General features: G+C 70.7%; 52 protein-coding genes and 3 tRNA genes (2 of these 55 cut by a window edge). 19 read left to right on the top strand and 36 right to left on the bottom strand.

Going from position 1 to position 57,054, the window contains the following annotated elements:
• The 6 genes from G555_RS0112665 to G555_RS0112640 form a co-directional block, all read right to left on the bottom strand.
• On the bottom strand, positions 1-401 hold the beginning of the coding sequence (locus G555_RS0112665) for a UDP-N-acetylmuramate dehydrogenase (RefSeq protein WP_028709142.1). It extends 625 nt beyond the left edge of the window; the window shows 401 of its 1,026 coding nt (coding positions 1-401); the start codon lies at positions 399-401; its stop codon lies off the left edge, out of view.
• On the bottom strand, positions 394-810 hold the full coding sequence (locus tag G555_RS0112660; protein WP_028709141.1) for a MaoC/PaaZ C-terminal domain-containing protein: 417 nt from the start codon (positions 808-810) through the stop codon (positions 394-396). The genes G555_RS0112665 and G555_RS0112660 overlap by 8 nt, the downstream gene beginning before the upstream one ends.
• Entirely contained in the window at positions 810-1,235 is a 426-nt protein-coding gene (locus G555_RS0112655) for an FAS1-like dehydratase domain-containing protein (RefSeq protein WP_028709140.1), read from the bottom strand. The genes G555_RS0112660 and G555_RS0112655 overlap by 1 nt, the downstream gene beginning before the upstream one ends.
• 88 nt (positions 1,236-1,323) lie before the next feature.
• Positions 1,324-1,494, bottom strand: coding sequence for a 50S ribosomal protein L33 (gene rpmG / locus G555_RS0112650; protein ID WP_028709139.1), 171 nt, complete (start codon positions 1,492-1,494; stop codon positions 1,324-1,326).
• Positions 1,495-1,524: 30 nt separating this feature from the next.
• Positions 1,525-1,597 (bottom strand) — tRNA-Met (locus tag G555_RS0112645).
• A 56-nt stretch (positions 1,598-1,653) separates the two neighbouring features.
• Positions 1,654-1,726: transfer RNA gene (locus G555_RS0112640), tRNA-Thr, on the bottom strand.
• 146 nt (positions 1,727-1,872) lie between these two features.
• Here G555_RS0112640 and deoD point away from each other — a divergent pair.
• Positions 1,873-2,583, top strand: a complete 711-nt coding sequence (gene deoD, locus G555_RS0112635; RefSeq protein ID WP_028709138.1) for a purine-nucleoside phosphorylase — start codon at positions 1,873-1,875, stop codon at positions 2,581-2,583.
• Between the two features lie 23 nt (positions 2,584-2,606).
• Here the strand turns inward: deoD and G555_RS19885 are convergent, their stop codons facing one another.
• The 5 genes from G555_RS19885 to G555_RS0112610 all read right to left on the bottom strand — a co-directional run bounded on the left by G555_RS19885 (position 2,607) and on the right by G555_RS0112610 (position 6,772).
• Entirely contained in the window at positions 2,607-3,272 is a 666-nt protein-coding gene (locus G555_RS19885; protein ID WP_036922558.1) for a DUF6891 domain-containing protein, read from the bottom strand.
• Positions 3,273-3,478: 206 nt separating this feature from the next.
• Positions 3,479-4,279: an ABC transporter permease gene (locus G555_RS0112625; protein WP_051209025.1), complete on the bottom strand. Its 801-nt coding sequence runs from the start codon at positions 4,277-4,279 to the stop codon at positions 3,479-3,481.
• Complete coding sequence (locus G555_RS0112620; RefSeq protein ID WP_084635234.1) at positions 4,276-5,535, bottom strand: ATP-binding cassette domain-containing protein; 1,260 nt, start codon at positions 5,533-5,535, stop codon at positions 4,276-4,278. Before G555_RS0112620 ends, G555_RS0112625 begins: the two co-directional genes overlap by 4 nt.
• Positions 5,525-6,412, bottom strand: coding sequence for a serine/threonine-protein kinase (locus tag G555_RS21350; protein WP_051209023.1), 888 nt, complete (start codon positions 6,410-6,412; stop codon positions 5,525-5,527). Before G555_RS21350 ends, G555_RS0112620 begins: the two co-directional genes overlap by 11 nt.
• Positions 6,413-6,421: 9 nt before the next feature.
• Positions 6,422-6,772 (bottom strand): PadR family transcriptional regulator, encoded by a 351-nt coding sequence (locus G555_RS0112610; protein ID WP_036922555.1) that lies wholly within the window; start codon positions 6,770-6,772, stop codon positions 6,422-6,424.
• 140 nt (positions 6,773-6,912) lie between these two features.
• On the opposite strand from G555_RS0112610, the gene mmuM reads away from it, so the two are divergent.
• Positions 6,913-7,872, top strand: coding sequence for a homocysteine S-methyltransferase (gene mmuM, locus G555_RS19875; RefSeq protein WP_051209021.1), 960 nt, complete (start codon positions 6,913-6,915; stop codon positions 7,870-7,872).
• On the opposite strand, the gene G555_RS19870 is transcribed toward mmuM, so the two are convergent.
• Positions 7,851-8,489, bottom strand: a complete 639-nt coding sequence (locus G555_RS19870; RefSeq protein WP_051209018.1) for a DUF4386 domain-containing protein — start codon at positions 8,487-8,489, stop codon at positions 7,851-7,853. The genes mmuM and G555_RS19870 overlap by 22 nt on opposite strands.
• Positions 8,490-8,558: 69 nt before the next feature.
• On the opposite strand from G555_RS19870, the gene G555_RS0112595 reads away from it, so the two are divergent.
• Positions 8,559-9,233: a TetR/AcrR family transcriptional regulator C-terminal domain-containing protein gene (locus G555_RS0112595; RefSeq protein ID WP_028709134.1), complete on the top strand. Its 675-nt coding sequence runs from the start codon at positions 8,559-8,561 to the stop codon at positions 9,231-9,233.
• 90 nt (positions 9,234-9,323) lie between these two features.
• Entirely contained in the window at positions 9,324-9,749 is a 426-nt protein-coding gene (gene arr / locus G555_RS0112590; protein WP_028709133.1) for an NAD(+)--rifampin ADP-ribosyltransferase, read from the top strand.
• Positions 9,750-10,531: 782 nt separating this feature from the next.
• Here arr and G555_RS0112575 read toward each other — a convergent pair.
• Positions 10,532-10,613: transfer RNA gene (locus G555_RS0112575), tRNA-Tyr, on the bottom strand.
• Between the two features lie 84 nt (positions 10,614-10,697).
• Positions 10,698-11,726 carry a 3-hydroxyisobutyryl-CoA hydrolase gene (locus G555_RS0112570; RefSeq protein ID WP_211223248.1) on the bottom strand — a complete coding sequence of 343 codons (1,029 nt, stop codon included), beginning with the start codon at positions 11,724-11,726 and terminating at the stop codon, positions 10,698-10,700.
• A gap of 75 nt (positions 11,727-11,801) precedes the next feature.
• Here G555_RS0112570 and G555_RS19865 point away from each other — a divergent pair, with 75 nt between their 5' ends.
• From G555_RS19865 to G555_RS0112545, 5 genes are all read left to right on the top strand, one after another.
• Positions 11,802-14,165, top strand: coding sequence for an alpha-amylase family glycosyl hydrolase (locus tag G555_RS19865; RefSeq protein ID WP_156887550.1), 2,364 nt, complete (start codon positions 11,802-11,804; stop codon positions 14,163-14,165).
• Positions 14,165-14,956 (top strand): peroxide stress protein YaaA, encoded by a 792-nt coding sequence (yaaA, locus tag G555_RS0112560; RefSeq protein ID WP_028709130.1) that lies wholly within the window; start codon positions 14,165-14,167, stop codon positions 14,954-14,956. The genes G555_RS19865 and yaaA overlap by 1 nt, the downstream gene beginning before the upstream one ends.
• A 143-nt stretch (positions 14,957-15,099) precedes the next feature.
• Positions 15,100-16,314: an MFS transporter gene (locus G555_RS19860; protein ID WP_051209011.1), complete on the top strand. Its 1,215-nt coding sequence runs from the start codon at positions 15,100-15,102 to the stop codon at positions 16,312-16,314.
• Between the two features lie 80 nt (positions 16,315-16,394).
• Complete coding sequence (locus tag G555_RS0112550; protein ID WP_028709129.1) at positions 16,395-17,384, top strand: threo-3-hydroxy-L-aspartate ammonia-lyase; 990 nt, start codon at positions 16,395-16,397, stop codon at positions 17,382-17,384.
• Positions 17,385-17,483: 99 nt separating this feature from the next.
• Complete coding sequence (locus G555_RS0112545; RefSeq protein ID WP_028709128.1) at positions 17,484-18,290, top strand: exodeoxyribonuclease III; 807 nt, start codon at positions 17,484-17,486, stop codon at positions 18,288-18,290.
• On the opposite strand, the gene mptB (G555_RS19855) is transcribed toward G555_RS0112545, so the two are convergent.
• On the bottom strand, positions 18,278-19,813 hold the full coding sequence (mptB, locus tag G555_RS19855; protein ID WP_051209009.1) for a polyprenol phosphomannose-dependent alpha 1,6 mannosyltransferase MptB: 1,536 nt from the start codon (positions 19,811-19,813) through the stop codon (positions 18,278-18,280). The genes G555_RS0112545 and mptB (G555_RS19855) overlap by 13 nt on opposite strands.
• The gene (gene mptB, locus G555_RS0112535) at positions 19,810-21,144 is read right to left on the bottom strand and encodes a polyprenol phosphomannose-dependent alpha 1,6 mannosyltransferase MptB (protein ID WP_028709127.1); all 1,335 of its coding nucleotides are present in this window, start codon (positions 21,142-21,144) and stop codon (positions 19,810-19,812) included. Before mptB (G555_RS0112535) ends, mptB (G555_RS19855) begins: the two co-directional genes overlap by 4 nt.
• Positions 21,145-21,354: 210 nt before the next feature.
• On the opposite strand from mptB (G555_RS0112535), the gene G555_RS0112530 reads away from it, so the two are divergent.
• The 6 genes from G555_RS0112530 to G555_RS19845 all read left to right on the top strand — a co-directional run bounded on the left by G555_RS0112530 (position 21,355) and on the right by G555_RS19845 (position 30,070).
• On the top strand, positions 21,355-23,235 hold the full coding sequence (locus G555_RS0112530) for a 2-oxoacid:acceptor oxidoreductase subunit alpha (protein WP_028709126.1): 1,881 nt from the start codon (positions 21,355-21,357) through the stop codon (positions 23,233-23,235).
• Positions 23,232-24,260, top strand: coding sequence for a 2-oxoacid:ferredoxin oxidoreductase subunit beta (locus G555_RS0112525; protein ID WP_028709125.1), 1,029 nt, complete (start codon positions 23,232-23,234; stop codon positions 24,258-24,260). The genes G555_RS0112530 and G555_RS0112525 overlap by 4 nt, the downstream gene beginning before the upstream one ends.
• 179 nt (positions 24,261-24,439) lie before the next feature.
• Positions 24,440-25,633, top strand: coding sequence for a hypothetical protein (locus G555_RS0112520; RefSeq protein WP_028709124.1), 1,194 nt, complete (start codon positions 24,440-24,442; stop codon positions 25,631-25,633).
• A 61-nt stretch (positions 25,634-25,694) separates the two neighbouring features.
• A complete protein-coding gene (locus G555_RS0112515; RefSeq protein ID WP_028709123.1) occupies positions 25,695-27,635 on the top strand; it encodes a M13 family metallopeptidase in 1,941 nt (646 codons plus the stop codon).
• Between the two features lie 25 nt (positions 27,636-27,660).
• On the top strand, positions 27,661-28,893 hold the full coding sequence (locus G555_RS19850; RefSeq protein ID WP_051209007.1) for a PQQ-dependent sugar dehydrogenase: 1,233 nt from the start codon (positions 27,661-27,663) through the stop codon (positions 28,891-28,893).
• 223 nt (positions 28,894-29,116) lie between these two features.
• On the top strand, positions 29,117-30,070 hold the full coding sequence (locus G555_RS19845; RefSeq protein ID WP_051209005.1) for a type IV toxin-antitoxin system AbiEi family antitoxin domain-containing protein: 954 nt from the start codon (positions 29,117-29,119) through the stop codon (positions 30,068-30,070).
• An 80-nt stretch (positions 30,071-30,150) separates the two neighbouring features.
• Here G555_RS19845 and G555_RS0112500 read toward each other — a convergent pair whose 3' ends face one another.
• The 17 genes from G555_RS0112500 to G555_RS0112420 all read right to left on the bottom strand — a co-directional run bounded on the left by G555_RS0112500 (position 30,151) and on the right by G555_RS0112420 (position 49,546).
• Positions 30,151-31,581 (bottom strand): amidase, encoded by a 1,431-nt coding sequence (locus tag G555_RS0112500; protein ID WP_028709122.1) that lies wholly within the window; start codon positions 31,579-31,581, stop codon positions 30,151-30,153.
• Between the two features lie 19 nt (positions 31,582-31,600).
• A complete protein-coding gene (locus tag G555_RS0112495; RefSeq protein WP_028709121.1) occupies positions 31,601-32,563 on the bottom strand; it encodes a polyprenyl synthetase family protein in 963 nt (320 codons plus the stop codon).
• A gap of 118 nt (positions 32,564-32,681) precedes the next feature.
• Complete coding sequence (nuoN, locus tag G555_RS0112490) at positions 32,682-34,247, bottom strand: NADH-quinone oxidoreductase subunit NuoN (protein WP_156887546.1); 1,566 nt, start codon at positions 34,245-34,247, stop codon at positions 32,682-32,684.
• Complete coding sequence (locus tag G555_RS0112485) at positions 34,247-35,758, bottom strand: NADH-quinone oxidoreductase subunit M (RefSeq protein WP_028709119.1); 1,512 nt, start codon at positions 35,756-35,758, stop codon at positions 34,247-34,249. The genes nuoN and G555_RS0112485 overlap by 1 nt, the downstream gene beginning before the upstream one ends.
• Positions 35,759-35,771: 13 nt before the next feature.
• The gene (nuoL, locus tag G555_RS0112480) at positions 35,772-37,679 is read right to left on the bottom strand and encodes an NADH-quinone oxidoreductase subunit L (RefSeq protein ID WP_156887545.1); all 1,908 of its coding nucleotides are present in this window, start codon (positions 37,677-37,679) and stop codon (positions 35,772-35,774) included.
• Between the two features lie 10 nt (positions 37,680-37,689).
• A complete protein-coding gene (nuoK, locus tag G555_RS0112475; RefSeq protein WP_028709117.1) occupies positions 37,690-37,989 on the bottom strand; it encodes an NADH-quinone oxidoreductase subunit NuoK in 300 nt (99 codons plus the stop codon).
• A complete protein-coding gene (locus tag G555_RS0112470; RefSeq protein ID WP_036922548.1) occupies positions 37,986-38,792 on the bottom strand; it encodes an NADH-quinone oxidoreductase subunit J in 807 nt (268 codons plus the stop codon). Before G555_RS0112470 ends, nuoK begins: the two co-directional genes overlap by 4 nt.
• Positions 38,789-39,334, bottom strand: a complete 546-nt coding sequence (gene nuoI, locus G555_RS0112465) for an NADH-quinone oxidoreductase subunit NuoI (RefSeq protein ID WP_028709115.1) — start codon at positions 39,332-39,334, stop codon at positions 38,789-38,791. Before nuoI ends, G555_RS0112470 begins: the two co-directional genes overlap by 4 nt.
• Positions 39,334-40,686 (bottom strand): NADH-quinone oxidoreductase subunit NuoH, encoded by a 1,353-nt coding sequence (nuoH, locus tag G555_RS0112460; protein ID WP_028709114.1) that lies wholly within the window; start codon positions 40,684-40,686, stop codon positions 39,334-39,336. Before nuoH ends, nuoI begins: the two co-directional genes overlap by 1 nt.
• Entirely contained in the window at positions 40,683-43,085 is a 2,403-nt protein-coding gene (locus G555_RS0112455) for an NADH-quinone oxidoreductase subunit G (RefSeq protein WP_028709113.1), read from the bottom strand. Before G555_RS0112455 ends, nuoH begins: the two co-directional genes overlap by 4 nt.
• Positions 43,082-44,404 carry an NADH-quinone oxidoreductase subunit NuoF gene (nuoF, locus tag G555_RS0112450; protein ID WP_028709112.1) on the bottom strand — a complete coding sequence of 441 codons (1,323 nt, stop codon included), beginning with the start codon at positions 44,402-44,404 and terminating at the stop codon, positions 43,082-43,084. Before nuoF ends, G555_RS0112455 begins: the two co-directional genes overlap by 4 nt.
• A complete protein-coding gene (gene nuoE, locus G555_RS19840; RefSeq protein WP_245581277.1) occupies positions 44,401-45,075 on the bottom strand; it encodes an NADH-quinone oxidoreductase subunit NuoE in 675 nt (224 codons plus the stop codon). Before nuoE ends, nuoF begins: the two co-directional genes overlap by 4 nt.
• Positions 45,076-45,170: 95 nt before the next feature.
• The gene (locus G555_RS0112440; protein ID WP_036922933.1) at positions 45,171-46,448 is read right to left on the bottom strand and encodes an NADH-quinone oxidoreductase subunit D; all 1,278 of its coding nucleotides are present in this window, start codon (positions 46,446-46,448) and stop codon (positions 45,171-45,173) included.
• 68 nt (positions 46,449-46,516) lie between these two features.
• Positions 46,517-47,278: an NADH-quinone oxidoreductase subunit C gene (locus G555_RS0112435; RefSeq protein WP_036922545.1), complete on the bottom strand. Its 762-nt coding sequence runs from the start codon at positions 47,276-47,278 to the stop codon at positions 46,517-46,519.
• Positions 47,275-47,832 carry a NuoB/complex I 20 kDa subunit family protein gene (locus tag G555_RS0112430; protein WP_028709109.1) on the bottom strand — a complete coding sequence of 186 codons (558 nt, stop codon included), beginning with the start codon at positions 47,830-47,832 and terminating at the stop codon, positions 47,275-47,277. The genes G555_RS0112435 and G555_RS0112430 overlap by 4 nt, the downstream gene beginning before the upstream one ends.
• A gap of 30 nt (positions 47,833-47,862) precedes the next feature.
• Entirely contained in the window at positions 47,863-48,222 is a 360-nt protein-coding gene (locus G555_RS0112425; RefSeq protein ID WP_028709108.1) for an NADH-quinone oxidoreductase subunit A, read from the bottom strand.
• Positions 48,223-48,247: 25 nt separating this feature from the next.
• Entirely contained in the window at positions 48,248-49,546 is a 1,299-nt protein-coding gene (locus tag G555_RS0112420; RefSeq protein WP_051209001.1) for a geranylgeranyl reductase family protein, read from the bottom strand.
• A gap of 306 nt (positions 49,547-49,852) precedes the next feature.
• Here G555_RS0112420 and G555_RS0112415 point away from each other — a divergent pair, with 306 nt between their 5' ends.
• Positions 49,853-51,127: an isochorismate synthase gene (locus G555_RS0112415; RefSeq protein ID WP_028709106.1), complete on the top strand. Its 1,275-nt coding sequence runs from the start codon at positions 49,853-49,855 to the stop codon at positions 51,125-51,127.
• Between the two features lie 82 nt (positions 51,128-51,209).
• Here G555_RS0112415 and G555_RS0112410 read toward each other — a convergent pair whose 3' ends face one another.
• Complete coding sequence (locus G555_RS0112410; RefSeq protein WP_028709105.1) at positions 51,210-51,683, bottom strand: MarR family winged helix-turn-helix transcriptional regulator; 474 nt, start codon at positions 51,681-51,683, stop codon at positions 51,210-51,212.
• 104 nt (positions 51,684-51,787) lie between these two features.
• Here G555_RS0112410 and G555_RS0112405 point away from each other — a divergent pair, with 104 nt between their 5' ends.
• Both G555_RS0112405 and poxB read left to right on the top strand, forming a co-directional pair.
• The gene (locus G555_RS0112405) at positions 51,788-52,366 is read left to right on the top strand and encodes an NADPH-dependent F420 reductase (RefSeq protein WP_028709104.1); all 579 of its coding nucleotides are present in this window, start codon (positions 51,788-51,790) and stop codon (positions 52,364-52,366) included.
• Between the two features lie 106 nt (positions 52,367-52,472).
• Positions 52,473-54,194, top strand: a complete 1,722-nt coding sequence (gene poxB, locus G555_RS0112400; RefSeq protein WP_028709103.1) for a ubiquinone-dependent pyruvate dehydrogenase — start codon at positions 52,473-52,475, stop codon at positions 54,192-54,194.
• A 26-nt stretch (positions 54,195-54,220) separates the two neighbouring features.
• Here the strand turns inward: poxB and G555_RS19835 are convergent, their stop codons facing one another.
• Together G555_RS19835 and ccmA are read right to left on the bottom strand one after the other, a co-directional pair.
• Positions 54,221-55,927 carry a DUF6297 family protein gene (locus G555_RS19835; RefSeq protein WP_156887544.1) on the bottom strand — a complete coding sequence of 569 codons (1,707 nt, stop codon included), beginning with the start codon at positions 55,925-55,927 and terminating at the stop codon, positions 54,221-54,223.
• Complete coding sequence (gene ccmA, locus G555_RS0112390) at positions 55,920-56,567, bottom strand: heme ABC exporter ATP-binding protein CcmA (protein WP_028709102.1); 648 nt, start codon at positions 56,565-56,567, stop codon at positions 55,920-55,922. The genes G555_RS19835 and ccmA overlap by 8 nt, the downstream gene beginning before the upstream one ends.
• Before the next feature lie 85 nt (positions 56,568-56,652).
• On the opposite strand from ccmA, the gene G555_RS0112385 reads away from it, so the two are divergent.
• Positions 56,653-57,054, top strand: partial view of a demethylmenaquinone methyltransferase gene (locus G555_RS0112385; protein ID WP_028709101.1) — the 5' portion only. The gene runs 297 nt beyond the window's last position; the window shows 402 of its 699 coding nt (coding positions 1-402); it begins with the start codon at positions 56,653-56,655; its stop codon lies off the right edge, out of view.

The following is a 57,054-nucleotide window of genomic DNA, read 5'->3' as shown; positions in this document are numbered from 1 at the left end:
GTCTGCGACACATCCGCGCCGTACGCACCGACGTTCTGCACCGGCGTCGCACCGGTGAGCCCCGGAATTCCCGCCAGGCACTCCAGGCCGGCCCACCCGGCGGCGACCGTGCGTGCGACGAACGCGTCCCAGTTCTCCCCCGCCGCGACGGTGACGCCGATGCCGCCACCGGGCAACTCGGCCGCATCGACGCCCCGGGTCGCGATGTGCACGACCGTGCCCGGGAAGCCCTCGTCGGCCACGAGCAGGTTCGACCCGCCACCGAGCAGCAGGACAGGCTCGCCCGCCGCATCGCAGGCGTCCACGGCCGCGATGAGATCCGGGGTGGACGTTGCGGTCACGAACTCCGCGGCCGGTCCACCCACGCCCAGAGTCGTGTGATCGGCCAGCCGCTCAGTCAACGCGGACCTCGGCCACCGCACCGCCGAGGACCTTCTCCCCGCCGCAGCGCGCCTCGATCGACACGGTCGCGACCCCGTCGGCGACGGCCTTCACGACGCCCTCGATGTCGACGGCCGTCCCGTCGGCCGTATCGGGCACCCGCACCGGGCGCGTGAAACGCACCGCATAGCTGAGGACGCGGCCCGGGTCGCCGACCCAGTCCGTGACGACGCGCAGGGCGGTGCCCATGGTGAGCATGCCGTGGGCGATGACGTCGTCGAGGCCGAGCTCGGCCGCGGCGCGATCGGAGTGATGGATGGGGTTGAAGTCGGTGGACGCGCCTGCGTACCGCACCAGGTCGGTGCGGGTGAATCGCACCGTCAGCGAGGGCAGCACGGTTCCGGGCTCGACCGCGTCCAGGGCGCTCATCATGCGGCTACCTCCCGGTTGTGGATGAGGGTCGACGTCGCGGTGCAGATCCGCTCCCCCTCGGTCGTGGCCACCTCGACGGCGATCGTGATCATCTCGGTCGCACCGCGGGCGCGGAACTTCGTGATCGACAGCGTTCCGGTGACGGCGTCCCCGGTGCGCAGGGGGCGGTCCCAGTCGAATCGCTGCTCGCCGTGAACCGTGCGGCGCAGTTCGAGCCCCAACTCGGGATCGGAGAACAGCGCGCCCCAGGCGGCGGCGCCGATGACCATCGCGAACGTGGGCGGGGCGATCGGATCGGAGCCCGTGTAGGCGGGGCTGTCGTCCTGGAGGGCGGCGGCGAACTCGTGCACCTTGGCGGCACTGACGACATATGGCTCGGTTGCGGGATACACCCGTCCGACGTGGGACTCGGAGATCGGCATGACCGACAGGCTAGCGCCTGCCCATGTCTGTGCGGACACACGAAAACAGGCCGTCGCGACGGACGGCCTGTCGACGTGGGTCAGGCGTTCAGCGAGTCTCGCGGTGTGCCGTGTGCGTGCGGCAACGTGCGCAGAACTTCTTCAACTCCAGCCGATCCGGGTCGTTGCGCCGGTTCTTCTTGGTGATGTAGTTGCGTTCCTTGCACACGGTGCAGGCCAAAGTGATCTTCGGCCGGATGTCGCCTGCCTTCTTGGCCATGCTTCCTCCAATGTCCCTGTCCGCGGTCGGTAGCGGGAGCGGGACTCGAACCCGCGACACAGCGATTATGAGCCGCTTGCTCTACCGCCTGAGCTATCCCGCCGCGTTCGGAGCCGCCGGCGTGAGCCGATGACGAGCGGTGATCGTCGCCCGAACGAGAGCCCCCATGCGGAATCGAACCGCAGACCTTCTCCTTACCATGGAGACGCTCTGCCGACTGAGCTATAGGGGCCGACAGCGCGTATAAACATACAGGACGCGCGAGCCCGCACGCCAATCGGACGCCGGGCTCGTGCGGACCGTCCCGGGGCGCCCTCGCACCGTACGCCCCCGGGCGCCGCCAGACTGGTCCCGACCGCCATACGACAAGGAGTCCCGATGGCCACACCGCACATCTCGGCCGCCCCCGGCGAGATCGCCCCGCTCGTCCTCATGCCCGGCGATCCGCGCCGCGCCACACGCATCGCCGAGGCGTTCCTCGACGACGCGCGACTGGTCAGCGACGTCCGCGGGATCGGCGTGTACACCGGGGCCCATCAGGGCGTCCCGGTGAGTGTGATGGCGTCGGGCATGGGGCTGCCGTCGATGTCCATCTATGCCACCGAGCTGTACCGCCACTACGGGGTACGCCGCATCTGCCGCGTCGGCACGTGCGGGGCGATCAGCGAGGCTGTCGCCGTCTCCGACGTCATCATCGCCGCCGCGGCGCACACGAACTCGCGTGTGGCGTCCCTGCTGGTGCCCGATGTGACGGTGTCGCTCACCCCGTCGTTCGACCTCCTCCGGGCTGCGGTGGACGCCGCCCGCGCCGGCACCGCCCCCGTGCACGTCGGCCCGGTGTACAGCTCCGACTACTTCTACCTCGACCGGCCCGACATCATCGCCGGGCTCGACGCCCTCGGCACCCTCGCGGTCGAGATGGAGGCGGCCGGGCTGTACGCCTGCGCGCTGCGCGAGGGCGGCGAGGCGCTCACCGTGCTGACGGTGAGCGATCATCTCCGGCACGGCGCGGCTGATCTGAGCGCCGGGCAGCGGGAGACGATGTTCGCCGCGACGCTCGACATCGCCGCCGCCGCACTGCTGGGCTGAGGCTGCGGCGCCGCGGAGGACCCCTACACCTCGGCGTAGTAGTCGACGTCGCCGAGCAGGATGCGGGTGCCCAGGTCGCGGTTCCAGATCACCTCGACACCGTGCCGCTCCAGCACCGGGAACACCTCGTCCACCATGAGCGCGGTGGTGAGCCGCTCGTACGTCTCACCCTGCTGCGCGTCGGTCAGCGCATTCCACTCGTCCTCGGGCATCCATGCGTCGAGGAACACGCCGTAGTTGACGTACGTCTGGCGATCCTCGATCAGGCGGTCCGCATCCTGCATGTGGTAGAAGACATAGCCCCGCGCAGTCCCGGCTCCATCCCGCTCGCCCCAGATCTCATCCGTGCCGCAGTTGCCGCAGCACGAGAAGTTCTCGCGAGCCACGACCCCGAGGGAGCCGAGTTCGGAGAACGCCGCGGTGAGGGCGCTCCGTACATCCGGCCAGGCGGACTGCTGCTGGCGGCGGGCGTCGAGGACGGCGGCGAACGCCGCCCGACCGCTCTCCTCGGACACGTGCCAGTCGCGGAACTCCTCCTCGTACAACTCCAGGAAGCCGTCGGGGTCGGGGTCACCCCGCAGGATGTGGCGCCAGGCCGCGTCGCGCAGATCCTGCTCGACGTCGGGAGTCAGGCCGAGGGACGCGGGGAGCCGGAGTCCCGCGGGTTGATCGTTCGTAGGCGTCGTCACGGCGAAAGCCTAGAGGACGTGGGGTCCACCCGGCCGGTGCGGGGGTGGGTGCGAGAGCGGCCAGACTCCCGCTACGGTGGAGGTCTTGGCGCGGCCGACCAGTCGGTAAGGCGAAACTCGGGTCGTCCCCGATGGGGTTCGAGAAGGGCTGGAAGTAGACCCCGGTTTCGTGCCGCCCCGAGATCGCGGCCGGACGGTTCCGGTCGCTAGAGCGGCATCCGCCGCACAGCGAGGACGGCGAGCGCCAGGCATGCTGCGACGGCGCAGCCGCCCGTGACGAGGGGCCAGGCCACGTCGGCGGTGGTGGCGCCTGTCGCCAGCGTGCCGACGAGGCCGGGCAACCCGGCGGGGCTGTACCGCGCAGCCGGCCCCCACAGGGACAGCAGCGAGAGCGCCACGAGGACGCCGAGGCCCACCCCGGCCGCGGCCGCCGTCGAGCCCAGCGCGGCCGACAACGCGATCATCACAGCCACGAACAGCATCGCGAGGACCAGCCACACCCCGGTCGCCCGGAGCAGGGGCACGACATCGGCCGAGCCGAACAGCGCCGCCGTCAGGCCCCAGGTGAGGAGCGCCCCCACGACTGTGGCGACGACGACCAGCCCGAACGAGGCGGCACCCTTCGCCAGCACGAACGCCGCCCGCGACACGGGCTTGGTGAGCACGAGCAGCGCCGTTCCCTGCCGCCGTTCGGCCGACACCACGCCGGCCAGCGACACGATGAGCACCATCAGGCCGAGCTGCTGCAGGTTCTTCGCCCACTGCGCCCAACTGTCGAGCGCCGTCGGGTCGGGGACTCCCGCCGCCGATCCGAGGACCGACTCGACGAGTGCCTTCTGGAACCGCGCGGTGACCGGCCCGGACAGGGCGAAGAACACCACTGCTCCCGGCACGACGTACAGCCGCCAGGTGCGGACGATCTCGCGGAGCTCCTTGCCGAGCAGCGGGCCGAAGCCTGCGAGCGGCCGTCTCCCGGCCGGCAGTGCCCGCATCCCCGTCGCGCTCACGAGGCCACCGCCGTGGCCGAGCCGGGTGCGACGAGGCGGACGAAGGCGTCCTCCAGCGTGGCCTCGCTGCCGTCGAAGCGGACCAGCGCCGAACCCGTGGCCGCCAGCAGCCGCGGGACGCCTCGCAGCGCCGCCGGCCGGTCGCTGACGCGGAACTCCATCGTCGCCGGGTCGGCGAACGACTGTTCGACCGCGACCACCCACGGCTCGCGCCGCAGCGCCGCGGCGAACGCGGCCGCGTCCCCGTCGACGACCAGCGACAGGCGGGTCGTGTCGGCGTGCCGCGCGATGAGCTCCGCGACCGTACCGGCGTCGGCGACCCGGCCGTGGTCGAGGACGGCCACCCGGTCGCACACGCGTTCGGCGTCGGTCAGGATGTGCGTCGAGAACAGGACCGTCGTGCGGCCGCGAAGGGATTCGATCATGTCGAGGACGTCCTTCCTCCCGAGCGGGTCCAGCGCCGACGTCGGCTCGTCGAGCAGCAGCAGGGACGGCGCGTTGACGAGAGCTTGGGCGATCCCGAGGCGCTGCCGCATGCCACGCGAGTACCCGCCGATCCGCGTGCGGACACCGCCCAGCCCGGCGAGGTCGAGCAGAGCGGGGACGCGCTGGTCGACCACGTCGGACGGCAGGCCGAACAGCGAGCCGGCGAAGCGCAGGAACTCGGGAGCGGTCATCCACGGGTAGAAGCCCGGGACGTCGGGGAGGAACCCGACCTCCCGGCGCGCCTGCCCCGGTTCGGCGCCGAGGACGCGGACGGTGCCGACGTCCGCGGCCAGCAGGCCCAGCAGGATGCGCAGCGTCGTCGTCTTGCCCGCCCCGTTCGGCCCGAGGAACCCGTACACCGATCCGGCCGGCACCGCGAGGTCGACGCCGTCGAGGGCGCGGACGTCCCCGAACGAGCGCACGAGCCCGCCGATCTCGACCGCCGAAGCGTCGCCGCTCACCGGCGACGGACCATAGAGGAGGCCGACCATGCCAGGATCTGCCGGTTGAGACGGCAGGGCGCGACGAGCCTCGTCCGCGACAGGCACCGGTCGGCGCCCGGCCGCCAGGAACACGATCGCACCGACCACCTGGACGGCGAGGATCACCACCGCCCACGCCCACTTCGGGAGCGACAGCCGCTCGCGCGGCGTCCGCGCCAGCACGACGAGCGCCACGGCGTACAGGACGAGCTCCAGCACCACCCAGACGCCGAGCGCGACCAGCGCCCACGTGGGCAGTGAGGCCGGCGACGACAGATCACCGTCCATCGGACGCCTCCGGGCCGGGTGCCGGAACGACGCGGTCAATCCCGGCGCGAGCGAGGGCTCCACTGAGAACAGCCGCCCGCAGCGTGCCTGCGGCGAGGGCGCCGAGCACCCAGGCTCCCGAGCGGCGCCCGGCCCACCGGGTCATCGCCGTGACTCCGGCGGCCAGATCCACGAGCACGACGCCCGCCGTCAGCGCCCCGAGGCGAGTCGCCAGGGCGGGCCGCGACGCCTGCGAGACCGAGACTGCGACCGCCCCGACCGCGCCGAGTGCCATGGTCCGCCCGAAGGCCGCCCGCGGGGAGCCCCACTCGTCGGCGGGGCCGACCGCGGGCCAGTGCAGGGGCGCGAGCCTCATGCGCGAGATACCCTCGGCGGCCACGACGAGCGTCACCGCGAAGGGCAGCACGCCCGCGACCGCGGCCAGGCGCCAGCGCGACACCGGGATCGCCGCCGCGACATCCTCGTCCAGTTCATCGGCCTGCACGAGGCCGAGTGCGCCCAGCACCCGCCCGACATTGAGGTCCCACCCGGCGCCCACGACACGGGGAACGAACCACGGCCCGGACGGATCCATCACGGCACGCAGCCGTGCCGGCAGCGTCCGCGGATCAAGCCCCAGCGGAACACCGAGGAGGCGTGGCCCGCCCTCGCCGCCGCGCTCGTCCGTCAGCCGTGCCGCGGTCTCGCCGGCGTGCCCGAAGCTCCGGACGGCCTCGTCGGGACCGAGCGCGTCGCTCGCCTCGCGCAGCGCCTCCTCCAGGTCGCGCAGTGCGGCCCGGCGGGCAGTGCCGCGCAGCGGGAGATGGCGCGCCACCTCGGCCATGTAGGCGGCGAGAGGACCGGGCATCGACGGCTCCTCGTCAGACGTGCGGAACATGCGTATCTCCTAGTCGTCCGGTTCTGTCCGGTCGGTCGTGTCGTCCAGCAGCGCGGCCATCGCTCCCGCAAGGTGGCGCCAGGCGCGGGCGAGGTCGATGTAGGCGCGCTCGCCGGCGGCGGTGAGCCGGTAGTACTTGCGCGGCGGACCGTGGGGCGACTCGCGCCACGACGTCTGCACCAGACCGGCGTTCCGCAGCCGCGCGAGCACCGGGTAGACCGTTCCCGCGCCCGCGTCCAGACCGGGACGGCGTGAGAGCAGTTCGACGATCTCGCCGCCGTAACGCTCGGCGCCGCGCACCAGCGCGAGCACGGCGAGGTCCATCGCGCCCTTGCGCAGTTGCGTCGTCCGGTCGTCCATGCGCCACCCCATCCTCGCCCCTACATGGTAATACCGACTAGCTGGCGAAACAAAGTACCGGCGCCGCACCGGCCTCGGCGCGAGGTGCGCAGACCGAGGGGACGAGCGCGGACGCCGCCGGGCGGCTCTACTCTTCACACGTGAGCACCCTGGCCCGGACCATCGCCCGCCGCACCGTCGTCCTCGACGGTGGGCTCGCCACCCTGCTGGAGAGCCACGGCCACGACCTGACCACCGATCTCTGGTCGGCACGCCTCCTGCGCGACGCCCCCGGCGCCATCTGTGACGCGCACAAGGAGTATTACGAGGCGGGGGCCGAGGTCGCGACGACGGCTTCGTACCAGGCGTCGTTCGACGGCTTCGCGGCGGCCGGGATCGACCGCGCCGAGGCGACCCGGCTCCTCACCGACAGCGTCCGACTGGCGGCCGCGGCCCGCGACGAGGTCGCGCCCGACGGCTGGGTGGCGGCCTCGGTCGGGCCGTACGGGGCGGCGCTCGCCGACGGTTCGGAGTACCGCGGCGACGACGGGCTCACGGTGGCGCAACTGCGGGACTGGCACCGGCCGAGACTGGAGATCCTGGCGGACGCCGGCGCCGACGTCCTCGCGCTGGAGACGATCCCTGGCCTGGCCGAGGTCGAGGCCCTGCTCGCCGAGGTCGACGGCACGGGGATGCCGGCCTGGCTCAGCCTGACCGCCGACGGCGACCGGACGCGGACGGGGGAACCGCTGCGCGAGGCGTTCCGGATGGCGGCCGACGTCGCCGAGATCATCGCGGTGGGCGTGAACTGCTGCGACCCGCGGCAGGTGCGCGGGGCGATCGCCGATGCCGTGAGTGTCGCGCTGGTCCCGGGCGTCGCGTACCCGAACTCGGGCGAGGCCTGGGACGCGAGCACCCACGCCTGGTCGGGCGAGGCCGCGTTCGACGCCGAACTGGTCCGCTCGTGGATCACGGCCGGCGCAGGGCTGGTCGGCGGGTGCTGCCGGGTCGGACCGGACCAGATCGCCCGCCTCGCCGCGGTCGTGTCCGCGGCCGCGGACGACGCCGGCACCCAGACACCGACGGCGCCTCCGCCGGCTCAGGCGGGACCGGCAACCTGAGGCCTGGCCGGTCCCGGGACGCCCGGCCGCAGCCCGAATGCGATCAGGTGGATCGCGAACCACAGCTCGAAGGCGAAGACCGGGATCGCCGCCGCCCCCGCCACCGGCCCGTTGACGGCGACGACGGACCAGAGCTGCCCGAGGTTGCTGGACAGCACGATCGCCCCGCCGGCCATGCCCAGCAGGGCGAGCGGCCTCGGCACGGCGCGGGAGTCCCACAGCAGCCAGCCGAGGACGATCGTGTTCACGCTGATCACGAGTCCCTGCCCCACGAGGAACGATGCGGTGTGCAGGAGGGTCGCCAGCTCCGCCACGGATCCGGCCGATCGCCCCATCCACATCGTCGCGATCATCGGCATCGTGCCGACGATGATGACGGACGCCTCGGCGACGCGAAGGAGGGCGAACGTCGTGGCGCGTGCCGCCCCGTGCTCACGCAGCAGGAGCCACAGGAGCACTCCGGTTCCGACGCACCCGATCGCCAGCGCGAACTCGAGCGTCACGCCGCCCGCCGTCGCGCCGGCGCCGTACGCGACCACGGCGAGCACGGATGTGACGTGGGTGACGAGGTAGAGGATGCCGGCGGCGCGCGCATGTTGGCGGGGACTGTGGCTCACAACCTGGTCCTTTCGATCTGGTATACGGTGTATGCCTCTTGTCGTCCATGCTAGGTGTACGATGTATACGTGTCAACCGCAGGCCCTCGTCGCCGTCTTGATCGCGCCCTCGTCGTCGAGGCGGCGATCGGGCTCGCCGACGAGCGCGGGCTGGACGCGACGAGCATGCGCGGGGTCGCGGAGCGCCTCGGGGTGACGCCGATGGCGCTGTACAAGCACGTCGCCAACCGGTCTCAGCTCGTCGACGAGATGCTCGACCGGCTCCTGGCGGAGATCTCTCTGTCAGACACGGCAGGAACCTGGCGCCGAACCGTCCGGGCGCGCGTGCTCTCCTCCCGTGCCGTGCTGGCCGCGCACCCGTGGGCGCGTGACGCGATCGAGTCCCGACCGCTCGCCACCCCGACGGTTCTGGCCTATATGGACTCGCTGATGACGGCCATGTTCGACGGGGGACTCTCCGCCGACCTCGTCCACCACGCGATGCACGCGCTGAGCACCCGGATGTGGGGCTTCACCCGCGACGTGCTGCCGACGCCACAGGCACCCGCCGACCCCGCCGAGAGATCGCGCGCCATGTCCGACTTCGCGGCGTCCTACCCCGCGATCGTCCGTATGGCGACAACCGCGCCCAACGCCGGAGCCGGCTGCGATGAGGATGCCGAGTTCCTGTTCGCGCTCGATCTCATCCTCGATGGAGTCGAGCAGCTCCACGCGGCCGGATGGCGCTCGGCACCGTCATCCTGAGCGTCCGCCGATCCGATCCCGTTCGACCACATTGATGGTCGGCCGCCCTGTCCATCGTGCACGGTGATGCGCAGGCTACTGTTGGGCGCCATGAGCGAACCGGTGCCCTTCGAGGTCTACGAGCCCGGCGTGTTCCTGCACGGCACGAAGGCGGAGTTGGGCGGTGGCGAGTTGCTGGTTCCCGGCCGCGAATCGAACTACGAGCAGGGCCGGCTGATGAACTATGCATACTTCACCGCGACGCTCGACGCAGCGGTCTGGGGAGCCGAGCTGGCGGTCGGTGACGGCCGGGGGCGCATCTACATCGTGGAGCCGACGGGCGCCTACGAGGACGACCCCAACGTGACCGACAAGAGGTTCCCCGGGAATCCGACCCAGTCCTACCGCAGTCGCGAGCCCCTGCGGGTCGTCGAGGAACTGCTGGGCTGGGTCGGCCACTCACCGGAGAAGCTCCGGGCCATGCTCGACGGGCTCGACGCTCTGCGGGAGCGAGGCTCGGCGCAGATCGAGGACTGAGCCGCGCGAACTCGCGCCCGAGAGACGCACGGAGCTGCTGCGATCCTCGGCCGCACCGCGCCGGCCTATTCGTTCGAGAACACGATGACGTGGTGGCCGTCCGCCGACCTCCGGAGGTGCGCCTCGTACGGCAGCGTCCCGGGCGCGCCCGGCGGTGGACGCCATCCCTCGACGTCACAGAAGTCCCGCTCGATGTCCAGCCACAGGCGCCGAGCATCGGCGGCTTGTACCCACTCCGTGATACCCGCACCGCACTCGACGTGAACGGCGTCCAGCTCGCCAAGGGTCAGGAGCCGCTCGACCTCTTCTCGCTCAAGAGGGCCGACTCGGTGATATTCGACCCCGTCCGAGCCGACCAGCCTCGATCCGCCGGCGACCCACATCCAACGTGCCCGCGCAGCACCCCGCCGTGACCTGTTCACACCGCGTGGCCGATCCATTGGGTCAACACCGACACGCTCGCCGGCGCCTTGGCTCTGGGCTTCAGGTCGGCCGGCGTGCGCGGCTGCTCGGGGTGATCGGTCATCGGCGCGCCTCCAGTGCTTCAGTCGAACGTGCAACGTCATCGTGGCGCACCGCCCGGTGCGGGCGCCACGCTCGATGGCCTGTCGCAGCAGGTAGGTGGGGGTGCCGTCCTCGATGCACTGCTCTATCGCGGTGGTCGGGGTGACGATACGCATCAGGTGCCACCATCCGACCTGACGGCGGCCGAGTTGCCCGGACCGGAATCGAAGTGGCCCCTGACTCGCCATTCAGGCTTGTCAGGGGCCACTTTTCGGGCGTGGCAGGTGTAGGGTTCGAACCTACGTAGGCTGTGCCGACGGTTTTACAGACCGCTCCCTTTGGCCACTCGGGCAACCTGCCATGTCAGGAAACCTGACGTCGGCCAACTCTAGCGGACCCCGTTTTGGTCGCCAAACCGATTGCCACGGGGAGGCGGGCAGGCCGTCACCCGACGATGGCCGACACGTGGGCGGGGGTGACCTCGTCCAGCGACGCCAGCGACCACACGGGCGAGCGATCCTTGTCGACCAGTTGCGCCCGCACGCCCTCGATGAAGTCGGGGCCCACGATGAGCGGCGGGCCGATGCGTCCGTCGCGGGCGAGCACCTCCGGAACGTCGCTCATCGTCCGCGCCTGCCGCACCGCGACCAGCGCCACCACCACCGACAGGGGCGACCGCTGCTCCAGCACCGCGGCGGTCTCGCGTGCCGCGTCGCTCGGATGAGCGCGCAGCCGGCGCAGGATCAGCCGCGCCTCGTCCAGGAGGCCTGTCGCGTCCGACGCTCCGGTCGCGGCGTAGCACTCGTCGATCCACCCGCGCTCGGCGACCAGCGGCGCGTCCGGAGCGGTGTCGCCGATCTCCGCCGGGGACGGCACCGCACCTTGTCGCAGCCCCGAGCAGAGGTCATCGAGGACGGCGGGGTCCACCAGTGCATCGGCCAGCCCGAGGTGGACGGCGTCGGCACCGGTCACCGCGAGCCCGGTGAGCGCCAGGTGCGTGCCGAGTTCGCCGGGGGCATGCCCCAACTGGTAGGTGACGCCGACGTCGGGGAAGAACCCGATGATCGTCTCCGGCATCGCCATGGTCGCGCGCGGAGTCGCCAGCCGCAACGAACCGTGGGTGCTGACACCCAGACCGCCGCCCATCACCACGCCGTCCATCCACGCCACATACGGCTTCGGGTACGTCGCGACGCGCGCGTTCAGGGCGAACTCGGTGGGCAGGAACTCGGCTGCCGCCGGGTCGCCCGACAAGAAGCCCTCCCGCAACGCCCGCACATCCGCCCCGGAACACAGCCCCCGCTCCCCCGCCCCGTCGAGAAGCACCGCGACCACCTCGGCATCGGTCTCCCACGCGGTGAGCGTCGCGTCCATCCGATCGATCATCGCTCGGGTCAACGAGTTGATGGCGCGCGGGCGGTTCAGGCGAAGACGTCCGAGACGCCCCTCGGTCCAGGTCAGCAGTTCCTCCACGGGCACCATTCAACCGGCACGAGCGGTCCGTCCCGGAGGTTGCCCACGCCCCGCGACTCGGAAAAGATGTCCGATATGGCTCAAGATCCCGTTCCCTGTGCCACCGCCGAGGCCGACTGGGCGACAGCGACATGGTCGCTGGGCCCGCGGAGTCAGCCCGACGGCATCAGCTTCGCCGTCCATGCTCCGGCGGCCACCCGCGTGATGATCGAGTTCTACGCCGAACCCTGGGGGGCGGACGCCGTCGCCTCGTTCGACCTCGCACACGCGGACGACGGCGTGTGGAGGGGCCTGTTCGCCGGCGTGGAACACGGAACCCTCTACGGGTTCCGCTGCTGGGGTGAGAACTGGCCGGTCGATCCGGCCTGGTCCCGCGGCAACTCGGCCGCCGGCTTCCTGGCCGACCTCGACGCACACGGCAACCGGTTCAACCCCAACAAGGTGCTGTTCGACCCCTATGCCCGCGAGGTCACGCACAACATCTACTCCGACATCCTGACGGTGCACGGGCAGAGCGACGGCATCTTCGGCACGGGTCACGGCGACTACCTCGGCGAGGTGCGCCGCAACGTCGACACCGGGCACTGGGCACCCAAGGGCATCGTGATCCTCGACGACACCGAACTCGGCCCCAAACCCAAGCTGCCACCCGAGCAGTCGATCATCTACGAAGCACACGTCCACAACCTCACCCAGCACCCCGCGGCGTCCCAGCTCACGACGCTTCTCGCCGGGGAGCCCGGGTTCGACGACGTCGTGAACATCCCGCCGCCGCTGCGCGGAACCTACCGGGCGGCCGGCCTGATGGCCCCTTACCTCAAAGGCCTGGGCGTGAACACGATCGAGTTCCTCCCGATCCACCAGACGAACAACTCCGAGAGCGGGCGTCCCGGCAAGTCCAACCACTGGGGCTACCAGACGCTGGGCTTCTTCGCACCGAACCGGCAGTACGCCTCCGACCAGTCCCCCGGCGGGCCGACGCGCGAGTTCAAGGAGATGGTGAACGCCTTCCACGACGCAGGCCTCGAGGTGTACCTCGACGTCGTGTACAACCACACCGCCGAGGGCGGCGTGTGGAACGGGGACGTGTGCACGACGGGATTCGTCTCGCTCGGCGGTTTCGCGACGGCCGAGTACTACTCGATGACCAACGAGTTCTCCCTCATCGACGGCGCGACAGGCACGGCGAATCAGCTCAACCAGTCGTCCCCGGCGACGAGACGCCTCGTGATGGACTCCCTGCGCTACTGGACCGAGGAGATGGGCGTCGACGGCTTCCGCTTCGACCTCGCGACGGTCCTGGGACGACTGCCCGACGCGGCCGACCGCGAGGACTGGGAGGCGCAGAAACGGTTCCACCCCGATCACCCGCTGCTGAAGGAGATCTCCGCCTACGCCCACGCGAAGAACCTGGAGGTCATCGCCGAGGCGTGGGACCTGTGGGGGTACGAGGTCGGCAACTTCCCGTTCGGGTGGGGCGAGTGGAACGGCCGCTTCCGGGACGCGCTCCGCCGGTTCCTCAAGGGGGACGGCAACACCAACGCGTTCATGGCGCAGTTCAACGCCGACTACGAGGCGTTCAACGACCAGGGAGGGCCCCACCGGTCGGTGAACTTCGTCACCGCACACGACGGCTTCACGCTCACCGACCTCGTCAGCTATACGACGAAGCTCAACGACCAGCCCTGGCCGTGGGGCCCGACGGACGGCGGCACCGACGAGAACCTGTCGTGGGACTCCGGCGGTGACCACCGGCTGCGCCGGCAGCGGATCCGCAACTTCCTCACCCTGCTCCTGCTCGCCCGCGGCGTCCCGATGCTCCTGTCGGGTGACGAGTACGGCCGCTCGCAGAACGGCAACAACAACGTCTGGTCCCTCAACACGATCGGCATGTGGAACAACTACCGGCAGGCCGTCAGCAACGCGCCGTCCCGGGAGGTCCTGAGCCCCGACGACCCGGAACTGCGCTACCACAACAACCTCGGCGTCGCCGAGACCGATCCCGACGTGAATCCGAACTTCCGGCTGGCGGTGTTCCTGATGCACCTGCGGACACGGCACCCCGAACTCCAGTCCGTGTCGTGGGGCGACCTGGCCCCGGGCAACCAGGACACGTCCTACCTGTACAGCACCGTGACGCAGGACGGCGCGCCGAGCGAGGGCGACCGCGCGCTCGAGGTCCACATCGACTTCCCGGGGGGCGGATTCCTCGTGCTGGTGAACATGTGGGACCGGCCGCTGGACTTCACCGTCCCCGACGCCTCGGACGGCACGGTGTGGCGCACGCTGGTGGACACCAGTCACGGGCACGAATGGAACTCCAACTTCTGGGACGAGGGCACCGGCGCCGAGGTCGTCGGGACGTACCTCGCCGCGGAGTGGTCCGTCGTCGTCCTCCAGTCGCAGCCGGCCCCCGCCCGGCCCGCCCGGGAGGCCTGATGCGCGTCGTCCTCTCACCTGCCAAGAGCCTCGACCTCACGTCGGCCCTCCCCCCGGTCCCGGTCACGCGGCCACGCCACGCGGCCCGCGCCTGGGAACTGGTGAAGATCCTGCGGACGAGGTCCCCGGCCGACCTGGGCGCGCTCATGCACATCAGCGACGAACTGGCCGCCCTCAACGCCACGCGCTACGCCGCGTTCCGCGCGCGCCCCGGCGCATCCGACGTCCGGCCGGCCGTCGCCACGTTCGCCGGCGACGTCTACCAGGGCCTGGACGCCTGGTCGCTGTCGCCGTCCGACCTCGAGTTCGCCCAGGGCAGCATCCGCATCCTCAGCGGCCTCTACGGCGTCCTGCAACCCCTGGACGGCATCCAGCCGTACCGCCTGGAGATGGGGACGCCCCTGGTCACCTCGCGCGGGTCGAACCTGTACGAGTTCTGGCGCGACACCGTCACCGCCGACCTCCGGCGGGGTCTCGACCGGACCGACGCCGTGGTCGATCTCGCCTCGCAGGAGTACTTCGGGGCGGTCGACCCGCGGACGCTCGGCCGGCGCATCGTGGAATGCGTCTTCACCGACGAGGGCCCGTCGGGCGGGTACAGAATCGTCAGCTTCTTCGCCAAGCGGGCCCGAGGGCTGATGGCTCGCTACATCGTGACGGAGCGTCTCACCGATGTCGCGGGCCTGCCCGGCTTCGACCTGGGCGGGTACGCCTACGCCGAGGACGTCTCCACACCCGACCGGCTCGTGTTCCGGCGCAGCAGATCGGCGAAGGACGCGGCTGCGGGCTGACCCGATGCCGAACGTCCCTCGCGCCGAGCGCTCCGTAACTGCCGGTTTCCGGCGAGTTTCCGGCAGTTGGGGAGCGTTCGACGGGCTGGTCTGGCAGGTCCGAAGCGCTCGCGGCCGCACACGGAAGGTAGGCTCGGTCGGCTATGCCATCGACTGACTCCTCGACGCACGGTCCCCGCTGGTTGCTGTTCCTGGGGCTCGTCCTGCTCGCGCTCAACCTGCGGCCCGCGACCGTCGACGTGACCCCGGTGCTCACCGAGGCGGCCGCCGCCCTCGGCCTGGACGCCGTGGCCACGAGCCTGCTGACGTCCATCCCCGTCCTGTGCTTCGGCGTGTTCGCCGCCGCCGGACCGTCGCTCATCCATCGCTTCGGCGTCCACCGCACGGGGCTGGGCGTCGCCGTGGTCGCCACGGTCGCACTCGCCGGGCGGTTCGCGGCCACGACAGGCTGGGCGTTCCTCACCTGGACCGTCGTCGTGATGGCCGCGCTCGGCGTGGGCAACGTGCTGTTGCCGGCCATCGTCAAACACGACTTCGGGAACCGCATCGGCCTCGCCACCGCGTCCTACACCACCGCCCTCACGCTGGGCATCACCGGCGCATCCCTCGGGAGTGCGCCCATCGCCGGCCTGTACGGGTGGCACGACGCTCTCCTGCCCGCCCTCTTCGCGGCCGTCGCCGCCGTCGTCGTGTGGGCGGCGATCGTGGCCGTCCGGCACGGCAGGGACGCCACCGGCACACCGGTCCCGGAGCGACGCGTCCGGCTGGGCGACATCGCCCGTACACGGATCGGCCGGCTCCTGGTCGGACTGTTCGCCTGCCAGGCGGGGCTGGCGTTCAGCGTGTTCGGCTGGCTGCCGACGCTGTTCCGCGACGCGGGCCTGGACGCCGTCGCCTCCGGAAGCCTGCTGGGCTACGTCAACCTCGTCGGGCTCGCCCTCGCCTTCCCGATCCCCGCGTACCTGGGACGTCATCCGCACGCCTACTGGGTCGTCCTCGTCGTGGGAGCGGCAGGGCTGCTCGCGATCGCGGGCCTTCTGGTCGCACCCGCCGCCGTCCCGCTGGTGTGGGCGACGCTGCTGGCGGTCGGGCTCGCCGGCTTCCCCGTCTTCCTCACACTGCTGTCGCTGCGCGCCCGGACCGCCGGCGGAACCGCCGTCCTGTCGGCGTTCGCCCAGTCGGGCGGGTTCCTCATCGCCGCGCCCATGCCCATGCTCACCGGTCTCCTGCATTCCCTGACAGGATCCTGGACGGCGCCGCTCCTCGTCTGGACGTGCCTCCTCGTCGGAATGACAGCCATGGCCGTCCTCTCCCTGCGGGCGGGTCACGTCGAGGACGAGTGGGGCGAACGCGTCTGAGGCCGGGGAACATGCCGTCAGGCAGGACAAGGCCCGGCGGGCCCGAGGACATCACGGCCGGCATGGCTACAGTGCGGAGCGTGGATGCCCGAACCTCGCCGACCTTCGCCGATGTCGCCGCGGCGGCCGAACGCCTCGCGGGCGTCGCCCACCGCACGCCCGTGCTCACCTCGTCGCGCATCGATGCGGGACTCGGCTGCCGGGTGTTCTTCAAGGCCGAGTCCCTGCAACGCGTGGGCGCGTTCAAGTTCCGCGGTGCGTACAACGCGATCTCGCGTCTCGATCCGGGTCAGCGCGCGCGTGGCGTGGTCGCCTACTCGTCCGGCAACCACGCGCAGGCGATCGCCCTGGCGGCACGGCTGCTGGGCGTTCCGGCGACGATCGTCATGCCGACCGACGCCCCGGGGATCAAGCGCCGCGCGACCGAGGGCTACGGCGCCCGCGTCGTCGGGTACGACCGCTATGCCGAGGATCGCGAGCAGATCGGAGCCGACCTCGCCGCCCGTGACGGACTCGCCCTCATCCCGCCCTACGACCATCCCGACATCATCGCCGGGCAGGGCACCGCGGCGCTCGAGCTGATCACCGAGGTACCCGACCTGGACGCGGTGCTCACGCCGCTCGGCGGCGGAGGCCTCCTGTCCGGCACGCTCTTGGCCCTGGGCGAGCGTCGCCCTCGGGCACGCGTCTACGGCGTCGAGCCCGCCGCGGGCGACGACGGGCTCCGGTCGCTGCGGGCCGGGCGGATCGTCCACATCGACCCACCCCGCACCATCGCCGACGGGGCGCAGACGCAGCATCTCGGGACGCTCACCTTCCCGATCATCTCCGAGCGGGTCACTGACATCCTCACCGCGAGCGACGACGAGCTCGTCTCCGCGATGGCCCTGCTCGCAGCCACGATGAAGATCGTCGTCGAACCCACCGGCGTCCTGGGGTTCGCCGCGCTCGCGCGGGAGGCCGCGTCCTTCCGCGGGCAGCGCGTCGGGATCGTGCTCAGCGGCGGGAACGTCGACATCGCCCGTTTCGCCGGTCTGCTCGGGCGAGCGGCCGGCGACGGAACGGCCTGACCGGGCCCGGCGACAACGCCGAGCGCTCCGAAACCGCCGGATTCCGGCGAGTTTCCGGCAGTTTGGGAGCGCTCGACGGGCAATCGCTACCCTGGGCCGGTGCGGATCGCATCCTTCAACGTCAACGGCATCAGGGCTTCCGTGCGCCGCGGATTCGACACGTGGCTGCGCGACAGAGCGCCCGACATCGTCTTGTTGCAGGAGGTCCGCTGCCCGGCCGGCCTGCTGCCCACCGGGGTGTGGGACGGGTATCACCTCGCCTACGACGAGGGATCGCGCGCGGGCCGCAACGGCGTCGCGATCCTGTCACGGCAGGCCCCGACCGACGTCCGGGCCGGCATGGGAAGCCGCGAGTTCGACGGCGAGGGACGCTATCTGGAAACCGACCTGCCCGGATTGACCGTCGCGTCGCTGTACCTGCCGAAGGGGGACGTCCCGACCGGCGACGACGCGGCCATCGCCCGGTACGAACGGAAGCTGCGCTTCATGTCGTCCCTGCGGACGCATCTCACACGCAGCCGCCGCCGGGCCGCCGCCGCGGGCCGGGAGTTCCTCGTGGCCGGCGACTTCAACATCGCTCACGAGACCATCGACCTGAAGAACTGGCGGACGAACCAGAAGAACGCCGGTTTCCTGCCGGACGAACGTGCCTGGTTCGCGACGATCCTCGGCCCGCGGACGCTGCACGACGTCGTCCGCCGACTGCACCCGGGCGTCCCCGGCCCGTACTCGTGGTGGTCGTGGCGCGGCCAGGCATGGACGACCGACGCCGGGTGGCGCATCGACTACCAGTTGGCGACCCCCGGCCTCAGCGCCCGGGCGACGACCGGCGCCACGGACCGCGAACCGACCTACGAGGCGCGGATGAGCGATCACTCCCCCGTGGTGGTCGACTACGCCGACTGAACCGGTGGCGTCGAGCCGCCCTGTGAACCGGCCGTGCGGTCGCGCCGGTGACGGAACCGCCGATAGGCGAGAGTCGCGAACAAGGCGAGCCCGCCGAACGCGATGCCCGCGACCTGGTTGCGGAACGCCAGGTTGCCCGCGCCGTAGCACAGCAGCGCGACGGTGATCACGATCGCCACCCGGACGGTCCGCGGCTGCGGCCTCGTGAGCGGCAGGAGCAGGCCGCCCCACAGCAGATACCACGACTGCAGCGCGGGCGAGCAGAACGCGAAGATCAGGTACGACCAGGACAGGAACGTCACCGGCTCCTTGCGCGCCTTGGTGAGGGCGAGGAACAGAATGGACACCGCGGCGATGCTCAGCCCCACGAGCCGGGAGATGTCCAGGGCGAAGCTCCCCGTGGGTGCGATCTGAAGCACCTGCAGCACCCACTGCAGACCCGCCCCGATGAGAGTGAACGGCGCCATGGAAAGCTGCAGACCGGGGACGCTCACCGCATTCATCCAGCCGAAGTTCAGCCCTGTCGCGACCGAGATCGCAGCGAAGGTCCCGATCGCCGTCAGACAGCTCGCCAGGATGACGCCCGCCGCCCGCAGGACGGCGCGAGGCTGCCACGACGTCCACGGACGAGCGATGAGCGCGATGGGGTAGGCCGCCAGGAACGCCGGCTGCTTGATCGCCGCGGCCGTCCCGACGATGGCCGCCGGGAGCAGCAGTTGCCGCGCCCACCACCACCTGCCGGCCGGCTGCATCGCGACCCAGAGCGCGAGGACGACGAGCCCCATCATGAGCGCGTCGTTGTGCGCGCCGCCGACGAAGTCGATGACGAGCAGGGGGTTGATGGTCGCCAGCCACGCGACCTCCTGCGCGTCCACGCCCATGGTGTGAGCGATGCGCGGGAGGAACAGGACGATGAGGGCGACGCCGACGAGCGCGGGGATGCGCATGCTGACCGCCGCCCAGTAGGGATCGAACCCGGCGGCCATGTCGAGCAGGCGGGACACCTGGATGCTGAGCGGGCCGTAGGGAGCAGGCGTGTATCGCCATACCCAGGCGACCTGGTCGGCGAACGCGCCGGGCAGGACGCCGGGGCCGTACTCGTACGGGTTGATCCCGTTCTGCGCCAGCCAGCCCTGCGCGGCATAGCTGTACGCGTCATGGCTGAAGATCGGCGGAGCGAACGCGAACGGCAGACCCCAGATGATGAGGATCGCCCAGTGTTTGGTGAAGTGGTACACGGCCGGTCGCAACTGGAACCAGGCCTCCATGAGCAGCGCCGCGCCGGCCACGACGAGAATCGTCCCGAGCGCCTTGCCCCACAACGAATCCATCTGCATCGCCCGCAGCGGGGGCCACCAGGGGCTGTTCTGCGGCAGGTACGCGGGGGTCAGCGATCCGAGCGTGATCAGCACGGTCCCGAGCAGACCCAGCCTCACGGGACGGAAGGACCAGGCGGTGGCGATGTCCCGCCACCCCCGTCCCACCGCCCGGCCGGCCCGCGTCAGGGTCGTCGTCGCGCTCACAGCGGGGCCGATGCGAAGAGGACGGTCTGCAGGGCGTTCCACAGACCGAAGGCGACGACGAACACGACCAGCGCCATCCGCGAACGGATCCGCAGCGGCGTCAGAGCCAGCAGCGCCAGGGGCCACACCACATACCAAGGATGCAGCGCCGAGCCGAGGATCGTGAACCACAACGCGCCCCAGCCCAGCCATCGCAGCGGTGCGTCGACGAAGCGCACGAAGAAGAGCACCAGAACACCCAGCATGCACACCGTCGACACGACGCCGAGGATCCGGTAGATCCCGATGTCCGGCGCGACGATGCTGACGAGCTGGCCCAGCAGGTTGAACGGTGCCGCTGACCCGGTCCGGCCCATCTGATCCATCCATTCGACCCACCCGAACCCGAGCCCGGTGACCACCGAGACGACGACGAAGACACCCACCGCGACGGCGGTCACGACCGTCAGCCGCCACGCCCACAGCCAGACCCGGCGACCGGCCGTGGCGGCCGTCAGCGCCCCGGCCACCGGCAGGCCGGCGACCGCGATCACCGTCAGCCCGGCCTGCTGCTTGAGGGCCATCGCGACACCGACGATCGCGGGCGCGACGAGAAGATGCCACCAGGCGGCATGCCGTGTCCCCCGCGCCCGCAGCGTCACCCACACCGCGAGCACGGAGACACCGACCATGACCGCGTCGTTGTGCGCCCCGCCGAGGAAGTGGACGACCACCAGCGGGTTGAGCACGCCCAGCCAGGTCGCGGCGGCGGGAGGCAGCCCCAGCAGCCTCGCGCACCGCGGGAGGCACGCCGCCAGCAGAGCGACACCGGCGAGCGCGGGCAGGCGAAGCGCCACCACCGACCAGTACGGATGGGCGCCGGTCAGCCCCACGATCGCCGCGTTGAGCAGGAACTGCAGCGGCGGGTATGCCACGCCGACCCCGCGCCACAGCGGGTCGACGGACGCCGCGAACGGTCCGCCGATCGCCCCGTACCCCACGGCATAGGGGTTCTGCCCGTGGAGGAAGAGCCACCCCGAGTCGGCGTAGGCGAACGGATCGGCCGTCAGCACGGGCGGGACGAGCAGCAACGGGGCCGCCCACACGGCCAGGACCGTCCATGCGCCGTGGCGCTGCGGGACACCGTCGCGCGGGCGCAGCGTCCACCACGCCCAGCACAGCAGGGCGAACCCCACGACCATGAGGACGCGGGAGACCTCGTGCGGCACGGCGTCGCCCAGGGCCGCGACCACGGGCTGCGCCCACCCCGACGGGTCGTAGGACCAGTAGGTGCCGCAGGCAGCCCACGCCACCAGCACAGTTCCCACGAGGCCCACCCACACCTGGGTCATGCTATCCGGCGAAGATGTTCCTCCCAGGGTGCCCTGCGGCGCAGCCGACGGTCATGCGCGCGCCCAAGGCCGCCGACGCCACAGGATCTGGCGTCGAGGGCAGGCGCGAGCGACAGGATCTCCCGGTGCCGGACGCGTACACTTGCCTCGGTCGGGCACGCGCCGCGTCGGCGCCCACGCCGCACCCACACACTCCGGGAAGAAGAGCAGTTGAGCAGCGAACACGTCCTTGACCGCGTCGTGATCCGGTTCGCCGGGGACTCCGGCGACGGGATGCAGTTGACGGGAAACCGCTTCACCGCCGATGCGGCCCGCTACGGCAACGACTTCTCGACCCTGCCGAACTTCCCCGCCGAGATCCGCGCGCCGGCAGGGACGCTGTCGGGCGTGTCCAGCTTCCAGTTGCACTTCGCGAGCTTCGACATCCGCACGCCGGGCGACGCCCCCGACGTGCTCGTCGCGATGAACCCGGCCGCGCTGAAGGCCAACATCGGCGATCTGCCCAAGGGCGGCATCGTCATCGCCGACACGGCCGACTTCACGCCGCGCAACCTGAAGAAGGTCGGCTACGAGTCCGACCCGCTCACCGACGGCTCGCTCGACTCCTACCAGGTGCACACGGCCAACCTCACCGCGATGACGGCCGAGGCGGTCAAGGGCATGGGCGTCGGGCGCGCCGACGCCACCCGCGCGAAGAACATGTTCGCGCTCGGCATGCTGACCTGGCTGTACAACCGTCCCATCGAGCCGACGCTGGCGTTCCTCGACCGCAAGTTCGGCGGCTCGACGGCGGTGCGGGACGCGAACAAGGCCGCGCTGCGCTCCGGGTACGCGTTCGGCGAGACGAGCGAGTTGTTCGCCGTCCGCTACACCGTCGCTCCGGCCGCCCAGCTTCCCGGAACGTACCGGCAGATCCACGGCAACCAGGCGCTCGCCTACGGACTGATGGCCGGCGCCGAGTTGGCAGGGCTGCCGCTCTTCCTCGGCGCGTACCCGATCACCCCGGCATCCGACGTCCTCCACGAACTGTCCCGCCACAAGGCGCTGGGGGTCACGACGTTCCAGGCCGAGGACGAGATCGCGGCCGCGGGCGCGGCGCTCGGCGCCAGCTTCGGCGGCGCGCTCGGCGTCACCGTCAGCTCGGGCCCGGGCATCGAGTTGAAACTGGAGACGATCGGGCTCGGCGTGATGCTCGAACTCCCGCTGGTCGTGGTCAACGTGCAGCGCGCCGGGCCCAGCACCGGGATGCCGACGAAGACCGAGCAGGCCGATCTCCTGCAGGCCCTGTACGGCCGCAACGGCGAGGCGCCGGTGCCGGTGCTCGCACCGGAGTCCCCGGGGGACTGCTTCGACATCGCCGTGGAGGCGTGCCGGATCGCCCTGCGCTACCGCACGCCGGTGATGATCCTGTCCGACGGGTACCTCGCCAACGGGTCGGAGCCGTGGCGGGTCCCCGATCTGGCAGACCTGCCGCGCATCGACCCCGGGTTCGCGACCGAGCCCAACGGTCCCGACGGGACGTTCCTGCCGTACAAGCGGGACGACGTCGGCGCGCGCGCATGGGCCCTGCCGGGCACGCCCGGGCTGGAGCACCGCGTCGGGGGCCTGGAGAAGGCCGACCTGACCGGAAACATCAGCTACGACCCGGCCAACCACGAGCGCATGGTGATCCTCCGCGAGGAGAAGATCGCGGGCATCGTCCGCGACATTCCCGACCTGCAGGTGGACGACCCGGTCGACGACCCCCGCGCCGACGAGGAGGCGACGGGCCGGGCCGACGTGCTCGTCGTCGGGTGGGGGTCGACGTCGGGGCCGATCGCGGCCGCCGTCCGCCGGGTCCGGCTCACCGGACGCCGCGTCGCGCGGCTGCATCTGCGCCATCTCAACCCGTTGCCGGCGAACCTGGGCACGATCCTGTCGCAGTACCGCCGGATCATCGTGCCCGAGATGAACCGCGGCCAGTTGACCACGATTCTGCGGGCCAGGTATCTGGTCCCGGCCGAGCCGTACAGTCGGGTGCGGGGATTGCCGATCTCCCTGACCGAACTGGCCGCCGACCTGATCCGCATCATCGACGAGGAGGCGAAATGAGCAGCCGTCCCGAGGGGCTGATGCACGTCCCCCTCCCCCTCACCCCGCTGACCCGCAAGGACTTCACCAGCGACCAGGACGTCCGGTGGTGTCCCGGGTGCGGCGACTACGCCGTGCTGGCCGCGTTCCAGGGACTCCTTCCCGAACTCGGCATCGCCCGCGAGAACCTCGCCGTGATCTCCGGCATCGGCTGCTCGTCGCGATTCCCGTACTACGTCGACAGCTACGGGATGCACTCGATCCACGGCCGCGCTCCGGCGATCGCCACCGGCCTCGCGACGGCGCGGCCCGACCTTTCGGTGTGGGTGGTGACCGGCGACGGAGACGCCCTGTCCATCGGCGGGAACCACCTCGTCCATGCCCTGCGGCGCAACGTCAACATCACCGTCCTGCTGTTCAACAACCGCATCTACGGGCTCACGAAGGGGCAGTACTCTCCCACGTCGCAGCCGGGCCTGGTCACGAAGTCGACCCCGTTCGGATCGGTCGACGCCCCGCTGAATCCGGTCTCGCTCGCGCTCGGCGCCGAGGCGACGTTCGTGGCCCGCAGCCTGGACTCGAACCGCGCCCACCTCACGGGCGTCCTGCGCGCCGCCGCAGCCCACCGCGGCGCGGCGCTCGTCGAGATCTACCAGAACTGCCCGATCTTCAACGACGGGCCGTTCGACGGGTTCAAGGGGGCCTCGGAGTCGGCGATCTGGCTCACCGACGGGCAGCCGATCACCTTCGCCGACGGCCGGTACGGAATCGTGCAGGGACGCCGCGGGCTGGAGATCGCCGAGGTCTCCGAGGCCGGGCTCGACGCCGTCCTCGTCCACGACAGCAGCATCGACGACCCGACCCGTGCCTTCGCGCTCTCCCGGCTCACCGACTCGGCCGGGCTCACGCAGGCACCGTTCGGCGTCTTCCGTGACGTGTCCCGGCCCGCGTACGACGACCTCGTTCGCGATCAGATCGCGGGCGCGCGGGAAGGCTCACGGGGCCTGCAGGCGGTGCTCGCCGGACATGACACCTGGACCGTGTAATGCCCGGGCAGGACGGTCCGGGGCGCGTCCCCCGGCCTGACGGGAGCCGGCCCGGCGTGCCGGGGACGGATGACGCGGCCTGGCGGCCGCCGAGCGCCCCGGGGGGCCCGGCCGACGGGCCGACGCGCAGCTATCCCTACGCCGCGCCCCCCGCCGGTGAGTCGCAGCGGGGTCGCCGCGTGGTGGAACCGGCCAGCCCGTTCGCCCCGTCGGAAGGGCCCGCGTCCCAGGCCACGCCGCGCCGTCCCTCGCAGTTCGATCCCTCTGCCACGTTGCTGGCCGCGCGGGCGCGGGAGACGCCCGGGTCGACGGGCGGCGGTGCGCGGACGCCGACCTTCGACCCGCCGGCCGAGCGCGACGCGGGGCGCCCGCGTCGGCGCATCCGTCCCGTCCCCGCCATCCTGGTCTCGGTGGCGGTCGTGGTGCTCGGGATCGTGCTGTACCAGACGTTCGGCGTCGACCGGGATCCCGACCCGTCCATCCTCGTCTCGGAGACCAACGCCACGGCCGACGGTGCGCGCATCTCGGATCCGGCCGACCTCGTCCGGCAGTACTTCGCCGCACTCGGCGCCGGGGACTCGGAGAAGGCGCTGACCTTCGGCCCGACCGGGACGGGCGCGACGGCCGCGCTGACCTCTCAGTCCTTGCGGCAGTCCCTGCAACGCCTGCCGCTCACCGACGTGAACGTGAGCGACGTGCCCGCGACCTCGACCGAGGTCCCCGTGACGTATCGCCTGGGGGGTACTCCGGTCGCCACATCGGTGCAGGTGCGCAAGCAGGACGACGGCGGCTATCTGCTGGAGCGATCGACGGTGACCGTCCCCGTGACGGCCAAGCGCAGCGCCAAGATCCCGATTCTCGTCAACGGCGAGGAGTTCACCGCGGGCAGCATGGAGGTGTTCCCCGGCAGCTACCTGCTGACGACGGGACTGCCGTTCCTGGAGTACCAGGCCAATGAGCTGCAGGTGCTCACGCTCGACGCCGGCACCGAGGTGAGCCTGCTCACCGTCGCGCTGACGAAGCAGGGCCAGGACGCGTTCGTCGCCACCGGGCGCGCATCGCTGAACGCCTGCGCCGACAGCACCGAGCTCGCTCCCGCCGGGTGCCCCTTCGCCACCCGTACCAGCAATCCCGTCGTCCCGGGCAGCGTGCGGTGGACGCTGGACGGCGACCCCTGGGCCGTGGTGGCGCCGCGGCTGTCCACCGAGCGCGAGTTCGCCGAGGTCGTCATCGACCTGAAGCTGTACGTCAGCGTCGACTACGCCAACGGCACGAGCAACCGGAACTCGGTCGGGTTCGAAGGACCCGTCACCCTGCGGGTCGACATGTCGCGGACGACGGCCGAAGAACTCGAGGCGACGTGGGAACGTTGACCCCTGACGCCGACCCGGAGCCGTTGCGCTCCGCCCGACCGCGACCCAGAGAAGGACGACCGTGACCGACGTTTTCGACCTCGCCCAGTTCGACCCCTCCGTGCGCCCGCAGGACGACCTCTTCCGGCACGTCAACGGCCGCTGGCTGCAGACCGCCGAGATCCCCGCCGACAAACCGATGGCGGGCGCCTTCGTCCACCTGCGCGACGCCGCGGAGGAGGCTGTCCGCGACATCATCGTCGGGACCGCCGACGCTCCCGCCGCGGGCGGGCAGATCGGCGACCTGTACGCGTCCTTCATGGATGCCGACCGGATCGAGCGGGTCGGTCTCGCACCGTTGCGGCCCGAGGTGGACGAGGCGCTCGGGCTGAGCGACGCCGACGACCTGGCCAGGTGGCTCGGACGCGCCGTCCGCCGCGGTGTCGGCGGCGCGATCCACCTCGGGGTCGAAGCCGACCCGGGCGACCCGGGCCGCACGGTGCTGTTCGTGTTCCAGGGTGGCATCGGGCTGCCTGACGAGGCGTACTACCGCGAGGACGCCCACGCCGAGGTGCGCGCCAAGTACGTGCCGCACATCGAGCGGATGCTGGCCCTCGTGGGCGTGCCCGACCCGGCAGGCGCGGCCGCACGGGTGTTCGCCCTGGAGACGAGGATCGCGGCCGATCACTGGGACATCGTCCGGTGCCGCGACTGGCAGCAGACCTACAACCTGATGAGTCGGGAGCAGGTGGAGGGGCTCGCGCCCGGCTTCGCCTGGCCGCTGTTCTGGGACGCCGCGGGCGTCGGGCCGGCCGCCGAGCACCTGGTCGTCGAGCAGCCGTCCTTCGTCGAGGGCCTGGGCACGATCCTCGCCGACACGCCGCTGGCGACCTGGCGCGAGTGGGCCGCGTGGCAGGTCGCGGTCGCGCTGGCCCCGTATGCGTTCGCGGCGCTGGCGGAGGAGAGCTTCGACTTCCGGGGCCGGGTCCTCCAGGGCATCGAACAGCAGCGCGACCGGTGGAAGCGAGGCGTGTCGCTCGTGGAGGGCGCGCTCGGCGAGTCGGTCGGCCGCGTGTACGTGGAACGGCACTTCTCGCCGCTGGCGAAGCAGCGGATGGACCGACTCGTCGCGAACCTGGTCGAGGCGTACCGGCGGTCGATCGAGACCCTGGAGTGGATGACGGCCGAGACGCGCTCGGAGGCGCTGGCGAAGCTCGCGGCGTTCGACCCCCAGGTGGGGTATCCCAAGAGGTGGCGCGACTACGGCGGCTTGAGGATCGACCCACAGGATCTCGTCGGCAACGTCCTGCGCTCCAACGAGTTCGACCACGACTACCAGATGGCCAAGCTCGGTCGTCCGATCGATCGCGACGAGTGGCTGATGACGCCGCAGACCGTCAACGCGTACTACCACCCCTTGCGCAACCAGATCGTGTTCCCGGCGGCGATCCTGCAGCCGCCCTTCTTCGACGCGGCGGCCGACGACGCCGTCAACTACGGCGGCATCGGCTCGGTCATCGGTCATGAGATCGGGCACGGGTTCGACGACCAGGGTTCGCAGTGCGATGGCGAGGGACGCCTGCGCAACTGGTGGACCGCGGCTGACCGGACCGCGTTCGAGGAGCGCACGAAGGCTCTCATCGCGCAGTACGACGCGCTCGTCCCGGAGGGGCTCGACGTCCATGTCAACGGTGCGCTGACGATCGGGGAGAACATCGGAGACCTCGGCGGGGTGTCGATCGCATACCTGGCATGGCGGATCGCCTGCGGCGACACCGAGCCGGTGCCGGTGTCCGGCCACACAGGGGCGGAGCGCTTCTTCTTCAACTTCGCCCGCATCTGGCAGGCGAAGATCCGGCCCGAGGCCGCCCGGCAGCGCATCGCGACCGATCCCCACTCCCCCAACGAGTTCCGCTGCAACCAGATCGTGAAGAACGTCCCTGCCTTCGCCGAGACGTTCGGGGTCGCGCCCGGCGACGGGCTGTGGCTCGATCCCGCCGAGCGGGTACGCATCTGGTCCTGATCGCGGCGAGCGGCGATGATGGGGCATGACGTCCCGCCACCGCCGCCCGACCCGGCCGTCGCTGCCGCTCGTCGTGTCCGCCACGGCCGTCGCCGCGCTGCTCGTCGGCTGCACGGCCCCGCCGCCCACGACACCGGACCCGACCCGCGGCGGCGCCGCGTCGTCAGCCCCGGCCGGAACGACGGGGGCCGCGACGCTGGAGGAGGCGGCGGCATCCCTGCGCGCCGAGGTCGTCGTGCGCGGCCTCGACCACCCGTGGGATCTCGCGCCGCTGCCTGACGGGTCGCTGCTCGTGACGGAACGGAGCGGAGAGATCGTCCGGATCACCGACGGCGTGGTCACCCCCGTCGTCGCCGATCTGGCCGACCTGTTCGCGCAGGGCGAGACGGGCCTGATGGGACTGGCACTGGACCCGGCGTTCGCATCCAACCGGCGCTTCTACACCTGTCAGGGCAACGCGCCCGCGCACGACATCCGCGTCATCGCGTGGACGCTTGCGGCCGACGGCAGCCGGGCCGACCGGGTGGCCGATCCGCTGGTGTCGGGACTGGTCCTGTCCTCGGGGCGGCACGGCGGGTGTCGGCTCGCGTTCGACGCGGCCGGTGCGCTGCTCGTGTCGGCGGGTGACGCCGCCCAGGGCGGCAACCCGCAGGACCTCGCCGCGCTGGCGGGCAAGGTGCTGCGCGTCGACCCGACGAGCGGTGCGCCGGCCGCGGGCAACCCGTTCCTCACCGCGGCGGCCGCACAGACGCGACTGGTGTACACGCTGGGCCACCGCAACGTCCAGGGACTGGCCGTGCGGCCCGGCACCGGGCAGGTGTTCGCCGCTGAGCACGGCCCGAGCGTCGACGACGAGGTGAACCTGCTGCGCGCCGGCGGCAATTACGGGTGGAATCCCGTCGGTGGCGGCAGCTACGACGAGTCGGTGCCGATGACCGACACGACGATCTCCGGCGCCGTCGAGGCGGTGTGGCGGTCGGGGTCGCCCACGGTCGCGACGAGCGGGGCGACGTTCCTGTCCGGCTCGCAGTGGGGCGCGCTCGACGGGACGCTGGCCGTCGCCACCCTCGTCGGGTCTCACCTGCTGCTGCTGGAGGTGGACGACGCGGGTCGCGTCACCGGCACCGCCCGGCCAGCGGCGCTCGACGGCGATTTCGGGCGGTTGCGCACCGTCGTCCAGGGTCGCGACGGCGCCGCCTATGTGCTCACCGACAACGGTGGCGACGACCAGGTCGTCCGCGTGACCCTGGCCGGCTGAGCGATGTCGCGTGCCCGGTCTCCCGGTGTGCCGCCCGCGCCCGCGTAGCTACCCGTCCGGCCACGCAGCTACGCGAAGGCCGGGAAGCTACCGGGCGCCCAGTAGCTTCCCGGCCGGGGCGTAGCTACGTCAGGCATCGCGGCCGGGGCGGTGTCGTGCTCTGCGCACGGCGCCCTGTGGATAACTCGATCACGGCACGGGAGGACTGTGCTTCGGTGAACTCGTGGACCAACTGAAGACAGCGGCAGAACTCCTCGTGGACGAGGGACTCACGAAACACGATCTCCGGCGCGCGCGGAACACCGGAGAACTGGAGCGGGTGAGGCGTGGAACCTACACGCGGACTCAGCAACTCGACGCACGTGCACGTCACCGGCAGCTCCTCGTGGCGACCATGCCGCTGCTGGGTGCGGGAAGTGTCCTGAGCCACCTCTCGGCGGCGGTTCTGCATGAGCTTCCGCTGCCGGGCACCGGCCTCGACCGGGTCTGGGTGACGCGCGACGGCGGCGGACACGGACGACGCGGCTCGGTGGTGCATCTTCGCCGCTGCCGCCTTGAGGACGATGAGATCGTCGAGATGGATGGACTGCCGGTCACCAGCCTCGCACGGACGGCGATCGACCTCGCACGACTGCTGGAGATCGAATGGGGCGTGATCTCCTGTGACGCGGCGATGGCCGCCGGGGTCAGCCGCGACCTGCTGCGCCTCTCGGCGGCGAGGGCGCAGGGGCGTCCCGGAGCGCGGCGAGCAGAGAAGGCCGCCGACTTCGCCGATGGCCGCGCGGAATCGCCGTTGGAGTCGGTCAGTCGCCTCCAGATCCAGCGGCTGGGTTACCCGCCGCCGGTCCTGCAGTATCCGGTCGTCAACGTCGGCGAGGTGCTGGCCACCGTCGACTTCTGCTGGGAGGACGCGAGGCTGGTCGGCGAATGCGACGGGGCTGCGAAGTACGACACGCTGTTGCGCCCCGGAGAGGTGCCCGCCGACGCGATCATGCGCGAGAAGCGGCGCGAGGAGCGCATCCGCGGGGCGAGCTACTGGCTCTGCCGGTGGGGATGGCGTGAGGCCTGGGATCGCGAGAGACTGCGCGGCGTCCTCGACCGGGCCTTCGCCATCGCGCCGAAGGCGTCACGCCACGGTGAGCGCCGCCCGAACGTAGCTACCCGTCCGACCATGTAGCTACGCGAAGGCCGGGAAGCTACCGGGCGCCCCGTAGCTTCCCGGCCGCGGCGTAGCTACGCGGGGAGGCGCGACGCGTCTCAGGCGGCGCGGATCCCGGACGGACGGGGCCAGGCGATGGCCTCTTCGAGGGCCGCCGCGAGGGCGAGAAGCGTCGGCTCGGAGCCCCAGGTGCCGGTGAGCATCGTGCCGAAAGGCAGTTCGACGCCGCCGACCACCTCTCGGTGCGTCGGCAGGCTGATGGAGGGACGGCCGGTCAGGTTGGCGATGCTGGTCCAGGGCGTGAACCGGGTCTGCGCCTCGAAGTCGGCAGCCGGGTCGGCGTCGTCGCGCAGGCCGCCGACGAGCGCGGGCGGCCCCGCGAGCGTCGGAGTGAGAACGGCATCGAAGCCCGCCCACGTGCGCGCGACATCGCGGGTGAGCCGCTGCATGTCGGTGAGCGCAGCCGCGTACTCCGCGCCGGACACCGCGGCCCCGCGCTCGCGCAGCCAGCGCGTCAACGGGACGCACAGGTCGAGCTGAGCGGCCGACACGGGCAGCTGCGTCGCGTCGACCGCCCAGATCGCACGGAACACGTCCCACTGCTCGGGAAGGAACGGCGGTGGCGCCTGCGACACCTCGCAGCCGAGGTCGACGAGAACCGGGATGAGCGCCTCCACGGCACGCAGCGCCGCCGGATGCACGGTTGCGTCGGCGGTCACGACAGGCGTGGTGAGGACGCCGATGCGCAGCCCGGCCGGCAGGTGCTGACACGACTTCAGAAACGACGTCCGCGGCGCAGGGGCGACGTACTGGTCACCGGGCAGCGGCCCCGCGAGGGCATCCAGCGCGGCGGCCGTGTCGCGCACGGTTCGAGTGAGGACGCCGTCGGACCCGAGGCCCGGTCCCTCCACGCGGAACGGCCCGGGGCTGATCCGGCCCCGGCTCGCCTTCAGCCCGACGAGGCCGCAGACGGCGGCCGGGATGCGGATCGAGCCGCCGCCGTCGGAGCCGTGCGCGATGGGGACGATGCCCGCCGCGACCGCGGCAGCCGCTCCCCCGCTGGATCCGCCGGCCGAGCGCGACAGGTCCCACGGCGTTCGGGCGGCCGGGCCGGAGTCGGGCTCGGTGTAACACGGGAAGCCGAACTCGGGCGTCGCGGTCTTGCCGATCATGATCGTGCCCGCGTCCCGCAGGCGTGTGACCACTCCGTCGTCGACATCGGCGACGTTGCCCGCCAGCGCCCGGCTGCCGGCCTCCCACGGAAGACCCGCCACCCGGGTCAGGTCCTTGACCGGACACGGCACGCCGAACAGCAACGGCAGGTCGAGGTCGCTGCGACGGGCCAGACGATCGGCCGCCGCGCGGGCCTGCCCCATCGCGTACTCGGGTGTGAGGTGGGCGAATGCCCCGACAGCCGGGCCGCGCTCGGCGGCCAGGGCCAGTGCCGACTCGGTCACCTCGACCGGGGACGCGTCGCCGCTCGCGATCGCCGCCCCCAGCGACAGCGCGTCGAACTCCGTGTAGTCCATCGCCGGCTCTCGTCGGCCGTCAGGCCGACCGGCTCACGACGGAGCGGCACAGCTCCCGCAGCGCGTCGTTGGCCTCGCCGGCCGGCAGGGCGTCCAAGTGGGTCTCCGCCGCCGCCGCCCGCCTCGCGATCTCCTCGCGTGCGGCACCCATCGCCGCATGCTCGCGCAGCAGGCCGAGCGCCTCGGCGACCTCCGCTTCGTCGGACAGGGGCCGGCCGATGAGTTCCTGCAGCCGTGCGTCGGCCGGATCGGCGGACGCAGCGACGAGCAGCGTCGGCAGGGTGAGAACGCCCTCGCGCAGATCGGTCCCCGGTGTCTTCCCGGACTGCGTGCTCGTGATGTCGAGCAGATCGTCGGAGAGCTGGAACACGGTGCCGATCTCGTCGCCGAGAGCGGCGAGGATCGCCAGGTCGCCGGCGGGTGCGCCGGACACCATGCCGCCGTAGACCGCCGACGTCGAGATGAGGGACGCCGTCTTGTCGGCGATCACCCGCAGGTAGTGGTCGTAGGCGGACACGCCGGCGGCGGCGCCCTGAACCTCTCCGATCTGGCCCTGGACCAGGCGCGAGAAGGTCTCGGCGTGGAGCTTGACGTAGCCGGCCCCCAGGTCGGCGACGCAGCCCGACGCCCGGGCGAAGAGGAAGTCGCCCACGAGGATCGCGACGGTGTTCTCGAAGCGCCTGTTCGCACTCACCGTGCCGCGACGCAACTCGGCCTCGTCCATGACGTCGTCGTGGTAGAGGCTCGCCACGTGGGTGAGCTCCACGGCAAGTGCCGCCTTCACGACGCTCTCGACCGCAGCGGTGCCGTAGAGGGCGGCGACCGTCACGACCATTCCGGGCCGGAAACGCTTCCCGCCCGCCGCGATGATGTGCGCGGCGGCCTCGGTCACGAACGGCGTGTCGCCGTGGGCCTCGGCCAGGAGACGGTCCTCGATCAGCGCAAGCTGTTCGGCGATCCGGTCGGCCAGACCCGACCCCATCACCGACCGCACGTCATCGGCACTCACGCGCTCACCCGTCCCGCATCCGGACTAACGCCCCTCCAAGACACTGGCACCTCCGTTGGATCGCAGGCGGTTCACGCCCGCCCCGGTGATCCTAGCGGAGGAACCCCGCGGCACCCGCAGCGAGTTCCAGCACTCCGCCCGGCAGAATACCGAGGACGAGGGTCGCGACGGCCCCGACGAGGATCGGGACCCAGGTCAGCCAGCTCGCCGAGCCGATCTGCGTGCCCTCGGCGGGCTCGGAGAAGAACATGATGACGATGACGCGCATGTAGAAGAAGGCCGCGACCAGGCTCATCACGACAGCGACGACGACCAGCCACCAGAACCCGCCCTCCCAGGCGGACTCGAACACGGAGAACTTGCCGATGAAGCCGCCCGTGAGCGGGATGCCGGCGAAGCTCAGCAGGAACAACCCGAACAGACCGGCGAGCACCGGGGACCGGCGGCCGAGCCCGGCCCACGCCGAGAGGTTCGTCGCCTCCCCGCCCGCATTGCGGACGAGCGTGACGATGGCGAACGCCCCGAGCGTCGCGAAGCCGTACGCGGCGAGGTAGAACATGACCGCGCCGACGCTGCCGACGTAGCCCTCGTGCAGACCCGTCTGGGAGGTGTAGGTGCCGACGACAGCGGTGAGGATGAACCCGCCGTGCGCGATGGACGAGTACGCGAGCATCCGCTTGATGTCGGTCTGGACGACCGCCACGACCGACCCGACGACGATCGTCAGCACCGCGACGATCGCGACCAGGAGCTGCCAGTCCCACCGGGCCGCGCCGAGCGCGACGTAGAACAACCGCAGCAGCCCGCCGACGGCGGCGATCTTCGTGCACACGGCCATGAACCCGGTCACGGGTGTCGGCGACCCCTGGTACACGTCCGGCGTCCACGAATGGAACGGCACGGCACCCACCTTGAACAGGACGCCGACGCTCAGCATCCCCACGCCGGCCACCAGCAGGCCGTGCCCGGCCGTGGGCGAGTGGATGGCGGCGGCCACGTCGGCGAACGCGAACGACCCCGCGTACCCGAACACGAGCGCGACGCCGAACAGGAAGAACGCCGACGAGGTCGAACCGAGCAGGAAGTACTTCAGCGCGGCCTCCTGCGACAGCAGTCGGCGACGCCGGGCCATGCTGGCCATCAGGTACAGCGGAAGGCTCATGACCTCGATCGCGACGAACATGGTCAGCAGGTCGTTGGCGGCGGGGAACACGAGCATGCCGCTCAGCGCGAACAGCGCCAGCGGGAAGATCTCGGTGTGCTCCATGCGGGCCGCGGACGAGTCGGCCTCCAGCTTGCTGCCGGGAACCGCCGCCGCGGACGCCGCGAAGGCGCTCGCTCCGCCGCCGAGCTGCCGTTCCCCGAACAGCAGCAGCGAGAACAAGGTGAACAGGAGCAGCATCGTCCACATGAAGTAGGTCGGCCCGTCGAGCATCATCACGCCGTTCACGACGGGCTGGAACGACTGTGCCTGCCAGTTCACGATCGTGGCGCCGAGCGCCGCGACGAGCGACAGGCACGCGAGCGTGGACTGCACCACGAAGCGCTGCTGACGCGGAACGAGGGCCTCGATGAGGATTCCGATGCAGGCCACCCCGAACACGATCAGGACGGGGGCGATGAGCCGGAACTCCGGCATGGTGAACTCGAATGGCATTACTTCACTCCCTCGACCTGCGGTGCGGGATCGCTCTGTTCGGCGGCCTGCATGCTGGCCGTCGCGACCGGCTCCACGAGGTGGACGATCGGCTGCGGGAAGAACCCGAACACCAGGAGGACGCCGATCACCGGAACCATCACGAACCGCTCGACCGCCGTGAGGTCGCGCGTGAAGTGCGTCGACGCCGCCTCCGTCGGCGGCCCGGTCATCGTCTTCTGGTACAGCGACAGGATGTACACGGCCGACAGCACCATGCCGAGAGCAGCGACGCCCGCGACCCACGGCGCCCGCGACCACGTTCCGGCCAGGACCATGAACTCGCTCACGAAGCTCGACATCCCGGGCAGCGCGAGGCCGGACAGGCCGGACACCAGGAACACCCCGGCGAGCACCGGTGCGACCTTCTGCACGCCGCCGAAGTCCGCGACGAGCCGGCTGCCGCGGCGGGAGATCATGAACCCGGCGGCGAGGAACAACGCCGCCGTCGAGAAGCCGTGGTTGAGCATGTAGAACATGGCGCCCGACAGCGACTGGGTGGTGAACGCGAAGATCCCCAGCACCATGAAGCCGAAGTGGCTGATCGAGGTGTAGGCGATGAGCCGCAGGATGTCCTTCGCGCCGATGGCGGCCAGTGCGCCGTAGATGATCGAGATCAGCGCGAGGACCACCATCACCGGCGTCGCCCACGCGGACGCCTCGGGGAACAGCCCGATGCAGAAGCGGATCATCCCGAAGGTGCCGATCTTGTCCAGGACGCCGACCAGCAGGATGGACGTCCCGGGCGTGGCCTGCTCGGTCGCATCGGGCAGCCAGGTGTGGACCGGCACCATCGGGGCCTTCACGGCGAAGGCCACCATGAACCCGATGAACAGCCACTGCCCGACCGGTCCGTCGATGACGAGCTTCGACAGGTCGGCGAGCACGAAGGTCGGGTTGCCCGACTCCCCGGAGACGACCCACACGCCGACGACGGCGGCCAGCATGATCAGCCCGCCGAACAACGAGTACAGCAGGAACTTCAGCGCCGCCGCGGCCCGCTTCGGGCCGCCGTAGCCGCCGATGAGGAAGTACATCGGGATGAGCGTCGCCTCGAAGAACAGGTAGAACAGCAGGACGTCGGTCGCGGCGAACACGAAGATCGACAGTCCCTCGAGGAACAGCACCAGCGCGAAGAACGCCTGCGGCGTCCACCGGCCGCGTGCGGCCTCCCCTGTGCGCCACTCGGCGAGCAGCACGACCGGCGTGAGGACTGCCGTCATCATGATCATCGACAGGCCCATGCCGTCGAGGCCCAGCGACCAGGTCGCCCCGATGGGCTTGATCCAGGGTGCCGACTGGCTGAGGTCCGCCCCGCCCACGAACAGGACGGTGACCCAGACGCCGACGAGCAGGGTGGCCACGGCGAACGCCATGCCGACGGGGCGCGCGGCGCCCTTCAGCGGCAGGCACAGGACGACGGCGCCGATGATCGGCAGCAGGCCCAGCAGGGTGAGCACGGGAAACTCCATCTCGACTCCTCCCTCAGACCCACTGGCCGAGGATCAGCACCAGACCGACGAGGACCGTGCCGGCCATCATCACCAGCGCGTACGTCCGCACGGACCCGTTCTGGATCTTCCGCAACTGGCCCGCCAGCCCGCCGACGGCCGCTGCGCTTCCCATCACCGCACCGTCCACGAGCGTGTCGTCGGCGAGGATGACGTTCTCGGCGACGACGCGGGTCGGGGTGACCACGAGCGCGTTGTTCACGGCGTCGCCGAACAGATCGTTGCGGCCGATGACGGTGATCGGTGACACATCGGCGGGGGCGACGTCGGGGACCTCCTTGCGCCCGAACATGATCCACGCCACCACGATGCCGACGGCCACGACGGCCAGGGTCGCGAGCCCGATCGGCGTGGGCAGCAGGCTGACCTCGTGAGGATGGGCTCCGGTGGAGGGCTCCAGCCAGTCCTGGATCCAGAAGTTGAGGGCGAAGCCGCCGACGACGCTGCCGATGCCGAGGAGGATCAGCGGGATCGTCATGGTCAGCGGAGACTCGTGCGGGTGGACGTCCTTCCGCCACCGCTTCGTCCCGAACCAGGTCATCAGCATGAGGCGGGTCATGTAGAACGCGGTCACGCCGGCCCCGAGGAGGGCGCACAGCCCGATGACGACGTTCTGCCCGAACGCGGCCTCGATGATGTGATCCTTGGAGAAGTAGCCCGCGAAGCCCGGGAAGCCGATGATCGCCAGGTACCCGGCCGCGAACGTCCAGAACGTGATCGGCAGCACCTTCGCCAGTGCCCCGTAGTGCCGCATGTTCACGTCGTCGTTCATCGCGTGCATGACCGACCCGGCCCCGAGGAACATATTGGCCTTGAAGAAGCCGTGGGTCAGCAGGTGGAAGATCGCGAAGGCGTAGCCGGCCGGGCCGATCCCGGCGGCGAGCATCATGTAGCCGATCTGCGACATCGTCGACCCGGCGAGGACCTTCTTGATGTCGTCCTTGGCGCAGCCGATCCACGCGCCGGCCAGCAGGGTGACGGTGCCGACGACGACGACGGCGAAGGACGCCACCGCGCTGAGTTCGAAGATGTCGTGCGAGCGGACCACGAGGTAGACGCCCGCCGTGACCATCGTCGCCGCGTGGATGAGCGCCGACACGGGGGTCGGACCCTCCATCGCGTCCAGCAGCCAGGCCTGCAGGGGCACCTGGGCCGACTTGCCGCAGGCCCCGACGAGAAGGAAGATCCCGATGAGCGTGGCCCACAGCGGCGTGAGCCCCGGGGCATGCTCGGCGACGTCGGTGAACTTCGACGATCCGAACATGGCCAGCATGGAGAAGATGGCCATCGTCAGTCCGAGGTCGCCGACACGGTTCATCACGAACGCCTTCTTGCCGGCCGCGGCCGCCGCGGGCCGCTCCTGCCAGAAGGAGATCAGCAGGTACGACGCCAGGCCGACGCCCTCCCAGCCGACGAACAGCACGAGGTAGTTGTCGGCCAGGACGAGGACGAGCATGGCCGCCACGAACAGGTTGAGGAACGCGAAGAAGCGGCGCCGCTTCGGGTCGTGCGCCATGTACCCGATCGAGTACACGTGGATGAGGCTGCCGACGCCGGTGATGAGCAGCACGAACAGGATCGACAGCGGGTCGATGCGCAGGCCGACGCCGATGTCCCAGCCCCCGGTCGCGAACCACTGGTACAGCGAGAGCTCGACGACCCGCTGGTCGGGCGCCGCGCCGAGCTGGGTGCCGAACAGGACGACGGCGAGGACGAAGGAGAAGATCGGCGCCGCGGTGGCCAGCAGGTGCCCCCAGCCGTCGGCGACACGGCCGAGCAGCAGGAGGACGCCGGCACAGACCAGCGGTACGGCGATCAGCAGCCACGCGAGCGAGAACACGCCCGTCGCGGCGATGGGGGTCACGGTTTCCAATGGCGTCACGACTCGTCCCTCACAGCTTGAGCAGGTTGGCCTCGTCGACCGAGGTCGACTTGCGCGTGCGGTAGATGGTGACGATGATCGCCAGGCCCACCACGACCTCGGCGGCGGCGACCACCATGACGAAGAAGGCGGCGAGTTGTCCTTCCAGGTTGCCCCAGGCGTAGGCGAACGTCGCCAGCGCCAGGTTGCAGGAGTTCAGCATCAGCTCGATCGACATGAAGATGATGAGCGCGTTGCGGCGGATCATCACCCCGACCGTGCCGATGGCGAACAGCAGCGCCGCCAGGATGATGTAGTTCTCGGGGTTCATTCCTCGTCCTCCCGCACATCCTCGATCGCCGCGAAGTTCTTCGCCGTGACCGCCCCGACCTCGGGGGAGTCGATGATCGCGCCGCGATGGACGAGCGTCTGCGACACCGACTTCTCGGCCACCGACCCGTCGGGCAGCAGCGCGGGGGTCGCAATCGAGTTGTTCGTGGCGAACACGCCCGAGTTGGGCAGCGGTCCGGGATGTGCCCCGGACGTCTTGTACTCCTCGATGCGCCTGGCCGCCAGCTCCTTCTGGCCGGGACGCTTCTCGAGGCGACGCGCATGAGCCAGCACCATCGCCCCCACGGCCGCCGTGATGAGCAGCGCCGAGGTGAGCTCGAACACGAAGACGTAGCGCCCGAAGATCAGCGCCGCGATCCCCTGCACGTTGCCCCCGTACGCGCTGTTGGCGGCGTCGAGTCCGGTCGCGCTCTGGATCTGCCCGCCGATGCCGAACACGAGCAGAGCGAACAGACCGACGGCGGCCAGGATCGCCAACGGGCGCTGACCCTTCAGCGTCTCGACGATCGAGTCCTTCGTATCGACGCCGACGAGCATCATGACGAACAGGAACAGCATGAGGACCGCACCCGTGTACACGATGATCTGGACGACGAACAGGAACGGGGCGTCCAGGGACGCGTACAGGACGGCCAGCAGGACCATCACACCGGCCATGGACATCGCGGAGTGCACCGGCTTGCGCGCGAGGATGACGCCGAACGCCAGGAGCACCATCAACGGTGCACAGATCCAGAACGCGACCTCGGTCCCGGTGACGAGCGGCAACAGTGCGGGGCTCATGCTTCACCTCCCGGGGCACCGGTGCGGGTGTCGGGCGTGCCGGTGTCGGGGAGACCGCGGAAGTAGTCCAGCTCGTCGTCCCCCAGCCGCCGCGGGTGCGGAGGCTGTTCCATGCCGGGCAGCAGCGGCGCCAGCAACTGGTGCTTCTCGTAGATCATCTTCGCGCGGGTCGTGTCGGCCAGCTCGAACTCGTTGGTCATCGTGAGTGCCCGCGTGGGGCAGGCCTCGATGCACAGGCCGCAGAGGATGCACCGCAGGTAGTTGATCTGGTACACGCGGCCGTAGCGCTCGCCCGGCGAGTACCGCTCCTCCTCGGTGTTGTCGGCGCCCTCCACGTAGATCGCATCCGCCGGACACGCCCACGCGCACAGCTCGCAGCCGACGCACTTCTCCAGCCCGTCCGGCCACCGGTTGAGCTGGTGCCGGCCGTGGAACCGCGGGGCTGTGACCTTCGGCTTGAGCGGGTAGTCCTGGGTGAACGTCTTGCGGAAGATGGTCCGGAACGTGATCCCGAACCCCGCCCAGGCGTCGAACAGTCCCATCAGGAATCAGCCTCCTTCGCGGCGTCCGCCGCCGCGGGCGCAGGCTCCTCGGCGGGTTGCGCCCGCATCACGCCGGCGAACTCCGGCAGCACCTGACCGGCCATCGGCGGGACGGGGAAGCCTCCGGCGAACGCGTCGAACGGCTCGCCGATGTCCGTCTCCTCGGTCTCCGTCTCCGGTGGCTCACGCCCGGCGATGAGCAGGGCGACGAGGACGACCACGACGATCGCGGCCACGATCCACGGCAGCGGGCCCGTGCGCACCTGCTCGTCGGTGAGGACGATGCGGATGGTGGCGATGGCCATGACCCACACCACCGAGATGGGGATCATCCACTTCCAGCCGAGATCCATGAACTGGTCGTAGCGGAACCGCGGCAAGGTGCCGCGCAGCCACACGAACAGAGAGATGAAGAGCTGCACCTTGATGACGAACCACAGCGGCCCGAACCAGCCCTGGTCGAGGACCGGGAGCAGGACGTTGATGGGCCAGGGCGCGTGGTACCCGCCGACGAACAGCGTCGTGGCAACGGCCGACACCGTCGCCATGTTGATGTACTCGGCGAGGAAGTAGATGGCGTAGCGGAAACCCGTGTACTCGGTGAGGTGACCGGACACGAGCTCGGACTCGCACTCGGGCAGGTCGAACGGGGCGCGGTTCGTCTCGCCGACCATCGAGATGACGTAGATGACGAAGCTGGGCGCCAGCAGCAGCCAGTACCACTGCTGCAGACCGATGTCGAGACCGAAGGGAGCGAGCGGGCGCGCCTGCGCCTCGACCACCTCGGAGGTCGACATCGTGCCGGCGTAGAGGAAGACCGCGACGAAGGACAGGCCCATGGACAGCTCGTAGGAGATCATCTGAGCGCTGGAGCGCAGACCGCCGAGCAGCGAGTAGGGGCTGGACGACGACCAGCCGGCCAGCACGAAGCCGTAGATGCCGACCGACGCCACGGCCAGGATGACCAGGGTCGACACCGGCATGTCCGTCAACTGCAGCCGCGTTCGCACCCCGAAGATCTCGACCTCGCCGCCGAACGGGATGACCGCCCACGCGGTGAACGCGGCCGTGCCCGAGATGATCGGGGCCAGCGTGTAGAGGAAGCCCGACGCCTTCGAGGGCCGGAAGTCCTCCTTGAGGAGCAGCTTCGCGCCGTCGGCGAGCGCCTGGAACAGGCCGAAGGGGCCGTTCATGATCGGGCCGAGGCGGTGCTGCATCTTGCCGACGAGCCGGCGCTCGTACCAGACGTTGAAGATCGTCCAGACGAGCAGCAGCACGAACAGCACGACGACCTTCAGCAGCACGAGCCACCAGGGGTCGGTGCCGAAGAGGGACAGATCGAGCGGGCTCATGCGTTACCTCCTGCCGACACCAACTCGGATGCCGGGACGACCGTGACGGCCTCGCCGGGAACGACTCCCAGCGTCCCGAGGCTGCCGTCGAAGAAGTTGCCCGGGATCCACACGGCGTCGTCCACCATGGACGGATCCGTGACGACCGCGAAATCGTGCGATCCCGTCGCCGACGACAGCCGCAGCTCCGCGCCGAGCCCGAGCCGCTCCGCCGTCGCAGGACTGACGCGGGCGACGACCGGCCGGGCCGTCTCGAGCAGGGCCGGTTCGCCGTCATTGGCCCTGCTGCCGTCGATGAGCTGCCGCCACGACGTGAGAGTCACCTCGCCGCCCCGCGGGGCGGTCGGCAGGACGGGTGTGGCGGGGCGGGGCCCCTCCCATACGCCGAGCTCGGCGATCTCCGCCTGTGCGGATGCCACGGTGCGGATGCCGAGCGGGGTGCCGACCGCATCGGCGAGAGCGGCGAGGATCCGCAGATCGGTCATCGGGGTGTGTCGGCTCTTGACCACGGCCTCGACCGGCCCGGGCCGGTGCTCCCAGTTGAGGAAGGTGCCCGCGTGCGTCTCCAGCAGGGCGACGGGCAGCACCACGTCGGCGCGTTCGGTCACCTCGGACGCCCTCGTTTCGAGGCTCAAGACGAACTCGGCGGCCTCCAGACCGGCCAGCACGGCGTCGCGGGAGGCGAAATCGGCCGGCTCGACACCGGCCACGATCAGGCCCTTGAGCTGTCCGTCGCTCGCGGCGGCGAACTGCGAATCGGCATCGAGTCCTTCGCCGGCGGGAAGCCTGTCGACCCCCCACGAGGCGGCCACGTCGACCCTGGCGGCGTTGTCGGCGACCGGGCGCCCGCCCGGCAGCAGGTTCGGCAGACAGCCGGCCTCGATCGCGCCGCGGTCACCGGCACGCCGGGGCACCCACGCGAGGCGCGCTCCGGTGCGAGCGGCGAGCTCGGCCACCGCGGACAGCATCCCCTGGGTCTGTGCCGCCCGCTCACCGACGAGGATGATCGTGCCGGCGTCGGCGGTCAGCCCCGAGATCGCCTCGGCTCCGATCGCCGGGACGTGCTCGGCCAGCATCTTCTCGGTGCCCCGCGAGCGGTACGGGGACACGACCTGGATCGCGAGCTTCTTCTTGCGCGCCGCCTTCCGCAGCCGCAGGAAGACGATCGGCGACTCGTCCTCGGGCTCGAACGCCACGCAGATGACCTTGGCGGCCGTCTCGAGATCGGCGTAGGTCACGCCCTCCCCCAGCCGGCGGCCCGCGACGAGCGCCGCGAGGAACTCGGCCTCCTCGGAGGTGTGCGGCCGGGCCCGGAAGTCGACGTTGTTGGTTCCCAGAACGGTGCGGGCGAACTTGGAGTACGCGTACGCGGCCTCCAGCGTGAGTCGTCCGCCGGTCACGACGCCCGCCGACGTCCCGATCCGCCGCAGTCCGGCGACGGCCGCGTCGATGGCCTCGGGCCACGAGGCCGGGCGCAACTCGCCGTTCTCACGGATCAGCGGGTAGGTCAGCCGGTCGGAGCCGCGCCCGGAGACGAACGCGAACCGGCCCCGGTCGCAGTTCCACTCCTCGTTCACCTCGGGCAGGTCGCCCGCAAGGCGCCGCTTGACCTGGAAGTGGCGATGGTCGGTGCGCAACTGGCAGCCGGAGGCGCAGTGCTCACAGGTGACCGGGGTGCTGACCAGGTCGAACGGCCTGGACTGGAACCGGTACGCCGCGCTCGTGAGCGCACCGACGGGGCAGATCTGGACGACGTTGCCGGAGAAGTAGGAGTCGTACGGCTCGGTCTCGTACCGGCCGATCTGCTGCAGCGCGCCGCGCTCGACGAGGGCGATGAAGGGGTCGCCGGAGATCTGCTCGCTGAACCGGGTGCAGCGGGCGCACAGCACGCACCGCTCACGGTCGAGGAGGATCTGCGCCGACACGTTGACCGGCTTGGGGTAGGTGCGCTTCAGGCCGTCGAACCGCGACTCGCCGTTGCCGGTGCTCATCGCCTGGTTCTGCAACGGGCATTCGCCGCCCTTGTCGCAGATCGGGCAGTCGAGCGGGTGGTTGACCAGCAGCAGCTCGATCATGCCGCGCTGGGCCTTCTCGGCCTTCTCGCTGGTCCGCTGCGTGGCGACCTTCATGCCGTCGGCGCATTCCAGCGTGCAGGACGCCTGCGGCTTCGGCATGCCGCGGCCGTTGCCCATGTCGGGAACCTCGACCATGCACTGCCGGCATGCGCCGACCGGGTCGAGCAGCGGGTGGTCGCAGAACCGCGGGATCGCGATGCCGATCATCTCGGCGGCGCGGATGACCAGCGTTCCCTTGGGCACCTCGACGGCGATGCCGTCGATCGTCACGGTGACGCTCGGCGGCCGCTCCGCGACCTCGGTGGGCTTGGCCTGGACGCTCATACTCCTGCCCCCTCACGCTCGCGGACCTCGAACAGCGCGCTCTCGCGGTACGGGAACAGCTCCCAGGCGGGCGTGCTGTAGCCGGCCTCGAACTCGGTCCGGAAGTGCCGCACCGCGCTGGTCACGCATGCGACGGCTCCGTCGGCGAGCGCGCAGAACGACTTGCCGCCGATGTTGTCGCAGACGTCCAGCAGCTTGTCGACGTCTCCGTCGACCGCCGTCCCGGCCTCGAACCGGTGCAGCAGTTGCACGAGCCACCAGGTGCCCTCTCGGCACGGGGTGCACTTGCCGCACGACTCGTGCTTGTAGAACTCGACCCAGCGCAGCGTCGTCCGCACCACCGACGTCGTCTCGTCGAAGATCTGCAGCGCCTTCGTGCCCAGCATCGTCCCGGCCCCGGCCATGCCCTCGTAGTCGAGGGACAGATCGAGGTGCTCGTCGGTGAGGATCGGCGTCGACGAGCCTCCCGGCGTCCAGAACTTCAACTGGTGCCCGGCGCGGATCCCGCCGGACAGCTCCAGCAGGGTGCGCAGCGTGACGCCCAACGGCGCCTCGAACTGCCCGGGCCGCGCCACATGCCCCGACAACGAGTAGATCGTCATGCCGTTGGACTTCTCGGTGCCCATCTGCTTGAACCACTCGCTGCCGTTCTTCACGATGGCAGGGACGGACGCGATGGACTCGACGTTGTTGATGACCGTCGGGCACGCGTACAAGCCCGCGACAGCGGGGAACGGCGGCCGCAGCCGGGGCTGCCCGCGGCGCCCCTCCAGCGAGTCGAGCAGGGCCGTCTCCTCGCCGCAGATGTACGCACCGGCGCCCGCATGGACGGTGATCTCCAGATCGAACCCGCTGCCCAGGATGTTCGATCCCGCATATCCGGCGGCGTACGCCTCGCGAACGGCCTGCTGCAGGCGGCGGATGACGTGCAGCACCTCGCCACGGCAGTAGATGAACGCGTGCGACACGCCGATCGCATACGAGGCGATGACGATGCCCTCGACGAGGGTGTGCGGGGAGGCCAGCAGGAGCGGCATGTCCTTGCAGGTGCCCGGCTCGGACTCGTCGGAGTTGACGACGAGGTATTTCGGGTTGGGGTTGTCCTGCGGCACGAAGCTCCACTTCATGCCCGTCGGGAAACCGGCGCCGCCACGTCCGCGGAGCCCGGAGTCCTTCACGAGGGAGATGACCTCGGGCGGCGTCATCCGCAATGCGGCGCGCATCCCCTGGTATCCGCCGCGGCGCTCGTAGCTCGCGAGCTTCCACGCCTGCTCGTCGCCCCAGTTGGCCGTGAGGACAGGAGTCAGCGGATCGGTCATTTCGCCTCCTCCGCGGTCGGTGCCGCCCAGCCGTGCTCGGCGGCGATGTTCAGGCCCAGCTTGGACGCCTCGCCGGCCGTCGGGCCTTCGTCGGCACGTCCGTCGGGGAACCCGGCGAGGACGCGCTCGGCCTCCCGCCAGCTCGTGATCGTCGCACCCCGGCTGGACGCGACGGGCTCATCGGCCGCCAGCCTGTCGAGCAGTTCGTCGGCCTTCTCGGGGGTCATGTTGTCCATGAACTCCCAGTTGACCATCATCACCGGCGCGTAGTCGCAGGCTGCGTTGCACTCGATCCGCTCCAGCGAGAACGTCCCGTCGGGCGTCGTCTCGTCGGGCCGGATGCCGAGTTTGGAGCAGACGTGGTCGAGGAGGTAGTCGCCGCCCATCACGGCGCACAGCGCCGTCGTGCAGACGCCGACATGGTGCTTGCCGGCCGGACGACGCTTGTACATCGTGTAGAACGTCGCCACTCCCGAGACCTGCGCGGTCGTGATGCCGAGGATCTCGGCGCACACCTCGATGCCGCGCGGCGAGATCCGTCCGTCGACGCTCTGCACGAGATGCAGCATCGGCAGCAACGCCGAGCGGGCCTGCGGGTAACGGCCCGCGAGCTCGCGCAACTCGGCAATCGTCTCGTCGTCGATGTTCGTCGACGCGTCGGACTGGTCCACGCCCCCGGAGTCCGGGAAGAACGATTCGAAGCCGTGTCCCTGCTCGCCCGCGTGGGCGGACTCCGTCCCGCCGACGCCCGTGTTCGACAGATCGCTCACCGGTCGACACCTCCCATCACCGGATCGAGGGAACCGACCGCCACCACGACGTCGGAGATCATGCCGCCCTCGCACTGGATCGGGACGGACTGCAGATGGTTGAACCCTGGGTCGCGGACATGCGCCCGGTACGGTCGCGTGCCGCCGTCGGACACGACATGGCAGCCGAGTTCTCCCTTCGGGGACTCGATCGGCACGTACACCTGGCCGGGAGGAACGCGGAAGCCTTCGGTCACGATCTTGAAGTGATGGATCAGCGCCTCCATCGACTCGCCCATGATGTGGCGGATGTGCTCGTTGGAGTTGCCCTGGCCGTCGGGGCCGAGCGTGAGCTGCGCGGGCCAGGCGATGAGCGGATCGTCCACCATGACCGGTTGGCCGACCGACGCCTCCAGGCGTTCGGCGCACTGCTCGACGATCCGCAGCGACTCCCACATCTCGGCCAGTCGCACCCGGAAGCGCCCGTAGGCGTCGCACGTGTCCCAGGTCGGAACGTCGAACTCGTAGGTCTCGTAGCCGCAGTAGGGCTGCTTCTTGCGCAGGTCCCAGTCGAACCCGGTGGAGCGCAGCACCGGTCCGGTGACCGCCATCGCCATGCAGGCGGTGAGGTCCTGGTACGCGACGCCCGACATGCGGAGCTTGAAGATCGGGTTCTCGTTGCAGAACGCCGCGTACTCGGGCAGGTGCTTGTGCAGCCAGGCGACGAGCTCGCGCAGATGCGACAGCGCGTTCTCGGGCAGGTCGTTGGCGACGCCGCCGGGCCGGATGTAGGCGTGGTTCATGCGCAGGCCGGTGACGGCCTCGAAGAAGTCGAGGATCATCTCGCGCTCGCGGAAGCCGATCGTCATGACCGTGAGCGCGCCGATCTCCATCCCGCCCGTCCCGACCGCGACGAGGTGGGACGCGATCCGGCACAGCTCCATCATCAGGACGCGGATGACCTGGGCGCGCTCGGGAATCCGGTCCTCGATGCCGAGCAGCCGCTCCACCGACAGGCAGTACGCGGTCTCGTTGAACAGCGGGGCGACGTAGTCCATGCGGGTCACGAAGGCCGTCCCCTGCGTCCAGGACCGGAACTCCATGTTCTTCTCGATGCCGGTGTGCAGGAAGCCGATGCCCGGCCGGATGGAGACGACGGTCTCGCCGTCGCACTCGAGGATGAGGCGCAGCACGCCGTGGGTCGACGGGTGCTGGGGGCCCATGTTGATGACGAGCGTCTCGTCGCCGCGCTCGGCCTGCTCCTGGGCGATGGCGTCGAAGTCTCCGCCGCCCATCGCGGTGTACACACGGCCCTCGGTGGGCTCGGACCCGGGCGCGGCGTAGAAGTCGCTGGACTGTGCTGTCATCGGTACGTCCTCCGCTGATCCGGGGGCGGCACGACCGCTCCCTTGTACTCGACGGGAATGCCACCCAGCGGGTAGTCCTTGCGCTGCGGATGCCCGACCCAGTCGTCCGGCATCAGGATGCGGGTGAGCGACGGATGACCGTCGAAGATCACGCCGAACATGTCCCACGTCTCACGCTCGTGCCAGTCGGCGGCCGGGTACACCGGCACGACCGACGCGATGTGCGGATCGGCGTCGGGCACGGTCGCCTCGACGCGCAGCCGACGGTTGTGGGTCATCGACTGCAGGTGGTAGACGACGTGGAACTCCTCGCCCGTCGCCTCGGGGTAGTGCACCCCGGACACCCCGGAGAACGACTCGAACCGCAGGTGCGCGTCGTCGCGCAGTTGCTGCAGGATCTCGACGATCTTCTCGCGGGGGACGTAGAGCGTGAGTTCGCCGCGATCGACGACGGCCTTCAGGATCGGGTCCTGCACCAGCACCGACAGCCGCCGGGCGGCGTCGTCGTACCATTCGCCGAGCGGAGCCTCGGTCGCCTGCGGCGGCGCGACGACGCGGGTGATGCGGCCGTACCCCGACGTGTCGCCCGAGCCGTCGGACCACATGCCCGTGCGGACGCGTCCTTCGAAGGTCTCGCCGGCGGTCTCGAGCTCGGCTCCGGGCTGGGCGTCCTCGCGCTCGACGCCCTCCTTCGGGGCGGCCTCGGGATCGGTGACCTTCTCGCTGATCGTCTTCTCGGCAGCCTTGTCGTCGCTCATCGCATGAGCCCCTTCAGCTCGATCGTCGCGGGCGCCTCCAGCGCGGCCTTCTCCGCCGCCTCCTGCAGTTCGACCTCGTGAGCGCCGATGGGGCGCTTCGCGACGATGTTCTTCTTGAGCTTGAACATGGCGTCGATGAGCATGTCGGGACGCGGCGGACAGCCGGGGACGTACATGTCGACGGGCACGATGTGGTCGCCGCCCTGCACGATCGCGTAGTTGTTGAACATGCCGCCCGACGAGGCGCACACCCCCATCGCCATGACCCACTTCGGATTGGGCATCTGGTCGTACACCTGACGCAGCACCGGCGCCATCTTCTGGCTCACCCGGCCCGAGATGATCATGAGGTCGGCCTGCCGCGGAGAGGCGCGGAACACCTCCTGGCCCCAGCGTCCGGCGTCGAACCGCGGGGCGCCGTAGGCCATCATCTCGATCGCGCAACAGGCGAGACCGAACGTCGCCGGCCAGAAGGACGCCTGCCGCATCCAGCCGAACAGGCCCTCGACGGTGGTCAGGACGACTCCCTGCGGGATCTTGTCCTCAATGCCCATGAAAGCTCAACTCCTCCCTCGCCCGCCGGCCTATTCCCAGTCCAGCCCGCCGCGCCGCAGCACGTAGATGTAGGCGATGAACACGGTGGCGACGAAAAGCGCCATCTCGACGAGCGCGAACAGCCCGAGCATGTCGAACGAGACGGCCCACGGGTACAGGAACACGATCTCGACGTCGAAGACGATGAACAGCATCGCGGTGACGTAGTACTTCACCGGGAATCGTCCGCCGCCGGCCGGCTGCGGGGTCGGGTCGATGCCGCACTCATAGCTGTCGTACTTCGCCCGGTTGTACCGCGCGGGCCCGACGTTCACGCTGAGCAGGATTGCGATGGCCAAGAACCCGGCGGTCAGCGCCAGCAGCCCGAGCAGGGGAATGTATGGACTCATCCGATCTCCGGTTCCTTCCTCTTGATCATGCCGACGGAGCGATCCTCGTCATGGCGTTGATGACCCGGTCCATGACGTCGCCGTCACGCTTGTCGGTCAGGTTGGCCAGCAGCTTGTGGACGAAGCGCATCAGCGTCTTCCGCGGCAGTCCGTAGGTCGTGCAGAGATGCATGATCTTCGGATGCCCGATGAGCTTCACGAAGATCGTGCCGAGCCGGTAGTACCCGCCGAGTTCGGCCTTCACCGCGGCCTCGTACCCCGCGAGGGCGCGCTCGGCGCTCGTCGTCCCTGCGCCCCGATAGTGCGCCTCGGCGATCGCGTCCGCGGCCAGTTCGGCGGTCTCCATGGCGTAGGCGATGCCCTCGCCGTTGAACGGGTTCACCATGCCCCCCGCGTCCCCGACGAGGAGGAGGCCGCGCGTGTAGATCGGCTGCCGGTTGAACGCCATCGGCAGGGCTGCCCCCTGAACGGTGCCGATCTGGTTGGCGGGATCGGTGAATCCCCACTCGGGCGGGGTGTTCGCGAGCCAGCGCAGCAGCAGGTCCTTGTAGTCGACCTTGCCGAATGCGGGGGACGTGTTGAGGATGCCGAGCCCGACGTTGCAGGTGCCGTCGCCCATGCCGAAGATCCAGCCGTACCCCGGCAGGAGGCTGGACTGGTTCGGTGCGCCGTCCCACAGCTCCAGCCACGACTCGAGCCATTCGTCGTCGTGGCGCGGGCTGCGATAGTACGTGCGCACGGCGACGCCCATCGGGCGGTCGGGGCGGCGTTGGATGCCCATTCCGATGGCCAGGCGAGCCGAGTTGCCGTCGGCGGCGACGACGAACGGCGCCCGGAACTCGCGGCCGTCCTTCGTGGTGACCCCGACGATCCGGTCGGTGCGCTCGTCGAGGATGGGGCCGGTGACGGCCGTCTCCATGTACAGGTGGGCGCCGCCGGCGACGGCGTGCTTGGCGAGGAGGTCGTCGAAGTCCGCGCGGGGGCGTACGAGCCCGTACGACGGGAAGTCGGTGAGTTCGGGCCACGGCATCTCGAACGGGTCGGTGCCCCCGCCGTAGATGCGCAGCCCCTTGTTCCGCAGCCAGCCCGACTCGGCGGACGTGTCGATGCCGAGCCGGATGAGCTGGCGCGTCGCCCGGGGGGTGAGGCCGTCGCCGCACACCTTCTCGCGCGGGAATCGCGTCTTTTCGAGAAGGACGACGTCGAGGCCCCGGTCGGCGAGGTGTCGCGCTGCGGCGGACCCTCCCGGGCCGGCCCCGACGACGATCGCGTCGGCGAGTACCGGTTCGGCTGCTCCCTTAGCCACTCGGCCGGGCTCAGCCATGCCAGCACCTCCCATCTGACGGCCCTCGGGGCCGCTGCGAACGTTCGTCAGTCTAGACAGATTTGGTCGGCAAGGTCATTTTCTGCCCACGCATTCCCCCGCAGGAGGGCTCACGCCGCACATCGGCCCAAAACCCCTGTATTTACGCAAGTCAAACGTCAACGAATTACTCGGACGAAATCCCCTCCGGGCGCCCGCCCGACCCGCCTGGGAGGTCTGCGCCTGACGGCGGTAACCACCCGGCCGCCTGGCCCCCCGCCGCCCGGCCGACTCGCAGGTAACCGGGTGCGGGTCTATTCTGCGCGGGTGGTTCCTCTCGATGCCGGGCGTACATGGCGAGCGCGCACCGTCGAGGTCCCCGACCCCGGTCCGCTCCTGGATCGGCTGCCCGCCGGAGGCTCGGCCTGGATCCGTCGCGGCCAGGGCTTCGTCGCCCTGGGGACCGCGGTCGAGATCAGCGACGTGACCATCGCGGAGGCGGACGCCTGGTGGACCGGCTTCAGCGAGCGGCTCGGCCATGACACGGAACTGCCCGATGCCTGGGGAACCGGTCCGCTGGCCCTCGCAAGCTTCCCCTTCGATGCGGGAAACACCGGCCGCCTCGCCCGCGTGATCGTGCCGCGGACGATTCTCGGCCGGCGCGGCGACGTCTCCTGGCTCACCGTCCTCACCGACGAGCGGGAACCGATCATGGAGGTTCCCGGGGCCGCCACGCCCCCGGTCGCGCCGCGGGTCCTCGACACCGAGCCGTTCGGCCTGGCGGCCGACGACTGGGCGTCCGCGGTCGAGGAGGGCCGATCCCGGGTCGCGGTGGGCGTCCTGTCGAAGGTCGTCCTGGCGCGCGGCGAGACCGTGATCTGCGACGGGCCCGTCGACCTCCGCTCCCCGGCCGCGGTGCTGGCGCGCGAGTACGAGAGCACCTGGACCTACCTCATGGGCGGCCTCGTCGGCGGCTCGCCCGAGATGCTCGTCCGACGGCAGGGCGGGCTGGCGACCTCCCGTGTCCTGGCGGGAACGATCCCGCGCAACGGCGGCGAGCAGGAGGATCTGCGGCTGGCGGCGTCCCTGGCCCGCTCCGGCAAGAACCTCATCGAGCACGAACTGGCCGTCGCGTCGGTGGCCGAGGCGATGGCCCCGCTGTGCTCGGGGATGAACGTCCCCGATGCCCCATACGTGCTGCAGTTGCCGAACGTCTTCCACCTCGCCAGCGACGTGACCGGCGTGTGCCGGCCCGGGATCACGGCCCTGGGCCTCGTCGCCCGGCTCCACCCGAGCGCGGCGGTCTGCGGCACGCCGACCGACGCGGCCCGTGCCGCCATCGCCGAGATCGAGCACATGGACCGCGGCCACTACGCCGGGCCCGTCGGCTGGATCGACACCCGCGGCGACGGGGAGTGGGCGATCGCGCTGCGTTCGGGAGAGCTCGCGGCCGGCGACCCGACCCGCATCAGGGTGTACGCGGGAGCCGGGATCGTCGCCGAGTCCGACCCGTGCGAGGAACTCGCCGAGACCGGCCACAAGCTGGCTCCGATGTACACGGCGCTGGGCCTGCCCACGGGACGACCCGCCGGCCGAGCCTGACCCGCCGCGCCGAACGCTCCCCAACTGCCGGAATTCCGCGAGAAACCGCCAGAAGCAGAGCGCTCGGCGGGGTGGGAGAGCCTCAGGCGGTGATCGCCAGGCGACCGTCGGGGTCGAGCCTGGTCAGGATGGCCAGGGCGAGCCGGGCGAGATCGGCGACGTCCGAGCCATCGAGCCCCTCGAGGATCATCGCCCTGACCGCCTCGTCGTAGAGGTCGCGGCCCGCGCGATACGCCTCGACCCCCGCGGGGGTGAGTGCGGCATTGGTCGCCCGTGAGTCGAGGGGACAGGGCGAACGCCCGACGAGACCCTTGCGCTCCAGGCCCGTGACGACACGCGACACCCGCGGCAGGGACGCGTTGGTGCGCAGTGCGAGCGCAGTGAGGCGCACGCGTCCGTCCTCGGCCTCGGCCACCGCCTCGAGCAGTGCGAACTCGAACGCGGTCAGCCCGGCGGGCTGCAGCGCCCGGTCCAGCGCCGCCGGCAGCAGTTCGAGCAGCGCCTGCAGTCGCGCCACGGCAACGCGCTCGCCCTCGTTCAGTCGCGTCGCGGTCATGGGCCCATCGTAGCAAATAGTTGCATCTGCAACTATCGCCGCGTACGGTGATAGTTGCAGATGCAACCAACTGGCTCGAGGCCACCCACAGGAGGAAAGCAGTCATGGCACGCTTCACCATCATCGGCACCGGCACGATGGCCACCGCGATCGGAGGGGTCCTCGCCGACGGCGGCTCGGACGTCGCCTACATCGCCCACGAGCAGGTCGGGACCGCGCCGGTCGACGGCGATGTCGTCGTCCTCGCCGTGCCCTACCCGGCCGTCGACGCCGTCATCACCGCCTACGGCGACCGGCTCGCCGGCAAGACCGTCGTCGACATCACCAACCCGCTGAACTTCGAGACGTTCGACTCGCTGGTGGTCCCGGCCGGGAGCTCCGCGGCCGCCGAGATCGCGGCCAGGCTCCCGCGGAATCACGTCCTCAAGGCGTTCAACACGACCTTCGCGGCGACGCTGGCGAGCAAGTCCGTGGGCGGCACCACGACGACCGTCCTCATCGCCGGCGACGACGCGGCCTCCAAGCAGACGCTCGCCGACGCGGTCCGGGCAGGCGGAGTCGCAGCCGTCGACGCCGGGACGCTGGCCCGTGCGCACGAGCTGGAGGCGCTCGGCTTCCTGCAGCTCACCCTCGCCGTCTCCGAGTCGATCGGCTGGACCGGCGGCTTCGCCGTCGTCCGCTGACCGCGGGCCCGGCCGTCGACGCAGGTCCGCGACACGCCGCGCCCCAGGCCCGCGCCGACCGTCTTCGGCGCACTGGTAGAAGAGAATCGAGAAAAGGGAGAAGCGGATGGTCACGGTCGCCAAGAACATGGTCGACACGCTCGTCGCGAGCGGGGTCGAGCGGGTCTACGGAATCCCCGGGGATTCCCTCAACGGCTTCACCGACGCGTTGCGCGGGTCGGGCATCGACTGGGTTCACGTCCGGCACGAGGAGGCCGCGGCGTTCGCGGCCAGTGCCGAGGCGGCGCTGACCGGCGAGCTCGCGGTCTGTGTCGGCAGTTGCGGCCCGGGCAACCTGCACCTCATCAACGGGTTGTTCGACGCCCAGCGCTCCCGCGTGCCGGTCCTCGCGATCGCCGCGCACATCCCGACGTCCGAGATCGGCAGCGGCTATTTCCAGGAGACCCATCCGCAGGAGCTGTTCCGCGAGTGCTCGGTCTACGTCGAGTACGCCGCCTCGCCGATCCAGTTGCCACGCATCCTGCGGACCGCCATGCAGACCGCCGTCGAACGCCGGGGCGTCGCGGTGGTCGTCATCCCCGGGGACGTCGCGCTGTCCGACGCGGTCGACACGACCGTGACCGCCGTGAGGGCCAGCAGCCCGCGCATCGTCCCCTCCGCGGACGAGGTGCGGCAGGCGGCGTCCCTGCTGTCGGACGGCCAGAAGGTGACGATCCTGGCCGGGGCCGGCGCCGAAGGAGCCCACGACCAGGTCGTGGCGCTCGCCGACGCCCTCGCCGCACCGATCGTCCACACGCTGCGCAGCAAGCAGTTCGTCGAGCACGACAATCCGTTCGACGTCGGCATGACCGGCCTGCTGGGCTTCGCCTCCGGCTACCGGGCGATGGAGAACTGCGACACTCTGCTGATGCTCGGGACCGACTTCCCGTACCGCCCGTTCCTGCCCGCGCAGGCGAAGGTCATCCAGGTCGACCTGCGGGGCGAGCACCTCGGACGCCGGATCCCGGTGACCCTCGGGCTGGTGGGCGACGTGGGCGACACGATCGACGCGCTGCTGCCCCTGCTGGGCCGTCGCTCCGACCGCACCCATCTCGAGGACTCGCTCGCCCACTACGCCAAGACCCGGACGAAGCTCGACGAGCTGGCCACGCCCCGCAAGCCCGGCCAGCCGCTGCACCCGCAGTACGTGGCCAGGCTCGTGGACGAGCTCGCCTCCGACGACGCCGTCTTCATCCCCGATGTCGGCTCGCCGGTGATCTGGGCGGCCCGCTACCTGAGGATGAACGGAAAGCGCCGGCTCATCGGATCCTTCATCCACGGCTCGATGGCGAACGCGCTGCCGCAGGGTGTCGGCGCGGCAGCGGCCTTCCCCGGGCGGCAGGTGGTGGCGCTGTCCGGCGACGGCGGCGTCGAGATGCTGCTGGGCGAGCTGCTGACGCTGACCCAGAACCGCCTTCCGGTGAAGATCATCGTCTTCAACAACTCGTCGCTGAACTTCGTGGAGCTGGAGATGAAGGCCGCCGGGTTCGTCAACGAGACCACCGAGCTGCAGAATCCGAGCCTTGCCGCCATCGCCCGCGCCGCCGGATTGAAGGGCTTCCGGGTGGACGACTCCGACGGGCTCCGCGACGCCCTCACCGAGGCGTTCGCGTACGACGGGCCCGCGCTGGTCGATGTGGTGACCGAACGCCAGGAGCTGACGATCCCCCCGTCGGTCAAACTCGACCAGGCCAAGGGATTCGCCCTCTACGCGCTACGCACCCTGCTGTCGGGCCGCGGCGACGAGCTCGTCGACCTGACGCGGGCGAATCTCCGCCAGGTGTTCTGACTCACCCCCGCGCGGGAGGCCCCCGTTCAGCGCCGGGGGCGCGAGACCCTGATCTTGTCCTTCTCGGACTTGAGCGCCTGCTGCTCGCGCATCGCCTGCTCCTGCTGAGCCTTCAACTCGTCCATGTCGAAGGTGCCGCGCAGGAACACGAAGACGACCGCGACGAGGCCGAGCGACCAGCCTGCCCCCCATCCGAGCAGCACGGGGGCGCAGATGAGGACGACCATGTCGAGCCCGCGGAACAGGTTGAACACCAGCGTGGGCGGCATGGCGCCGGCCCCGGTGGCGAGCATCGGGGTGTTGAAGTCGACGGGCTTCGCTGTGACCCAGCGCACCGCGCCCATGAGGCCGGCCAGCGCGGTGGCCATGGACACCAGCACGGCGTCGGCGAGCGTCCGTTCCTGGCCAGCCGCGCCGATCCCCCAGAACGCCGGCGTCGCCGCGAGGCCCCACACGACCGCGAGGATGGCCGGGACGACCATCGCGGCCGTCCGGATCGTCGTCGTGGGGAACGGCAGCGTCCGCGCCAGACCCTTCGTCCGGGTCAGCACGCGCAGGCTGCCGAGGAACGGCACGAGGACGACGATGAGCGCCAGTCCGGACAGCAGCGGGTTCACGACGGAGGCGCCGAGGGCGTCCAGCGCGTAGGGCACCAGCAGGCTCAACGCCAGCCCGGGCAGTGCCCGCGGCCAGCGGTACAGCCGCTCGACGTCACGCCAGACGAGCGCGGCGATCCCGGTGCCGCGACCCTTCACCGGTTTGACGTGACCCCGTTCGGCGGACTCCCGGTCGACCAGGATGTCGCGGACGAGCCCGAGGTCGAGCGCGAACGCGGCACCCTGCATGCCGCTCACGAGCGAGCCTCCCGACACGAGTCGGGCACGGCGGATCTCGCCGAGATGCGTGGTGGCGTACATGGTCCCGGCGACGGCGAGCGCCACCCCCGCCACCCCGACCCCGGCCACGACGGGCAGCAGGGCATCGGGGGCCAGGGAGAGGTGAACCCACCCCGCCGCGACGGAGACGACCGCTGCGCCGGCGACCGCGGTGAGTGCCGCGGCGGACGTCCGTGCGATCCGGACGGCACCTCGCGCCTCGCGTGCCTGCGCGGCGGCGGCGAACGCCATCAGCCCCAGCGCCCCGAGACCGGTCGCGCCGCCCCACACGGCGATGCTCGCCGTGTCGTTGCCCGACAGCAGCGCGACGAGGACGCCCAGCAGCAGCCCGACGGCGAACGCGAGCACGAGCGGAAGAACAAGGCGCTTCGTGAGCAGCCGGCGGCGGCGGATCGGGGCATCCATGAGCCACGAGCCTTCGGCTGCCGAGGCGAGCACGGGCCCGAACAGGTGAGCGGCCGACAGGGTCAGGGCGAACACCGCGAACAGGACGACCCATGGCAGCAGGGTCCGGGCGGTCAGGCACGACGAGGTCGTGCAGACGGCGACGAGGGACTGCGTCCGCAGCAGCGCCCCGGCCAGCATCGCGCCGAGGACGAGCAGCGACAGGACGGCGATATAGCCGTCGCTGATCACCTGCATGATCGTTCGCGTCGCCCGGCCATGCCGCCAGTCGCGCATGACCGCGAGCAGGTCGCGCTCGTCGACGGGGATCGGCGGGTCGTCGGGCGGGAAGTAGAACTCGGTCGGGAGCTCGACCGGCACCGGCTCGGTGACCGCCGGGGCCGGTGGCGGAGTGCCCGCCGCCTTCGCGTTCTTCCGGGCGCGCTTACTCACCGGCGTCGGCCCCCAGCCGCAGCGTCCGGGTCGCCACCGCGTCGACGAGCGTCGGCTCGTGACTGGCCATCACGATCGCCAGCCCGCGCTGCCGCTCGGCCTTCAGCCGGCCGGCGAGCCAGGCGACCCCCTCGACGTCGAGCCGCGCCTCCGGCTCGTCGAGGATGAGCAGCGACCTGGGCCGGATGAACGCCGTCGCCAGCGCGAGGCGGCGGCGCTGTCCGGACGACAGCGTCCCGGGAAGCTGACCCGACTGCGGGACGAGCTGCACCTCGTCGAGCACCTCGTCCACGACGGTCTCGGGATCGGCGACGCCGTGCGCTCGGGCGAGCAGATCGAGGTGCTCCACGACACTGAGGTCGGGGAAGAAGTCCATGTCGTCGATGACGGTCGCCAACTCGCGCCGGATATCCGGATTCGTCTCGCTCATCTTGATGCCGTTGAGCTCGACCGTCCCCTCATCCACCCGGTCCGCGCCGATGATGCACCGCAGCAGCGTCGACTTCCCGGAGCCGTTGCGGCCGGTCAGCGCGACCGCTTCGCCTGCCCGGACGTCCAGGCTGAACCTCTCGATGATCGTCACCGGCCCGAACGACTTCTTCAGATCCTTCACCCGCAGGACGGGGCCCTGTCTCGCCATTGCACTCCTTGTATCCGCGCCAAGGATACGGCCCACCACCACACCTCTGTGTGTGGCCGAGTCGCGGACGTGGCAGAGTTGCGCCGTGGCACATGGGCAGACACGCGCGACGCTCGCGAAGCGGCGCGCCGACGTGGAGGCGATGTTCGACCAGGTCGCACGGAGGTACGACCTCATGAACCTGCTGACGACGCTCGGCGCCGAGCGGCAGTGGCGAATCTCGGTGCTCGAGGCGATCGATCCGCGGCCCGGCGAACACGTGCTGGACCTCGCCGCCGGCACCGGCGCCTCGAGCGGCCCCCTCGCCGAGGCCGGCGCGCACGTCGTCCCGGCCGACCTGTCCCTGGGGATGCTGCAGGTCGGGAAGCTCCGCCGGCCGGAGCTGCCGTTCCTCCAGTCCGACGCCCTCGCGCTGCCCTTCCCCGACGACACCTTCGACGCCGTCACGATGTCATTCGGGCTGCGCAACGTCGAGGACACCGCTGCG

This window comes from Propionicicella superfundia DSM 22317 (genome assembly GCF_000423465.1).
In the GTDB taxonomy this organism is placed as follows: domain Bacteria; phylum Actinomycetota; class Actinomycetes; order Propionibacteriales; family Propionibacteriaceae; genus Propionicicella; species Propionicicella superfundia.
The sequence above is the reverse complement of the archived record's forward strand: the minus strand, read 5'-3'. Positions and strand labels throughout refer to the sequence as shown.

What these genes read in the sequence shown, in the direction of transcription:
- G555_RS0112660 (WP_028709141.1), bottom strand. Translation starts at nt 810, where the DNA reads ATGAGCGCCCTGGACGCGGTCGAGCCCGGAACCGTGCTGCCCTCGCTG.
- G555_RS0112655 (WP_028709140.1), bottom strand. Translation starts at nt 1,235, where the DNA reads ATGCCGATCTCCGAGTCCCACGTCGGACGGGTGTATCCCGCAACCGAG.
- rpmG (WP_028709139.1), bottom strand. Translation starts at nt 1,494, where the DNA reads ATGGCCAAGAAGGCAGGCGACATCCGGCCGAAGATCACTTTGGCCTGC.
- deoD (WP_028709138.1), top strand. Translation starts at nt 1,873, where the DNA reads ATGGCCACACCGCACATCTCGGCCGCCCCCGGCGAGATCGCCCCGCTC.
- G555_RS0112620 (WP_084635234.1), bottom strand. Translation starts at nt 5,535, where the DNA reads ATGGACGGTGATCTGTCGTCGCCGGCCTCACTGCCCACGTGGGCGCTG.
- G555_RS21350 (WP_051209023.1), bottom strand. Translation starts at nt 6,412, where the DNA reads ATGTTCCGCACGTCTGACGAGGAGCCGTCGATGCCCGGTCCTCTCGCC.
- G555_RS0112610 (WP_036922555.1), bottom strand. Translation starts at nt 6,772, where the DNA reads ATGGACGACCGGACGACGCAACTGCGCAAGGGCGCGATGGACCTCGCC.
- arr (WP_028709133.1), top strand. Translation starts at nt 9,324, where the DNA reads ATGAGCGAACCGGTGCCCTTCGAGGTCTACGAGCCCGGCGTGTTCCTG.
- G555_RS19865 (WP_156887550.1), top strand. Translation starts at nt 11,802, where the DNA reads ATGGCTCAAGATCCCGTTCCCTGTGCCACCGCCGAGGCCGACTGGGCG.
- yaaA (WP_028709130.1), top strand. Translation starts at nt 14,165, where the DNA reads ATGCGCGTCGTCCTCTCACCTGCCAAGAGCCTCGACCTCACGTCGGCC.
- G555_RS19860 (WP_051209011.1), top strand. Translation starts at nt 15,100, where the DNA reads ATGCCATCGACTGACTCCTCGACGCACGGTCCCCGCTGGTTGCTGTTC.
- mptB (WP_028709127.1), bottom strand. Translation starts at nt 21,144, where the DNA reads ATGACCCAGGTGTGGGTGGGCCTCGTGGGAACTGTGCTGGTGGCGTGG.
- G555_RS0112525 (WP_028709125.1), top strand. Translation starts at nt 23,232, where the DNA reads ATGAGCAGCCGTCCCGAGGGGCTGATGCACGTCCCCCTCCCCCTCACC.
- G555_RS19850 (WP_051209007.1), top strand. Translation starts at nt 27,661, where the DNA reads ATGACGTCCCGCCACCGCCGCCCGACCCGGCCGTCGCTGCCGCTCGTC.
- G555_RS0112500 (WP_028709122.1), bottom strand. Translation starts at nt 31,581, where the DNA reads ATGGACTACACGGAGTTCGACGCGCTGTCGCTGGGGGCGGCGATCGCG.
- G555_RS0112495 (WP_028709121.1), bottom strand. Translation starts at nt 32,563, where the DNA reads ATGGGGTCGGGTCTGGCCGACCGGATCGCCGAACAGCTTGCGCTGATC.
- nuoN (WP_156887546.1), bottom strand. Translation starts at nt 34,247, where the DNA reads ATGCCATTCGAGTTCACCATGCCGGAGTTCCGGCTCATCGCCCCCGTC.
- G555_RS0112485 (WP_028709119.1), bottom strand. Translation starts at nt 35,758, where the DNA reads ATGGAGTTTCCCGTGCTCACCCTGCTGGGCCTGCTGCCGATCATCGGC.
- nuoK (WP_028709117.1), bottom strand. Translation starts at nt 37,989, where the DNA reads ATGAACCCCGAGAACTACATCATCCTGGCGGCGCTGCTGTTCGCCATC.
- G555_RS0112470 (WP_036922548.1), bottom strand. Translation starts at nt 38,792, where the DNA reads ATGAGCCCCGCACTGTTGCCGCTCGTCACCGGGACCGAGGTCGCGTTC.
- nuoI (WP_028709115.1), bottom strand. Translation starts at nt 39,334, where the DNA reads ATGGGACTGTTCGACGCCTGGGCGGGGTTCGGGATCACGTTCCGGACC.
- nuoH (WP_028709114.1), bottom strand. Translation starts at nt 40,686, where the DNA reads ATGAGCCCGCTCGATCTGTCCCTCTTCGGCACCGACCCCTGGTGGCTC.
- G555_RS0112455 (WP_028709113.1), bottom strand. Translation starts at nt 43,085, where the DNA reads ATGAGCGTCCAGGCCAAGCCCACCGAGGTCGCGGAGCGGCCGCCGAGC.
- nuoF (WP_028709112.1), bottom strand. Translation starts at nt 44,404, where the DNA reads ATGACCGATCCGCTGACTCCTGTCCTCACGGCCAACTGGGGCGACGAG.
- G555_RS0112440 (WP_036922933.1), bottom strand. Translation starts at nt 46,448, where the DNA reads ATGGGCGGCGGAGACTTCGACGCCATCGCCCAGGAGCAGGCCGAGCGC.
- G555_RS0112435 (WP_036922545.1), bottom strand. Translation starts at nt 47,278, where the DNA reads ATGAGCGACGACAAGGCTGCCGAGAAGACGATCAGCGAGAAGGTCACC.
- G555_RS0112430 (WP_028709109.1), bottom strand. Translation starts at nt 47,832, where the DNA reads ATGGGCATTGAGGACAAGATCCCGCAGGGAGTCGTCCTGACCACCGTC.
- G555_RS0112425 (WP_028709108.1), bottom strand. Translation starts at nt 48,222, where the DNA reads ATGAGTCCATACATTCCCCTGCTCGGGCTGCTGGCGCTGACCGCCGGG.
- G555_RS0112420 (WP_051209001.1), bottom strand. Translation starts at nt 49,546, where the DNA reads ATGGCTGAGCCCGGCCGAGTGGCTAAGGGAGCAGCCGAACCGGTACTC.
- G555_RS0112410 (WP_028709105.1), bottom strand. Translation starts at nt 51,683, where the DNA reads ATGACCGCGACGCGACTGAACGAGGGCGAGCGCGTTGCCGTGGCGCGA.
- G555_RS0112405 (WP_028709104.1), top strand. Translation starts at nt 51,788, where the DNA reads ATGGCACGCTTCACCATCATCGGCACCGGCACGATGGCCACCGCGATC.
- poxB (WP_028709103.1), top strand. Translation starts at nt 52,473, where the DNA reads ATGGTCACGGTCGCCAAGAACATGGTCGACACGCTCGTCGCGAGCGGG.
- ccmA (WP_028709102.1), bottom strand. Translation starts at nt 56,567, where the DNA reads ATGGCGAGACAGGGCCCCGTCCTGCGGGTGAAGGATCTGAAGAAGTCG.